Annotated in this window: 47 protein-coding genes and 1 pseudogene (1 of these 48 running past the window's edge); 37 read left to right on the forward strand and 11 right to left on the reverse strand. The window is 44.7% G+C overall.

Annotated features, from left to right (window positions below; genetic code table 11):
- Together BLQ13_RS22650 and BLQ13_RS22655 are read right to left on the reverse strand one after the other, a co-directional pair.
- Positions 1-283: transposase (locus tag BLQ13_RS22650; RefSeq protein WP_090923962.1), on the reverse strand; the 283-nt coding region annotated here is incomplete at its 3' end.
- A gap of 189 nt (positions 284-472) precedes the next feature.
- Positions 473-1,063 carry a P-loop nucleotide/nucleoside kinase family protein gene (locus tag BLQ13_RS22655; RefSeq protein WP_090923963.1) on the reverse strand — a complete coding sequence of 197 codons (591 nt, stop codon included), beginning with the start codon at positions 1,061-1,063 and terminating at the stop codon, positions 473-475.
- A gap of 218 nt (positions 1,064-1,281) precedes the next feature.
- On the opposite strand from BLQ13_RS22655, the gene BLQ13_RS22660 reads away from it, so the two are divergent.
- The 4 genes from BLQ13_RS22660 to yidC all read left to right on the forward strand — a co-directional run bounded on the left by BLQ13_RS22660 (position 1,282) and on the right by yidC (position 4,616).
- Positions 1,282-1,617, forward strand: coding sequence for a PadR family transcriptional regulator (locus tag BLQ13_RS22660; RefSeq protein ID WP_167375822.1), 336 nt, complete (start codon positions 1,282-1,284; stop codon positions 1,615-1,617).
- Entirely contained in the window at positions 1,617-3,005 is a 1,389-nt protein-coding gene (locus BLQ13_RS22665; protein ID WP_090923964.1) for an FtsW/RodA/SpoVE family cell cycle protein, read from the forward strand. Before BLQ13_RS22660 ends, BLQ13_RS22665 begins: the two co-directional genes overlap by 1 nt.
- A 373-nt stretch (positions 3,006-3,378) precedes the next feature.
- Positions 3,379-3,729: a hypothetical protein gene (locus BLQ13_RS22670; protein WP_090923965.1), complete on the forward strand. Its 351-nt coding sequence runs from the start codon at positions 3,379-3,381 to the stop codon at positions 3,727-3,729.
- Complete coding sequence (yidC, locus tag BLQ13_RS22675) at positions 3,666-4,616, forward strand: membrane protein insertase YidC (RefSeq protein ID WP_244159424.1); 951 nt, start codon at positions 3,666-3,668, stop codon at positions 4,614-4,616. Before BLQ13_RS22670 ends, yidC begins: the two co-directional genes overlap by 64 nt.
- 75 nt (positions 4,617-4,691) lie before the next feature.
- Here yidC and BLQ13_RS22680 read toward each other — a convergent pair whose 3' ends face one another.
- Positions 4,692-5,831, reverse strand: coding sequence for a LuxR C-terminal-related transcriptional regulator (locus tag BLQ13_RS22680; protein WP_090923966.1), 1,140 nt, complete (start codon positions 5,829-5,831; stop codon positions 4,692-4,694).
- 132 nt (positions 5,832-5,963) lie between these two features.
- Between BLQ13_RS22680 and BLQ13_RS22685 the strand changes: the two genes are divergently transcribed.
- The 4 genes from BLQ13_RS22685 (at position 5,964) to BLQ13_RS22700 (ending at position 9,606) form a co-directional block, all read left to right on the forward strand.
- Positions 5,964-6,731 (forward strand): class I SAM-dependent methyltransferase, encoded by a 768-nt coding sequence (locus tag BLQ13_RS22685; protein WP_090923967.1) that lies wholly within the window; start codon positions 5,964-5,966, stop codon positions 6,729-6,731.
- Positions 6,715-7,821: a saccharopine dehydrogenase family protein gene (locus BLQ13_RS22690; RefSeq protein WP_090923968.1), complete on the forward strand. Its 1,107-nt coding sequence runs from the start codon at positions 6,715-6,717 to the stop codon at positions 7,819-7,821. The genes BLQ13_RS22685 and BLQ13_RS22690 overlap by 17 nt, the downstream gene beginning before the upstream one ends.
- Before the next feature lie 126 nt (positions 7,822-7,947).
- Positions 7,948-8,241, forward strand: a complete 294-nt coding sequence (locus tag BLQ13_RS22695) for a hypothetical protein (protein ID WP_090923969.1) — start codon at positions 7,948-7,950, stop codon at positions 8,239-8,241.
- A gap of 72 nt (positions 8,242-8,313) precedes the next feature.
- Positions 8,314-9,606, forward strand: a complete 1,293-nt coding sequence (locus BLQ13_RS22700; protein ID WP_090923970.1) for an amidohydrolase — start codon at positions 8,314-8,316, stop codon at positions 9,604-9,606.
- A 50-nt stretch (positions 9,607-9,656) separates the two neighbouring features.
- Here the strand turns inward: BLQ13_RS22700 and BLQ13_RS22705 are convergent, their stop codons facing one another.
- Complete coding sequence (locus BLQ13_RS22705; RefSeq protein WP_139168940.1) at positions 9,657-10,079, reverse strand: hypothetical protein; 423 nt, start codon at positions 10,077-10,079, stop codon at positions 9,657-9,659.
- A 486-nt stretch (positions 10,080-10,565) separates the two neighbouring features.
- On the opposite strand from BLQ13_RS22705, the gene BLQ13_RS22710 reads away from it, so the two are divergent.
- The 4 genes from BLQ13_RS22710 to BLQ13_RS22725 all read left to right on the forward strand — a co-directional run bounded on the left by BLQ13_RS22710 (position 10,566) and on the right by BLQ13_RS22725 (position 17,518).
- Positions 10,566-11,960, forward strand: coding sequence for an Ig-like domain-containing protein (locus BLQ13_RS22710; RefSeq protein ID WP_090923972.1), 1,395 nt, complete (start codon positions 10,566-10,568; stop codon positions 11,958-11,960).
- Between the two features lie 66 nt (positions 11,961-12,026).
- Positions 12,027-13,961, forward strand: coding sequence for an S-layer homology domain-containing protein (locus BLQ13_RS22715; protein ID WP_090923973.1), 1,935 nt, complete (start codon positions 12,027-12,029; stop codon positions 13,959-13,961).
- A gap of 287 nt (positions 13,962-14,248) precedes the next feature.
- Positions 14,249-16,084, forward strand: coding sequence for a UbiD family decarboxylase (locus BLQ13_RS22720; protein WP_090923974.1), 1,836 nt, complete (start codon positions 14,249-14,251; stop codon positions 16,082-16,084).
- A 321-nt stretch (positions 16,085-16,405) separates the two neighbouring features.
- The gene (locus BLQ13_RS22725; protein WP_090923975.1) at positions 16,406-17,518 is read left to right on the forward strand and encodes an HD-GYP domain-containing protein; all 1,113 of its coding nucleotides are present in this window, start codon (positions 16,406-16,408) and stop codon (positions 17,516-17,518) included.
- A gap of 87 nt (positions 17,519-17,605) precedes the next feature.
- Here the strand turns inward: BLQ13_RS22725 and BLQ13_RS22730 are convergent, their stop codons facing one another.
- Positions 17,606-18,835, reverse strand: a complete 1,230-nt coding sequence (locus BLQ13_RS22730; protein WP_090923976.1) for an MFS transporter — start codon at positions 18,833-18,835, stop codon at positions 17,606-17,608.
- Positions 18,836-19,085: 250 nt separating this feature from the next.
- Between BLQ13_RS22730 and BLQ13_RS22735 the strand changes: the two genes are divergently transcribed.
- Positions 19,086-19,703, forward strand: coding sequence for a TetR/AcrR family transcriptional regulator (locus BLQ13_RS22735; RefSeq protein WP_090923977.1), 618 nt, complete (start codon positions 19,086-19,088; stop codon positions 19,701-19,703).
- A 60-nt stretch (positions 19,704-19,763) separates the two neighbouring features.
- Here the strand turns inward: BLQ13_RS22735 and BLQ13_RS22740 are convergent, their stop codons facing one another.
- Positions 19,764-20,807, reverse strand: a complete 1,044-nt coding sequence (locus tag BLQ13_RS22740; RefSeq protein ID WP_090923978.1) for a LacI family DNA-binding transcriptional regulator — start codon at positions 20,805-20,807, stop codon at positions 19,764-19,766.
- Positions 20,808-21,179: 372 nt separating this feature from the next.
- Here BLQ13_RS22740 and BLQ13_RS22745 point away from each other — a divergent pair, with 372 nt between their 5' ends.
- The 9 genes from BLQ13_RS22745 to BLQ13_RS22785 all read left to right on the forward strand — a co-directional run bounded on the left by BLQ13_RS22745 (position 21,180) and on the right by BLQ13_RS22785 (position 32,624).
- Positions 21,180-22,229: a 2,3-butanediol dehydrogenase gene (locus BLQ13_RS22745; RefSeq protein WP_090923979.1), complete on the forward strand. Its 1,050-nt coding sequence runs from the start codon at positions 21,180-21,182 to the stop codon at positions 22,227-22,229.
- A 171-nt stretch (positions 22,230-22,400) separates the two neighbouring features.
- Complete coding sequence (locus BLQ13_RS22750) at positions 22,401-23,714, forward strand: Kelch repeat-containing protein (protein ID WP_090923980.1); 1,314 nt, start codon at positions 22,401-22,403, stop codon at positions 23,712-23,714.
- A gap of 325 nt (positions 23,715-24,039) precedes the next feature.
- Positions 24,040-25,143, forward strand: coding sequence for an NADH:flavin oxidoreductase (locus BLQ13_RS22755; RefSeq protein ID WP_090923981.1), 1,104 nt, complete (start codon positions 24,040-24,042; stop codon positions 25,141-25,143).
- Between the two features lie 628 nt (positions 25,144-25,771).
- Positions 25,772-27,106, forward strand: coding sequence for a beta-N-acetylhexosaminidase (nagZ, locus tag BLQ13_RS22760; protein ID WP_244159432.1), 1,335 nt, complete (start codon positions 25,772-25,774; stop codon positions 27,104-27,106).
- Positions 27,107-27,181: 75 nt separating this feature from the next.
- A complete protein-coding gene (locus BLQ13_RS22765; protein ID WP_090923982.1) occupies positions 27,182-27,886 on the forward strand; it encodes a response regulator transcription factor in 705 nt (234 codons plus the stop codon).
- Positions 27,883-28,866, forward strand: a complete 984-nt coding sequence (locus BLQ13_RS22770; RefSeq protein ID WP_090923983.1) for a sensor histidine kinase — start codon at positions 27,883-27,885, stop codon at positions 28,864-28,866. Before BLQ13_RS22765 ends, BLQ13_RS22770 begins: the two co-directional genes overlap by 4 nt.
- Before the next feature lie 274 nt (positions 28,867-29,140).
- Positions 29,141-29,911, forward strand: coding sequence for an ABC transporter ATP-binding protein (locus tag BLQ13_RS22775; protein ID WP_090923984.1), 771 nt, complete (start codon positions 29,141-29,143; stop codon positions 29,909-29,911).
- On the forward strand, positions 29,886-31,850 hold the full coding sequence (locus tag BLQ13_RS22780) for an FtsX-like permease family protein (RefSeq protein WP_090923985.1): 1,965 nt from the start codon (positions 29,886-29,888) through the stop codon (positions 31,848-31,850). The genes BLQ13_RS22775 and BLQ13_RS22780 overlap by 26 nt, the downstream gene beginning before the upstream one ends.
- A gap of 375 nt (positions 31,851-32,225) precedes the next feature.
- Entirely contained in the window at positions 32,226-32,624 is a 399-nt protein-coding gene (locus tag BLQ13_RS22785; protein ID WP_090923986.1) for an Asp23/Gls24 family envelope stress response protein, read from the forward strand.
- Positions 32,625-32,668: 44 nt separating this feature from the next.
- On the opposite strand, the gene BLQ13_RS22790 is transcribed toward BLQ13_RS22785, so the two are convergent.
- Positions 32,669-33,505 carry an AraC family transcriptional regulator gene (locus tag BLQ13_RS22790; RefSeq protein ID WP_090923987.1) on the reverse strand — a complete coding sequence of 279 codons (837 nt, stop codon included), beginning with the start codon at positions 33,503-33,505 and terminating at the stop codon, positions 32,669-32,671.
- Between the two features lie 213 nt (positions 33,506-33,718).
- On the opposite strand from BLQ13_RS22790, the gene BLQ13_RS22795 reads away from it, so the two are divergent.
- From BLQ13_RS22795 to BLQ13_RS22815, 5 genes are all read left to right on the forward strand, one after another.
- Positions 33,719-34,723 carry an aldo/keto reductase gene (locus BLQ13_RS22795; RefSeq protein ID WP_090923988.1) on the forward strand — a complete coding sequence of 335 codons (1,005 nt, stop codon included), beginning with the start codon at positions 33,719-33,721 and terminating at the stop codon, positions 34,721-34,723.
- Positions 34,724-34,886: 163 nt separating this feature from the next.
- Positions 34,887-35,252 carry a cupin gene (locus BLQ13_RS22800; protein WP_090923989.1) on the forward strand — a complete coding sequence of 122 codons (366 nt, stop codon included), beginning with the start codon at positions 34,887-34,889 and terminating at the stop codon, positions 35,250-35,252.
- A gap of 326 nt (positions 35,253-35,578) precedes the next feature.
- A complete protein-coding gene (mbcS, locus tag BLQ13_RS22805; protein ID WP_090923990.1) occupies positions 35,579-37,192 on the forward strand; it encodes an acyl-CoA synthetase MbcS in 1,614 nt (537 codons plus the stop codon).
- Between the two features lie 114 nt (positions 37,193-37,306).
- The gene (locus tag BLQ13_RS22810) at positions 37,307-38,551 is read left to right on the forward strand and encodes an aminopeptidase (RefSeq protein ID WP_090923991.1); all 1,245 of its coding nucleotides are present in this window, start codon (positions 37,307-37,309) and stop codon (positions 38,549-38,551) included.
- A gap of 340 nt (positions 38,552-38,891) precedes the next feature.
- Positions 38,892-40,070 carry a leucine-rich repeat domain-containing protein gene (locus BLQ13_RS22815; RefSeq protein WP_244159425.1) on the forward strand — a complete coding sequence of 393 codons (1,179 nt, stop codon included), beginning with the start codon at positions 38,892-38,894 and terminating at the stop codon, positions 40,068-40,070.
- A 129-nt stretch (positions 40,071-40,199) separates the two neighbouring features.
- Here the strand turns inward: BLQ13_RS22815 and BLQ13_RS22820 are convergent, their stop codons facing one another.
- Positions 40,200-40,832 carry a nitroreductase family protein gene (locus BLQ13_RS22820; RefSeq protein ID WP_090923992.1) on the reverse strand — a complete coding sequence of 211 codons (633 nt, stop codon included), beginning with the start codon at positions 40,830-40,832 and terminating at the stop codon, positions 40,200-40,202.
- A 137-nt stretch (positions 40,833-40,969) separates the two neighbouring features.
- On the opposite strand from BLQ13_RS22820, the gene BLQ13_RS22825 reads away from it, so the two are divergent.
- Positions 40,970-41,209 carry a hypothetical protein gene (locus BLQ13_RS22825; protein WP_090923993.1) on the forward strand — a complete coding sequence of 80 codons (240 nt, stop codon included), beginning with the start codon at positions 40,970-40,972 and terminating at the stop codon, positions 41,207-41,209.
- 206 nt (positions 41,210-41,415) lie between these two features.
- On the opposite strand, the gene BLQ13_RS22830 is transcribed toward BLQ13_RS22825, so the two are convergent.
- Both BLQ13_RS22830 and BLQ13_RS22835 read right to left on the reverse strand, forming a co-directional pair.
- On the reverse strand, positions 41,416-42,192 hold the full coding sequence (locus tag BLQ13_RS22830; RefSeq protein ID WP_090923994.1) for a M15 family metallopeptidase: 777 nt from the start codon (positions 42,190-42,192) through the stop codon (positions 41,416-41,418).
- Positions 42,193-42,826: 634 nt separating this feature from the next.
- Entirely contained in the window at positions 42,827-43,192 is a 366-nt protein-coding gene (locus BLQ13_RS22835) for an iron-sulfur cluster biosynthesis family protein (protein ID WP_090923995.1), read from the reverse strand.
- Positions 43,193-43,356: 164 nt separating this feature from the next.
- Here BLQ13_RS22835 and BLQ13_RS22840 point away from each other — a divergent pair, with 164 nt between their 5' ends.
- From BLQ13_RS22840 to BLQ13_RS22860, 6 genes and pseudogenes are all read left to right on the forward strand, one after another.
- On the forward strand, positions 43,357-43,941 hold the full coding sequence (locus BLQ13_RS22840; protein ID WP_090923996.1) for a TetR/AcrR family transcriptional regulator: 585 nt from the start codon (positions 43,357-43,359) through the stop codon (positions 43,939-43,941).
- Between the two features lie 80 nt (positions 43,942-44,021).
- A complete protein-coding gene (locus BLQ13_RS22845) occupies positions 44,022-44,468 on the forward strand; it encodes a nuclear transport factor 2 family protein (RefSeq protein WP_090923997.1) in 447 nt (148 codons plus the stop codon).
- Positions 44,458-45,312, forward strand: coding sequence for an NmrA family NAD(P)-binding protein (locus BLQ13_RS22850; RefSeq protein WP_090923998.1), 855 nt, complete (start codon positions 44,458-44,460; stop codon positions 45,310-45,312). Before BLQ13_RS22845 ends, BLQ13_RS22850 begins: the two co-directional genes overlap by 11 nt.
- Before the next feature lie 286 nt (positions 45,313-45,598).
- Positions 45,599-46,207, forward strand: a complete 609-nt coding sequence (locus BLQ13_RS22855; RefSeq protein ID WP_090924067.1) for a DUF1349 domain-containing protein — start codon at positions 45,599-45,601, stop codon at positions 46,205-46,207.
- An 83-nt stretch (positions 46,208-46,290) separates the two neighbouring features.
- A pseudogene (locus tag BLQ13_RS28380) lies at positions 46,291-46,426 on the forward strand (IS1595 family transposase); the annotation flags it as partial.
- A 135-nt stretch (positions 46,427-46,561) separates the two neighbouring features.
- Complete coding sequence (locus BLQ13_RS22860; protein WP_090923999.1) at positions 46,562-47,476, forward strand: phosphotransferase; 915 nt, start codon at positions 46,562-46,564, stop codon at positions 47,474-47,476.
- 391 nt (positions 47,477-47,867) lie between these two features.
- Here the strand turns inward: BLQ13_RS22860 and BLQ13_RS22865 are convergent, their stop codons facing one another.
- Positions 47,868-48,323, reverse strand: a complete 456-nt coding sequence (locus tag BLQ13_RS22865) for an SET domain-containing protein (RefSeq protein ID WP_090924000.1) — start codon at positions 48,321-48,323, stop codon at positions 47,868-47,870.
- 193 nt (positions 48,324-48,516) lie between these two features.
- Here BLQ13_RS22865 and BLQ13_RS22870 point away from each other — a divergent pair, with 193 nt between their 5' ends.
- From BLQ13_RS22870 to BLQ13_RS22880, 3 genes are all read left to right on the forward strand, one after another.
- Positions 48,517-50,073, forward strand: a complete 1,557-nt coding sequence (locus BLQ13_RS22870; RefSeq protein WP_090924001.1) for an ABC-F family ATP-binding cassette domain-containing protein — start codon at positions 48,517-48,519, stop codon at positions 50,071-50,073.
- A 407-nt stretch (positions 50,074-50,480) separates the two neighbouring features.
- Entirely contained in the window at positions 50,481-55,733 is a 5,253-nt protein-coding gene (locus BLQ13_RS22875) for an S-layer homology domain-containing protein (RefSeq protein ID WP_090924002.1), read from the forward strand.
- Positions 55,734-56,006: 273 nt separating this feature from the next.
- Positions 56,007-57,671 carry the 5' portion of an assimilatory sulfite reductase (NADPH) flavoprotein subunit gene (locus BLQ13_RS22880; RefSeq protein ID WP_090924068.1) on the forward strand. 171 nt of this gene lie beyond the right edge of the window, so the window shows 1,665 of its 1,836 coding nt (coding positions 1-1,665); it begins with the start codon at positions 56,007-56,009; its stop codon lies off the right edge, out of view.

The raw sequence follows: 57,671 nt of genomic DNA on the forward strand, positions 1-57,671 counted from the left end.
GAATCTGGTTCTCTAATTCTTTTGCGCCGAGAAGTTTCAAAGCTTCATCGTATTTCTCTTGTAATTCTTGATAGTTGGCTGCATCTTGCTGTATTTGTTGCGTTTCTTTTTGTTTTTTAGCCACCAGTTCCCCCACCTCATCTTCATATTGACGAACCCAAGTCGTCAGCGTTTTAGGAGACATGCCGTACTTTCGTGCCACGACCTCTGTCCGGAGGCCAGAAAGCACCTCTACGACATACTCCTTTTTCGCCTCAACCGGGCATCTAAATCGTCTTTTCATGAACACTCTCCTCATTTCATTTAGTGTATCTGAGGTAGCTTTGAGTGTCCAATTGGATTAGGGGGCTTTAAAGCTCAGGATCGTTAGAGTTTGATTGCCTTCATACCTACACCTGCGCGCTCAAAATTGCATCCTACAATACCCGAACCCATTCCAGTTCACCCCACATACCTTTTCCTTTCACTCATATCACTCATACATCCGTCGTTCCAATTCAGCAAAAGCAATAGCAGGATCATCACTAGAATTGTCGATGTATGCGATAGATTCCGTTGGAAGCGGCCAGGCCACTCGTTTTCGATCAAGAGAAGAACGGAACGCATCCCAATTAGCTAGTTTCCATTCATCTAATGGAGATTGTCTCGCTGTGATTCGTTGACGGTATAACGCTTCGTTCTGCAAATAAACATAAGCAACTCGAACGTCTGTGTTATCGAGGGAACGGCCAATGCGTGCGAGTTCCTGCTCAATCCAATCCGGTGTCCCGGTCTCTTTGGTAAAAGGCCCAACCACGAGAGTGTCTACACCAAGTTGTACGTTATCCAAAGCGGCGTCCATCGTGATTCGATAACCCAGATCACGGCACAGCCGTTTGTATTCTGGTGAATCCCGATCTGATGGATCAAGCCCTTGTAACGTCATGATGGCCTCAGCTGCGGGACGAAGCAGGATGTCCATGTCCAAAAATGCAGCTTTATATTTACGCGAGAGCGCTTTGGCGAGTGTAGTTTTGCCACTTCCGGCTCCGCCGAGAAAGAAAATAAGTTTACTTTTGCGCATGAGAGAATGTCTCCTTTAATTCGAAGTATCGGTCTATCTAAATCTGTAAAGATCGAAAAAATTTCTATATACAATTTAAGGCTGGATAGAGGTAGTTTAACATAAAAAGATAAATGGGGTGCTGGACATAGAAGGAATTATAAGGTATCATGACACCTAGATTAACTATGCATAGATTTCCGATGTATTAGACCAGTACTTAGGAGGGAGCGTTTTGTTTGCAGATCAATAAACAAATGATTAAAGGAAGTACAGAAACATTAATTTTAACTTTACTTCATGCACAACCCATGTATGGCTATGAGCTGATTAAGGAACTGCATCGTCAATCAGAGGGCGTGTTTAGTCTCAAAGAAGGAACGTTGTATCCGATTCTACACGCGATGGAAATCGAAGGATGGGTGGAGGCTTACTGGGCAGAAGTGGAGGGCAGAAAACGGAAATATTACTCCATACGAGAGCAAGGCATACAGGCATTACAACAGAAAAAAGCGGAATGGTCTCTATTTCGTCGTGCTGTAGATCGCGTGATCGGTGAAGGAGGTTTAGCCTGATGAATCAGAAGAAAGTGAAAGAGCAGGGGAAGCAGAAAGAAAAAAAGGAACAGATTCAGAATTATCTGGATCAAATCTGTGGTCAGGTCAGGGCGAGGGAAGTACATAACGATCTTCGTGAGGAACTCGGGAATCATCTCGAAGAGATGACCTATGACAAGGAGCAGGAAGGATTTACAACGGAGGAAGCTGCCACATACGCTATTGAACAAATGGGTGATCCGGCTGATCTAGGCAAAAGAATGCACAAAATTCATCGTCACCGAATGCACTGGAGATTATTGGCGGGAGTCGTGGGGATGGCTCTTGTTGGCATGGTTTTGACCTGGATATATGCGAATAGTCTATTAGACTTGGGAAATGAATACTCATCCGTCCATCTACTGTATACAAGTATGGGGATGTTAGCCATGTTGTTCTGCCTCTTTTTCGACTATAGGAAATGGATTAAATCTGCTTGGTGGGTATACATTCTAATGAATGTTCTCTTATGGATTACCCCGGTGATAGCAGACTCGTATGGGAGCTTGAATAGAATGCTCATATTGCCATTTGGCTTCTCAATCGATGTTACCACGTCCGCGCTTTGGATATTGCCACTCGCGATCGGCGGGATTGTCATTTCCCATTTTCGTTCGGGTCTGAACGTGCAAATGATCTTTACCTATGTTGCGTTAGTAGCTTTGCCTATGGTACTCATCTATCAAATCTCGGATTGGGTCCGATTGTCGTTATTTGGATGCATATCTTTGCTACTGTTCGGATGGATTACAAGAAAGTGGCTGTATACGCTGATTACTGCGTGTTTTTGTGGAGTGGCTGCAGCCTTGTTATTACTTGTAACCGATCAATATAGTCGATTCGAAAGGTTGTCTGTTGTATTTAATTTGGATCAAGATTCTAAGGGTATGGGATTTATGAATAACGCTATTATTGATATCGTCAAAACAGCGGGATGGTGGGGGAATGGTACGAATATCCCGATAGGATCAACTTTAAAATATCTTTATCTGAGTTATCCCGGGGTTATGCTTATAGACGTGTTTGGGTGGTCTGCCTGTGCGCTGTTTATTGTTGGCATAGTGTGGTTTGTAAATACATTATTTAAAATACTGCCGCGTATACAAGACAAGTTTGGTTCGATGATTGTACTGTCTGTAACGGTTACACTTGCACTTCAACTGAGTTATTCAGTTGCGATCATTACGGGAATGGTCCCAATCATGAGTATTGAATTTCCCCTTATCGGATATGGAGCTCATGTAATACTTGAATACGCTATGATCGGTTTGCTTCTTGGTGTTTATCGTCGAAAGGATACGGTTTCCTTGAGCCGTAACTACACCCGAACCCACACGGGAAAGAGTATGACGTTATCAGAAAGATGATGGACTATACCAAGGTTCACAACTTATCAGAGGGAAACCAGATGTGCCGCAGATTAACCCAGCCCTGACTGTTGAATGACATTCTGCGAACGGAAGGAAGATAAATCTAAAATAAGAAGTTATATCGGTCAAGAGTTCTGTTTGTGTTCTTATTTTATCATTTAGAATAAAACGTAGATAGATGAATGGAGGTTTTTCCTATGATTGATATAATAATCTCTTCATCCCATCTTTGTTATCTTGTAGCCCGGGTAGAATTGTCCAAATTAAGAACGGAATAGAGCGGAGTTTGGATTTGCCAGCAGTTCATTTATACAAAAGTGATATGTAAGTGCTATAATGTAAAAATAAACGTATGAAGGGGGTGAATCTCTTGTTTGAATTACATGAGCTATTGCCGTATATATTCTCCATTGGTCTGATTTTTACCGTCAGTTACGCCTATATTGCCCATCTACACTGTGGTATGACGGAGTACTGGATGGAAGGTGGAGCTGGAGACGGAATTGAACCTGTCTTTCCGGCACTTGGCTTGAACTTACAGTGCAGGCCGGAAAACTGGAGCCGCATGGTCAGACGAAAAGAAGCACCGGATGAAGATGAACCAGACTGTATTTCCTTGTTGAGACTGGAATCAACCAATCAACAAGGAGGATATATATGGAACAACATACAAACAAGAGGTTCACACTCACATCTGGCAAGGGACGGATCTATGGCCTGATTGTGATTTTATTCGCAGTTATGCTGCTTGCCGGATGCAGTAATAATGTATCAGAGATTAATTCTTCCACTCCAGGGTTCTTTAATCATTACATCGTATTTCCGCTGTCGTATCTGATTCAGCATATCGCCAGTATATTTAGTGGAAGTTATGGTGTTGCGATTATCGTCATTACACTTGTCATTCGGCTCGCATTATTACCGCTCATGATGCGTCAAGCCAAGTCCCAGCAGGGAACACGGGTGATTATGAATGCGATGAAACCTGAACTGGATGCCATTAAGAAAAAGTACGAGGGCAAGAACGATACGGCTAACCGGCAGAAGTTGTCTGAAGAGACAATGGCGTTATACAAAAAGCATAAATTCAACCCGCTGAATATCGGCTGTTTGCCATTGTTAATTCAACTCCCGATTTTATCGGGGATTTACACGGCAATTCGGCTAACGCCAGAGCTGTCATCCCATTCGTTTTTGTGGTTCAAGCTTGGCGCACCTGACTATGTACTGGCTGTAATTGTAGCTGTTATTTATCTTATTCAGGCGAAGGTATCACAGGCAAATATGGCTCCTGAACAGCGCAAACAGTTTGCGATAATGGGGTATATCTCCCCGCTAATGATGGCGTTTTTCTCGTTTTCCGCACCAGCAGCTATGCCACTGTACTGGACGGTTGGGGGCTCGTTCTTAGTGCTACAGACGTTGCTGTTCCGCAAATTGTACCCAGTCGAGCATCCGCAGGTAGCCGAAGTGACGGAATTAAGCACGCAGAAGCCTGATCACATCAAAGGTGCTAAAAGCACGAAGAGCGCAAAGAATACCAATAGTGCAAAGAATACACAAAATGCGGGTAATTCAAAACGTTCTGCTAAACCTGCCAAATCGTAGTTGAGTTATAAAAATATTGAATAATGCAATCAAAGAAGCGCGTCCATAGGGACACGCTTCTTTGATTTGCTTAACTTATATTCTAGGTATATCCAGATCTCCGGATAATTGAAAACGGGAAACAAAATGCCAGATTAACTCCCGACGGGAGGAAACCTTTGTTTTGGCGAAGATGGACTTCAGATGATCTTGAACGGTGTAGGCTGAAATATGCATAGCCTTTGCAATTTCCTTCGAGGAAAAGCTGCGTAGCACATAGGCGAGCAATTCACGCTCCCGAGCGGATAAGGAATAACTGTCGGACAGCAGGGGGAGTAAATCCTGAGGCATAGCCTGCTCCAGCCAAATGGCGATCTGATCCCATTTCTCTGCATGCTCTGCCGATTCGCAAGACTGCATCATACTAGCCTGAAGCATAACATAACGACCGTCCGCCAACTGGACACATACTTTAGACAGTGAACCGTCCGATGTTGGTGAAGCTGACGAGGCATTCTTTTGAATGGATTGCAGTAGATGAGAACTCACGGCACGAACGGGTCTCGGAAGCACATCGGATTCAATCTGCTCCAATCGGCGTAATTGGGATAACCAGTATTGTGCGGCCGGATTTTGCATTACAGGTTCGAGCGGAGCGCGTAAAATAACAATGCCTGGCTCCCGCGGACTGCCACCTTGAAGCTCTTCCATCAATAATAGATGCGTTGTCCGTAGCATAAATGCAATTGAGGATGCCCAGTGTTGCATGAGCTCTCGCTCTTCTTCAGAGAATGTAGGCTTGTTCTGTTTGCGGTACAACGTGAGATAACCCCAGCAGGCATCGTTATTCACAAATACCGTTCGAAGCTCATCCCCGAATCCGGCAGGCTGTAAAATATTCGTATAACGTGAACTTGCTCCAGGCCGTGATTGGATAGAAGCATGCAAAATAGCAGCATACTGACCGGACTTAATCAAGTCGCTATATTTATGGATATCCTCTTCCATGTATTCATTAATAAATAATCGATCATGAATGGCTTCAATGCCATCTTCCGTCACCGCGCCTGTAGAAAGAAGGGTGGAAGGATCTACGGTGGTGAAGCAATATGCATCATATGTGATAACCGTATGAATTTGTTTGAGAACAGCTTCCCGATAGGTGCGAGAGGTCCAGTTTCCTTTTTCAAGGGAAGTAATCCGGTGTACATTCTGTGCAGTAATTAGGCTGGTCAATTGGATAAGCTCCTTCCCGAGTACGTTAATATCCCATACTTATGGGATGGTCGTCTGTATGTATCCTTTTATAATGAAATTAGACGAATACAGAGTCAAGTCTAACTTCAAATTCAGAGGAGTGTAACTGCGATGAAAGATCATATAAATGGTACACGGGATGAAAAACGAAATAAAGGAACGGATCATACATGCTCGGATAATCCTTCACCCATGAGTTGGGATAGCGCGGACATCGTTCGTTATGAACAATCGATTGCTCTCAAAATTCCGGGATATGCCCATATGCATGATCTGATGGATAAACTTATCACAGCAACAATAGCAGATAACAACCATATTAGAATATTAGTTACTGGGGCTGGAGGGGGCAAGGAGATTACTTTGCTGGGTACAAAGCATCCTGACTGGTCGTTGACAGGCATGGATACCTCTAAGCCGATGTTGGATTTAGCGAAAAAAAGAGCAGATGAAGCTCGCATCTCGCATCGGGTCAAGCTTTTTTCCGAGACCATTAAACAATTACCTGAGGATGGATTGTACGATGGTGCCACGAGTATGCTGATGCTGCATTTTATTCAGGGACTGGAAGCAAAAAAGTCTTTCCTGATGCATCTCGCCAGTAAGCTCAAACCCGGCGCACCTCTAATCCTTGCGTCTGTTAATGCAGATCTGGATTCTCCGGCTTATCCAATCATGATGCAGGCGTGGCGGGAACATATGATGCAGGCGGGAGTGCTTACGGAGGAATGGGAACGGTTCGCCGCATCGCTCGGTCAGACATCCGATCCCGTATCTGCTGAAATTTTAGTGAGATTGCTTGCGGAGTGCGGTTTTTCAAGGATAACCCGTTATTTTGCAGCATTCTGGGTGGAGGGGTATTATGCAATCCGAGACTAATATACAACAAGACAACATCATGAAGGATCAGATCTGGGTTGTTGGTGGTTATGGCCAAGTGGGGCAGATGGTCTGTACTCAGCTTGCGCAAGCATTTCCCGGCAAAGTGTGGGCTGCGGGTACACGCTTGGAACGTGCCGAACAATTCAGTCGCCAGACGGGTGGAGCAGTTAAACCACTGCAACTGAATATTATGAAAACGGTGGACCCTGCCATGTTGCGACACGTTAAACTTGTCGTCATGTGTGTAGATCAGAATGACACCCGGTTCGTTGAAAGTTGTGCCAAATCCGGAGCCGATTACATCGATATTTCTGCCAAAGGTGATTTCTTAAAACAAGTGGAAGGATTGCATTCGGTGATGAAAGTTTCTGGATCAACCGCTATTCTTAGCGTTGGTTTGTCGCCCGGCATAACCAATCTGCTTGTTCGTGAAGCGTCGATGCATTTGGATCAAGTGCAGGAGGCGAACATCACGGTGATGCTTGGTCTCGGGGAGAAGCACGGCAAGGCGGCAATCGAATGGACGGTAGACCAGATGAATACGGCTTATGAGGTCAAGAAGCATGGAAAGTTTACCAAAGTTCAGAGTTTGAGCGATGGAAAATGGATTGATTTCGGCGAGCAACTGGGAAGACGGATCGCATATCGATTTCCGTTTTCAGACCAACAGGCTGTAGCCCAAACGTTGCACATCCCTACCGTTTCAACCCGACTGTGCCTAGATTCCCGTTGGATTACCAGAGCATTGTCGATATCCAGACAAGCAGGATTAGTGAAGCTGCTGCGTTTTGCTTGGGTTCGTGATCTGGTAGTAAAAGCATTTGCTGCGATTCCAGGTGGTAAGCCGATGTTTGCTGTGAAGATAGATGCGACAGGATGGAAAAATGGAGAGCGGGTGGGAATAGAACAGCTCGTTGTTGGCGAGAAGGAGGCTGTTCTCACAGCAGAGGTAGCTGCAGCTGTAGCGAAAAGGGTCTATATGAACGGTCAACAGCCAGGCGTGTATCATTTGGAACAATGTTTCTCCATAAAGGACATTGAAGAGGAACTTAAATACTCTTTAAATGTGGTAAACAAAATCACATAATCTGAACCGTATCCAAGTGACGCGACGCGTTGGACTCATGGCTTAAAACAACTTAAAGGTTGTTTTGTCTGAAAGCGCCAATCTGCTATGATAAAACTACGGATCAAGCACGATTGGAGGGAGAACATGGACTATATTGCCATACTGCCTTATTACAGAGTACAACGAGAGATGACTGGCCTTTCGCAGGAGATTGAGAGGAATGCCCGTACCATGACCCTTTATTCGGATCGAATCGTGACCAAGTACAGGGAGTTCAGGATTACGGAAGTATTTGATATGTCTTTTCGCCGGATGGGGGATGCAGGTGGTTTTTTCTATCTGCATACGAGCACAGGAGTATATCCCTATATGGTAGAGATAGATCCTAGGCCGTTTATCCAGACATTCCACCAAGTGGCGATTGCTCGAATCAAATGATTGACCTTGCCGCCACGTAAAGCCTTACGATGGATGGGTAGTAATTATATCCAATCCAGAGGAGTGTATCTCATGAGTATTTTGATTCAACAAACAACTATTCTAACGATGCAAGAAGCCGAAGCACCTTTCACGGGGGATATACGGATCGAAGGAAGTCAGATTGTGCAGATCGCGAGTCATATCATGCCTCAACCTGAGGATGAGGTGATTGATGGTCGAAATAAACTGGCGATGCCCGGTCTTGTGAATGCCCACCAGCATTCGCCAATGAGTCTGCTTCGAGGTTTTTCCGACGATCTGAAGTTGATGGACTGGCTGGAGCGCAAGATGTTGCCTGCCGAAGCACGAATGACACCTGAAGATATTTATTGGGGAGCTAAATTGGGCATTGCAGAGATGATTCGTTCAGGAACAACGGCTTTTGCCGATATGTACATTCATATGAATGAGATCGCTGAAGCAGTCACGGAAACAGGCATACGTGCATCGCTGACTCGTGGTATGGTTTTTATGGAGGATGATGGAGGACGCAGGCTGCAGGAAGCGATCGATCTGGTGCAACGCTGGTCAGGGAAAGCAAATGGTCGAATCACAACGATGTATGGACCGCATTCTCCTTATACTTGTCCGATGGAACCGTTACGTGAAGTCGTTGCAATGGCTGTTCAGGACGAGATTCCACTGCACATTCATCTGGCGGAAACGAAGGAAGAAGTAGAGAAGATTCGTAGCCGCTATGATATGACACCCACGGAATATTTGGAGGAATCAGGTATGTTCGAGCGGGCGCATGTGCTACTGGCTCACGGAGTACATCTGAACCCTCAAGACATCAGCAGGCTGAAGGGCATGCGCGGCGGTGTCGCCCATAATCCGGTGAGCAATCTGAAGCTCGGTTGTGGCATTGCTCCAGTAGAGGCGATGATATTCGAGGGGATCACGGTAGGAATCGGGACAGATGGAGCAGGGAGCGCAACAACACTGGATATGTTCGAAGAAATCAAGGTTGCATGCTGGCTGCAAAAGCTGGACTACGGTGATCCAACCCGGCTTCCAGCACGTCAAGTACTTGATATGGCAACCCGTGGGAGTGCAAAATTGTTATCATTGCAAAATGAAGTGGGGATGCTTGCACCTGGATACAAAGCGGATCTCATTCTGATTGACCTTGCCAAACCTCACCTGCAGCCCATTCATAATGTGGAGTCGCTGTTGGCCTATAGCGTGAATGGGGCGGATGTGCATACTACCATTGTAGATGGGCAGATCCTGATGCAGGACAGAAAGTTGCTTACCATAGATGAGGATGAGTTATATCGGGAAGTAAACACTCGCGCGAAGCGAATTGTGGAAGGCGTTTAAAAATATTATGTTTTCGTTTAATCGATTAATTCAAAAGGCAATCTCTAATTTCATCTTAAAAAGTGCTGTATTTCTCCCCATATTTTATTGGCTTCCACAGCGTTTTGTGCTGGTGCGACATACCGAGAGTTATTTTTTGCATGAATGAAATATAATGTATTGAATTTATCGTTAGCCCACTGAATCGTATAATAATCGTCGAGATCAGTTCGGTTTTCATTTGCAATAATGGGGAAATATCGATCACCATTCATTTTTTTCTTCATTTTAGCTATGAAACGATCTGACCTTTCAGGTTCAAAAACATCATATACTTTGTCGTCAATAAGCATTTTTCCTTTAAAGGTAGTAGGTCTGAAAAAATCCCGATAACCTTTCATCGTCATTTGAATTTCGATTTTTTCTCCATCTAATGTACTAGCAGTGTATTTTTGCTCAATGTCATAAGGTAATTTATAAAATATTAGCATCACGATAAAAAGACTAACGACACCAACAATTACAGCAATTAAATTCTTGATAATATGACCGCCTTTCTATGAGTGAGTAACGTAAATGATCTATCCTAAGAACAATTCTGTTTACATGTTCATCGTCATTGAAATATCCAAAATAAAAATAACTGTGGGCACTGTAATTTGGTATGCTGATACAAATTATAACATGTAATATACTGGAAAATAAATCATTTATCAGTATATATAAGTGGGGTTATTCGCGTTTATGATAAACTCAAAATAGAAACTTGCGGATATTTGAAAATATTTTTTTCGAAAATTCAATCGAAAATGGAAATTTTTTGATGATTAAAACGCTATGGGAGCTTATCCCATGGCGTTTTTTGTCGAATATTAACTGGTAATAGTTCTATGGACCTGTTCAGAATCCGTTCAGAATAGGTCGTTATACTTGCTATGTATCTATATTAAAAATCAGATAAACACGAGGAGGAACATGAATTGAAGGGGAAAAATAAACACAATAAATTAAAGCCGATCATGAAAAAAAGCATGTTGGCCGCACTTAGTCTTGGTATTGCCTTGCCTGTAGCCGGTTCAATTCCTCACGCTCTGGCGGGAGCACTTGAGCCGACCAACATTAACATTTCACGCCCAGTACTTAATGATGATATTTATTGGCTAAGCCATTCGTCCGAGCAAGTGGATGCACTACCTATTATGCCTTCTACCCCAATCGGAGTTGATAATAATACGATCATTATTGATTTGAGTACTCATTTTCCTTCTGAGAAGTTCATTCAACTCGGTGCGATTTCAGAGAATACGAATGTAGCTCGCACTTATGTAACTAACGACAATAAACTTATTGTTGTTCCTTATCGTAGCGGCAAGATCAACATTCAATTGCAGGCTAAAAATGCACTATCCCCAGAAGGGGAAATGATTAGAGACAATATAGAGCTCTACATCAGCAAAAAAGGAGATCTAAACGGTGACGACAAAGTTGATTCTGCGGATGCAGTTCAACTATACAATTACCTTCGTAACATGGTAACCCGTCGTGGCTTCTCTTTTGTAGAGATGAACCAAGCAGATGTAGATCGAAACGGTGAACCTGAATTGGCAGATATGAATGCTTTGCTAAGTGGTTACGCTAACCAATCTCTTGGGGCTAAAGATAATAGCTATGTATTAACGTTCAAGCAAGTCGATGACGCTCCATATGTGTTGAATGGCAAGTTAAATGGGGATTTGAAAGTGGGCGCTACGTTAACAAGTAACACTGAATTCTTTGACCCTGACGGCGATAGACTTAGAACGATGCACTATCAATGGTATCGGGGCTCCGAAGCAAGTGGAGAAGGTAAAACAGAAATCATAGGAGCTACTGATGCAGTATATAAGATTACTGATGCCGAGCAAGAGAAATATCTCTTTTTACAGATTACACCTGAATCTTATTCATCTGATCGTCCTCAAGGAAAACCGGTAGTCCTTCGTAGTGAGTCAACTGTTGCGGTAAAACAGGAGGATATCGTAAGTCTTTCGCCATCGAATGGTTCTACGGAAGTTAAGACTAATGCGCCATTAGTAATTACGTATAATCGGCCTGTAAAAATAAATACGAACAGTTACTCCAGCATTATCATTAGGAACCTGACATCTAATCAAGTTGAAGCTTCTTATATGGTTTTAATGGGAAATGATTTCTTAATAGATGGGAATAAGATCTATATTAACAACCCGGGTTTGAAATACGGTGCTAATTATTCTGTTGAAATCTCAAATGATGCTTTCAAAGCTGCGGATCCGGATGATAATGCTTATATGCAAGGGACTGTCGTAGAACAAAATGGTGTTCAATGGACATTTACAACACAGATACCACAATAATTTAAAATTCTAACTTGCTCCAAAATGATATTTACCCACTATTGATTCAGACATGGAGGTTATTAGATGCTTCAACTGAAAAAGAAACGTCCAAAATTAAGAAAAACAATGTCAGGTCTGATTATGTTGACATTATTCTCGTCACTTGTTTTGCCGGGCTCCGCAGGAGCTACACCTCCTCAATCATCACAAGTCGAATTGGCGAATGTGAGTGTACAGGCAGGTCAAACCGTTCATGTGCCTGTTGTTATGAAAGCGACGGAACTTCCGATCAGAGCTTATAATATGCAAGTTGATTATGATACAACAGCGTTGGAGATTGTACGAATCACTCCAAGAACGATCAATACAATCACTTCATCCCCAGAACTAAATACTCCATCCGATTTCCAGTACGTTATTAATAACGAGGAAGGATGGGTGCGGATTATATGGATGGATCTTAGTGAAGTTGAGCATTGGATCGATACAGGTGACCAAATGTTCGATATCGAATTTAAAGCTAAATCCACTGCTACTCCAGGACAAAAACAGCTCAAAGTGAATCAGGATGACTCAGAACACTTCCACTTCGAAAATGTAGACTATGGTACTAATGCCCAATTGTCAGGTGGAACCATTACCATTACAGCGGCTAGTTCAGGTGGTAACTCCAGTACGCCTTCAACGGGTTCATCAGGTGGAGGGGGAGCGGCACCATCTCCTGCACCATCTGTGCCAACCACATCTTCCACTCCAGCGCCAACTAAAGGTGTAGACATTTACGTGAATGGACAGAAGCAGGAGCAGTCTGCAACGGCATCAATCTCCACGATTGATAATAAAGTGACTACAACGATTCAAGTGGATAACAACAAAGTGATCAATCAGGTGGGGAACGGACTTCGTACACTGTTACTTCCGGTTACAGGCACGGGTACTAATTCGGTTGTCGGTGAACTGAACGGCAGACTCGTGAAGACGATGGAAGGCAGTAATGCACAAGTTGTTATTCAAACGGATACAGGAACGTATACCCTTCCAGCCAGTCAAATCAAGATAGATCAGGTGGTTAAACAGCTTGGCGGTTCAGCACCTTTGGAAGATGTTAAGTTCCAGATTGCGATTACACCAAGTAATGATGCAAAGAAAGCAGCGATTGCAGCGGCAGCAAGCAAAATGAATAATACAACGGTGATTGCGGCTCCGGTTGATTTTGAAGTGAAGGCTGTTTACAAAGGTCAGCAGGTGGATGTGAATCGCTTCAATGCTTATGTAGAGCGCACGATCACTTTGCCTAAAGACACCGACGGCTCCAAAATCACCACAGGTGTTGTGCTTCAAGCGGACGGTACAATGCTACATGTGCCAACCAAAGTAATCAAAGGAACAACAAATGATGCTGCGGTGATTAATAGCTTGACGAACAGCACGTATGCTTTGATTTACCACCCGGCAACATTCACGGATATTTCCAATCACTGGAGTCGCACGGATGTTGAGGATTTGGCTTCTCGTCTCGTTGTAGAAGGTGCAGGAGATAACACATTTGCACCGGATCGTAGCATTACGCGCGCAGAGTTCACAGCCGTATTACTCAGAGGTCTTGGTCTGCATTCTCCTGAAAGTGCTGTAACGACAACATTTACAGACGTGAAAGCAGATAGCTGGTATGAGAATGAAGTGCAAACCGCAATTTCCTACGGGCTGATCTCCGGTTACACGGATAACAGCTTCCGTCCGAACGAGGAAATATCCCGTGCTGAAGCGATGACCATCGTTGCACGTGCCATGAAATTGGTAGACTTGGCTAAAGCGGATGCTTCCGAGACGGCGAATCTGCTTGGTGCGTATAGTGACGGTAGCAAAGTCCAAGCATGGGCTGCAGAGCCTGTAGCTTCAGCAATTAAGCAAGGTCTGGTCCAAGGGGCTGACGGGAAATTGATGGCAGACGCAGACATTAGCCGTGCTCAGACAGCAGCTATTGTGAAACGTTTGCTGGCAAAAGCCGGATTGATCTAATTTATTTTCAAATGATTGTTCATTAAAATGTAATCCTAACAACAATAGAACACCTGCCTCTCGTTTAACGTTATCGTTGAATGAAAGACAGGTGTTTTTTATTTCAAACGAAAGTTTTGTTTAGAGGCGGATCATTTGATAAAATAGAAGGGACGCCTCAGCACACTTTTAATAGAAAAAGTATATTGGCACATTTTTAGATCCTTTACTGTGAGCCTTGTCGTGCGTCTATGTGAATATATGAACATAATCTAGCGATTTTATTATACACAGAATGGAGCCATCCGATGAAATATCGCAATATGGAAGATTGTATAAACGACCTGGAGCAGCATGGTCATCTGATCAGGGTTAAGGAAGAGGTTGATCCGAATCTGGAGATGGCTGCGATTCACATGAAGGTGCATGAGGCTAAGGGCCCGGCGCTGTTATTTGAAAATGTAAAAGGCTCCAAGTTCAAAGCCGTGTCGAATCTGTTCGGCACCGTTGAACGCAGTAAGTTCATGTTCCGCGAGACACTGGAAGGTGTACAGCGCGTTATGGATGTGCGGGACGACCCTATGAAGGCACTCAAGACACCACTCAAACATGTTCGCACAGGACTTGCTGCCTGGCAGGCATTGCCGAAGCAAAAATCCATCAGCCTTCCGGTATCGGCGCAGGAGATTCAGATTTCCGATCTGCCGCTCATCAAACACTGGCCGATGGATGGAGGCGCGTTTGTCACATTGCCTCAAGTGTATTCGGAAGACCCGGACAAACCGGGCATTATGAATTCCAATCTGGGTATGTATCGTGTGCAGCTGAGTGGTAACGACTACGAGATGAATAAAGAGATTGGACTACATTATCAAATTCACCGTGGAATCGGAATCCATCAAGCCAAAGCGGTTAAAAAAGGCGAACCGCTGAAAGTTAGCATTTTCATCGGCGGCCCGCCAGCACATACGTTATCAGCAGTCATGCCGTTGCCGGAAGGATTAAGTGAGATGACCTTTGCCGGCCTGCTTGCCGGACGCCGTTTCAGATATAGCTATAAGGATGGGTACTGCATTAGCAATGACGCGGACTTTGTCATTACGGGGGAGATTTATCCTGGCGAGACCAAGCCGGAAGGTCCTTTTGGGGACCATTTGGGTTACTATAGCCTGACTCACGAATTCCCGCTTATGCGTGTTCATAAAGTATATGCTAAACCAAACGCGATCTGGCCATTTACGGTTGTAGGACGTCCGCCGCAAGAAGATACGGCATTTGGCGATCTTATTCATGAAATTACGGGAGATGCCATCAAACAGGAAATTCCGGGTGTGAAAGAGGTGCATGCTGTGGATGCTGCAGGGGTCCATCCTTTGTTATTCGCCATCGGCAGTGAGCGTTATACGCCTTATACCGATGTGAAGCAACCAACCGAATTGTTGACGATTGCCAATCGAATTTTAGGAACAGGCCAACTCAGCTTGGCGAAGTATCTGTTTATTACGGCGGAGGATCAGCAACCACTGGATACGCATAAAGAAGTTGAATTTTTGACTTATATTTTGGAACGGATGGATCTGCAAAGGGATATTCATTTTCATACGCATACTACGATTGATACACTCGACTACTCAGGTACGGGGCTCAACAGTGGTAGCAAGGTGGTTATGGCGGCATACGGCGACAAGATTCGTGAATTGTGCAAAGAAGTGCCGGAATCGCTGAAGAATATTCGCGGTTACGACAATCCGCAACTGATCATGCCGGGCATGGTTTCCATTCAGACATCTGCCTTCACTACGTATGAAGATACTGCGCGGGAGATGAGAGAGTTTACGGATCTGCTGCAAGAGCGTGGGGGACTGGAATCATGCCCGTTGATTATCGTGTGTGATGACAGCTCGTTCCTGAGTGCAAACCTCAGTAACTTCTTATGGGCTACGTTTACGCGCAGCAACCCGTCACATGACATGTACGGAGTGAACAGCGGTTATAATCACAAGCACTGGGGCTGTGACCAGCTCATTATTGATGCGCGGGTGAAACCACATCAGGCGCCGCCGCTCATTCCCGATGCATCGGTGGAGAAGGGCATTGAACGTTTTTTCGTAAAAGGTGCAAGTCTGGAATCCATTAAACTTTAAGTCGCATTGTAATGTATTGCTCATGAATCAGGAGTCCAAACCATGTGTTAGGGCTCCTTTTTCATTACGTTAGTTTCGTTTCATTCGCTTGGAAACACGTGAAAAAGTTATTAAATCTCGCATACACGAAATTAAAAACCGGGATAATACCTTATTGCCTATGAGGATAAAGTCTTAGGCGTTCATTTTTGTCCATATGATTAAGGTCGTTTGGACTATGTTGAAAATGTTGGATTCAAACGATATAAGATGTATAAGTATGTCTCGGCCCCGATCATTCGGGGTTGTTAACTATAATCATTTGTTCAGGGGGAGTTCCGATTGAGAATCCATATTATGAACCTGCAAGACGGGGACCGTCTGACAGCGGATACGTTTAGTGATGCAGGACTGCACATTCTCGGAAAGGGGACTGTCATTCGAAGCGAGGATATTACCTTGCTTATGCAGCATCGGGTAGATTACGTAGACATTGAATTGCGTGAAGAAGGAATTACCGAAGCAGAGTTTTTCGCAGCTTCGATGAAACACGCATCAGAATCCAGAAGTAACAGCAGTTCTAGCGGGACAAGCACTGGTGAACAACCTCCTGAGGAAGAGATGAAGTCTCAATTCCTTCAGACTGTACATAATTATCAGAATGCATTTCTGGAAGCGCTGACGGTAGGCAAGTTTAATGCAACGATGGTAGATGATGCCCTGCAACCTATGGTGGATGGACTTGATGAGCAGAAGGACGTTGTACATCTCCTGATGATGCTGGAACGCGATGACGTTAACAACTACACCCATTCCATACAGGTAGGTCTATTATCCTTCTATATTGCAAGCTGGCTAGGTTATTCTCAGGAAGAATGTTATAAGATCAGCCGGGGCGGGTACTTGCACGATATCGGCAAGTGTAAGGTTTCACTTCGAATTCGAAACAAAACAGAACCGTTGACGGCAGAAGAACAGCTTGAATTGCAGCGTCATACGATCTATGGACACGAAATCATTAAGAACTCTATGACAGATGAAGCTACGGCTCTGGTCGCTTTACAGCATCATGAGCGTGAAGATGGATCAGGGTATCCAATGCAACTTGGAAAAGGTGAGATTCATCCGTATACTCAGATTGTGTCTGTAGCTGATATCTACATTGGTATGCGGACCGGTAAACATGGAGCGAGCAATCCGAACTTGATTAACAATCTCAGAGATATCTATGGCATGGGATTTGGTAAACTGAATGAAAAGGCGGTTCAAGCGTTAATGCAGCATTTGCTGCCTAACTTTATCGGTAAACAAGTACTTCTCAGCAATGGTGAGAAAGGTGTTATTGTTATGAACAATGCGTCCGATATTTTCAAACCGCTGATTAAAGTGGAATCCGAACAGTATCGTGATCTGTCCAAAGAGCGCACTCTTTCCATTAACGAATTGCTGATTTAAGCGGTAAAAAAGAAAACAGGCAAAACGAGCTTCTTATCATTGGATGAGAAGCTCGTTTTATTAATGAAACAATCTCAACCATTGCTATCAATCACGCCTCGCTGAAACGAACCGTTCCGAAAGACGATCCACGATCCATACCAGCAAAGCCGTGATACTGACGCCCGCACCTAACAAACATACTCCCCTCCAGCCTGACCAGGCGTACACTTGTGTAGAAAAAATGGAACCAACTGCGCTGCCGATGGAATAGAAGATCATATACGATGCAGTTAATCGGCTCTGAGCTTCCGGACGGACTTGATAAATCAGACTTTGATTAGTCACATGTACAGCTTGTACAGCAAGATCAAGCAGGATCACACCCACAACCAGAAACCATAATGAAGTATGTAACAGGCTGGTAGGAATCCAGGACAACACTAAAATGATGAGAGAAATGGCGGTTGTTTTCTGTCCAGAACCATGATCGGCCAGTTTGCCTGCTTTGGCGGCAGCAAGTGCTCCAGCAAGGCCTGCAAAGCCAAAAGCGCCTATAGCAGCGTGGGATAACGATATGGGGGGTGCACTGAGTGGTAACACAATGGCAGTCCACAATATGCTGAAGGCCATAAAAATCAACATGGCTAGTAACCCTCGGATACGAAGTACATGTAACTCTTTATATAGTCGCAGGGTGGAAGCAAGCAGTTGCAAGTAGCCAAGCTTGGATTGTTTGAACGATCCTTGAGGGAGCATACGCCCCAGCACAAATACACTAATCAGAGTGAGACTGGCTGAAAATAAATATACAGATCTCCAGCCCAACCAGTCGTTCATCAAACCGGCCACAGATCGCGCAAGCAAGATGCCGATGACAATTCCGCTGGTTACCCGGCCTACGATGCTCCCTCGCTGGGAGTCGGCTGACAAATGAGCCGCATAAGCAACAAAGGTTTGTGTGATAACGGCTAATAACCCAACCATTGCAATAGCTGAGAATAAAATGGATGATGAAGCAGAAGTTCCTACAACGATTAGAGCGGATGCGGATAAAATCATCTGGATCAGGATCAGTTTTCGGCGGTTGACGAGGTCTCCCAGTGGAACAAGCAGTAAGAGGCCAAGCGCGTAACAAATCTGAGTAATGGTAATCACGAGACCAATGGTTGCAGTGGATAGATGAAATTCGAGTGCGATGGAATCCAATAAGGGTTGCGCATAGTAAATATTCGCTACGGATAGACCGCTACACACAGCAAATACCCATGCTAATGCTCCTGTCATGCTCTGTTTTGTAGAAGATTCCTTGTTTGCTTTTTGAATAGAATGTTGCATTTATGACGCATTCCTTTCTTGTTTTCTATTTTGTACTGATTGGTATATTATTGATGGGATTAACCATATATTTTATCTTTCTGAATGTCAATAGGGCTCCTGATTAGAAAAAGAGGAAATGGTTATTAATTGATTGAGATACTATGTTTATTGTGGGGGAGGGAGGATTGATGATTTAAATACATTTTGACATTTCGAATTACTGCGTTAGTATATAACTATACTGTTCGATAAATAATGGAGGGGTATTGTGGTTAGAAAACGAGAGTTTAACACAGAAGAAGCGCTGGATGCTGCTATGCATGTATTTTGGCTTAAAGGGTTCGAGGCAACCTCACTAACGGATTTAACAACGGCAATGGGGATTCAGCGTCCCAGTTTGTATGCAGCCTTTGGAGATAAAATGGAGCTGTTTGAACATGTGCTTCGTAGATACACCACTTTACATGCCGCGCAGATTAGAGCAATGCTAGGTCATGGGGAGTCTGTCAGAGAAGCTTTTCGCGCTGTTTTTGACTGGATTACATCTGGGAAGAAGAAAGTTAATGCCAGTCACGGTTGTTTTTGTATCAACACCATGGTTGAAATGGCTCCCCATGATCCCAAGTTTGCTGTGTTAACACGTGAGCATCAGATGTATCTGGCGGTTATTTTCAGAGAAACACTCGAAAAAGGTCAACAGAATGGAGAGTTACCAGAGGAGTTAAACGCCGGACTTGTGGCACAAAGTTTAGTTGTTTCGATGATTGGGTTAACTGTGCTAATGAAGGCGGCACCGGATCGTTCGTTCATCGAGCAAAGCATTGAGGCAACGCTATCTGTATTGAATAACAGCGATCATAGAAACGAGCCTCTTATTTTAAAATAAGAAGCTCGTTTTTTGAATGGATACGGCGATAATTGTGTACAAATCCGTTTATCCTCATTTTTAGGAATGGGCATTGTTTATCGGGTTTGACGAGCGAATCATAGCTACACTGGACTCGCGGACAATCAACCGCGGTTCGAACTGGATATGTTCGTAATCTGAAGTACTCATCTCACGAATCCGTTTAAGCAACAACTCCGTTGCGAGCCGAGCAACCTCCTCACCCATGATGGAGACGGAACTGATCTGGGGCGACGACACCGTTGTCCATTGATTATTATCCACGCCCACCACAGCAACATCCTCGGGTACCCGTACGCCGAGCTCTTTAAAGCGGTTCACAAGTCCGATGGCAACCATATCATTGATTGCATAGACTGCATCCGGCATATGGGTCAAACCATAGAAGTAATCCGCTGCACTTGCTCCCGTAGCAAGTGAGAAGTCCTCACCGAAGTAAACGAGGGAAATATCCACATGTCCGACAGCCTGCTCGTAAGCACGATAACGCTCCTCGATAATATCTTTGGGGGCTCCGGCATAAGCAATCCGGGTTCTTCCGATCTTAAACAGATGCTCCATAACCAGTTTTCCCTCAGGTTGCGATAAGGAGACGATGTCTGCTTGAATGCCAGGTTCCAATTTTTTTCCGTAGTTAATAATCGAGATGGGAAGAGGTGCTTTGTCAATGAGTCCGGGCAGTGTTTTTGGATAGGCAAGTGGCATGAAAATAAGACCATCAACGTGTAATTTCTTCACATTACGTATCGTTTCAAGTTCTGTTCTGGCGTTGCCAGCTGTGTTAATCTGTACAACATGGTACCCGTGCTGTTTCGCGGTCTGCTCAACGGACCAGGAGATTTCGGGAATGATGGCGTTGCGGATATCCGGAACAACAAGTGCAATCTGATGCGTTTGCCTGATTTTGAGACTCTGTGCAGAAGTGTTGGGCACAAATCCTAAATCTTCTATGGCACGCATAACCTTTTCTCGTGTTGCACTACTGATTCCATCCGAATTGTTAATAGCCCGCGATACGGTAGCAATCCCTACACCAGCGCGTTCAGCGACATCCTTAATCGTGATTTTCTGCTCTTTACTCACTTTATCATTGACCTCACTTCATCGGAAACGATTCCGTATTTTAGGCTTATGTATGTATTGCAAAGTATGCATATAACTTGATTATACCATTGCAACATTATAGTATCCCGTAAACAAACAGAAATGGATGTAAATTTATGCATCTTTATGTTTAATTTTCTAATTCATGATTAAAAACAAACGAAATCTTAGAATGATCATCGCGTTTTTTTTCTTTTTCAGCATAAAATTACAGATTAATCGACGAATTTACTCACGAGATCGACATATTTATGGAGAAAGAGGTTTGACAGGTTATCTCTAATGTGACATATTTAATTTACGGAAACGTTTCCGATATTATATGAATTAATCATTTGGGAGATGAATGAAATGAAAGCATTGCGTTGGCATGGTGTCAAAGATCTTCGTCTGGAACATATTTCTGAACCTCAGATTGAACAGGGTAAAGTGAAAATAAAAGTGGAATGGTGCGGGATCTGTGGTAGCGATCTACATGAATACACAGCTGGACCGATTTTTATACCAGCTCAGGCTCCGCATCCGCTAACAGGGGAAAAAGCACCTGTTGTTATGGGACATGAGTTTTCTGGACAAGTGGTTGAAGTGGGCGAAGGGGTGACTCGTTTTCAGGCAGGTGATCGTGTGGTTGTAGAGCCCATTTATGCGTGCGGTCATTGCGAAGCTTGTAAACAGGGCAGATACAATTTATGTGACAAGATGGGATTTCTAGGTCTGGCCGGGGGCGGAGGGGGATTCTCCGAGTATATAACAGCAGATGAGAAGATGGTTCATGCCATTCCTGATTCCATCTCCTATGAGCAAGGTGCTCTGGTTGAACCTTCTGCAGTAGCTCTGCACGCTGTACGCCAGAGTAAACTGAACGTCGGGGATACGGCAGCGGTATTTGGTGCAGGGCCGATTGGACTACTGGTGATTGAAGCGCTCAAGGCATCCGGAGCATCGGATATTTATGTTGTGGAACTGTCGCCGGAGCGTAAAGCAAAAGCGAAAGAACTGGGTGCAATTGTGATTGATCCGACCGAGGTTCAAGTGGTTGAAGAGATTCACCAGCGTACGCAAGGGGGAGTCGATGTAGCCTACGAAGTAACAGGTGTGCCTCGTGTGCTGCAACAAGCGATTGACTCAACGCGTATTGGTGGCGAACTGATGATTGTAAGCATTTTTGAACAAGAAGCGCCAATGCAACCGAACTCCATTGTGATGAAAGAGCGCACAGTAAACGGAATCATCGGTTATCGCGATGTGTTCCCGGCTGTCATCCGTTTGATGGAGAAAGGATTTTTCCCGGCCGACAAGCTGGTGACCAAACGGATTGTGCTGGATGAGGTTGTAGAACACGGTTTTGAAGCGTTGCTTAAAGAAAAAAATCAGGTGAAAATTTTGGTTAAAGCAGAATAGTTCTTGAAACCTTATAGTAGATCTCTTATCCACGGATACGAGCGTCTACTTTTTTTGCTGAAAAGGGCGAAATTTGTTGCAGTGTACGCACCTTTTACATACTATAAAAAGATACAATTTGTATCTTTTTTGAACGTATGAAAAGTGATTATGTTGAAGGAGGATGCGGATATGCAAAGGAAAGTAACCTGGGCAGCAATTGGGCTGGCTCTTGTCGCCGGAGCAGGCTGGATGCTGATGGGAAACGCCAAACCCAAGACGAACACTCCGGCCATAAGACCTGTGGCTACAGAGCGTGGGGGTGTGCAAGTGTCAAATGCCCCGATTCAATCCGTTGATGTGACAAGCAAACTGGAATTGTTGGGGAGGGCTTTTAACAAATCCCCTTATGCCAACAACGTATGGGACATGCAACAATACAACGGTAAAATCTATCTAGGTCATGGAAATAGCAGCAATACGGGGCCTGCACAAAATGCGGGGCCAATCCCTGTCGTGTACTATGATGCAACGAATGCCGAGTTTCAGACACAGGCGGTGACAAACAGTAATCCGAGCATTATACCCTCAACAAAAATGTACGTGGATGAAGAGCAGATTGATCTCTATAAGGTGTTAAATGGAAAACTGTATATCCCTGGTCATGATTCCGATGGTGAAAGCTGGGACTTTGGCAACTTCTACCGCTTGGACGAAGGGACGTGGACCAAATATCGCAATCTGCCCAAGGGCGTTCATGTCTATGATCTCGCATATTATCAAGGCAAGCTGTTTGCTGCACTTGGCACAGAAACCAAACCAACCGTCTTAATCTCACATAATGATGGGCAAAGTTGGCAGCAGTTTGCAACAATCAACACATTTGGCTTTAGAGCATATACGCTATTCGAAATCCAGGGGAAATTGTATGCCTCCGGAATGATGTACCCCGCCAATAAAATATGGAATGACAAAACGAATATACTGGAGATTAATGAACGTTTGGAAAAGAGAGACGTAGCTATCTACGGTAACAAAATGTTACCCGGGTTGACCTATCAACAAGGTACGGTTCCGTACAATAAAATCGGTAAAAATATTAATTTTAACAATAAGCTGGTGTATATTGCTGGTGGTGTCTTCAATGATAGTCAACTGTTGCCTAAGTCATTGAATGTGATGACGGATATCAATCAGGCGAGACGTGTCAGTCTGGCAGATGCGAATGCGTTACCAACAGACCTGCTTGTGCGTGATGATAAAGTTTATGTGTTAACGTATACTCGCAAGCAGGCCAATGTCTACGTGAGCAGGGTCTATCAAACCAATGATCTGACAACATGGAATGAAATTTTGCGCTTTACACAGGACACTTATGCCAAGTCATTTGAGGAGCTTGATGGTGATTTTTATTTTGGATTGGGTACAGACCCGGACGTCCTATCGCCCTCATCTGGAAAAATATTACGAGTGAATCGAGTGGATATTCCTGTGAATTCAAATTAAAATATAAGGAAGATTATGGATTATATACTATGCTGCATCCACATTGTTGGTGACCCGGCGATGTGCTGATGATATTCATCGTGCAGAACAAACTGCAGCACCCGAGTCAACGGACAGCGGCTCTTCCAAAGCTGTTCTTTTTTTTGTGGTTCAGTTTCGTGTGAGAAATTTGTTTGAAAATAAAAATAAGAATCTATAAAATGGATAAAGAGAAATATTCATGACAGTCCACAGGCGTATGACCACTGCTTGATGTATCCAAAGCATGTCACATCTCGAGGGTAAGTGCGAAATGTAAACTTCCCATTGCAAAGGAGACTAAATCATGAACGTACCTTCATCATTGTTTAAACCGTTCACATCTGACAAACTTACCTTGCCCAATCGAATTGTTATGGCACCGATGACGCGGGGATTTTCACCGAGCGGTGTGCCAGGGCCCGATGTGGCTGACTATTACCGCCTTAGAGCGGCTGGCGGCGTGGGACTTATTATTACAGAAGGCACAGGGATCAACCATCCATCCTCAGTAAGTGGTGAGAACATTCCACTTTTTTATGGAGAAGAAGCGTTGCAAGGATGGGCGAATGTGGTCAAGGCTGTTCACGATGCCGGCGGGAAAATAATGCCTCAACTCTGGCACGTTGGCACTGCAAGGCGTTCTGGAGATTTACCTAATGCAGAGGCTCCCCCGGTTAGTCCATCCGGAATCAGTATGGCTGGTGAAGCGGCTTACGAACCATTAACGGAAGAGGAGATCCATGAGCTTATACAAGCCTATGCTCAAGCAGCGGCTGATGCGAAACGTATCGGTTTTGATGGAATTGAGTTACATGGTGCGCATGGATATTTAATTGATCAATTTTTCTGGGCGCAGACGAATCGCAGATCTGACAAGTATGGCGGAGATTTAGTACGCCGGACACAGTTTGCAGTCGAAGTGATCGAAGCTTGCCGTGCTGCAGTAGGACCTGATTTTCCAATTGTTCTTCGCTTCTCGCAATGGAAAATGGGCAGTTACGAGGCAAAACTGGTCGAATCGCCAGAGGAGCTGAAACAGTTTTTGGAACCGCTCAGTGCAGCGGGGGTAGATATTTTCCATTGTTCCACACGTCGTTTCTGGCTTCCGGAGTTTGAAGGTTCTGATCTCAATCTTGCCGGCTGGACCCAGAAAATAACGGGTAAACCCGCGATTTCGGTTGGTTCAGTAGGTCTAGAGGCAGAGTTTGTTGAACGTGGCAGTGAAAAGCAAGAAACGGGAGATGCTCATCTTGACTTACTGGATGATAAGATGAAGAATGGGGAATTTGATCTAATTGCACTTGGACGTGTGCTACTAAGTGATCCCGAATGGCCGCTTAAAGTGCAAGAGGGACATAATGCTGATATCATTCCTTTTACAAGTGAAGTATTATCCAAATTGCACTGAGAATTTCATTATATGAAAAATTCAAAATAGTAATACTTAACATGTGATTACATCCATAACAACGGGATAAAAAGGTGTTTAAAATCAACAGCAGAGCCGCCGCAAGGCGGTTTTTTTATTCCCAATTTTATTTTTCCAATAACCATCCTCTTAAACAAAGAACTTAATACCCACCATTCTCAAAAATAAATATTTCATCATATGAAAAATTCACAATAGAAAGCGGAATTCCGCATATACCCAGAACGCATCCACTATGCTTACTCCCGCCCACTGTTAAAACAGCTATTCATGCCATATCCAGGTACAAGAAGCAAGAATACTTTTCACATCTATATAAGTTTAACTATTCTTTTACACAATAACGGAGAGGACAGAAAAAACCTGAAAAAGCGGAGCGTTCGCCTTTATCATCGGATTTTCCCCTTTGGAAAAGAGAATCAAAAAAATCTGGGGGTAACCGCTACTCTCCAGGTTATTCTGTCATCGGAGTGGGCCGTGTAAAATCTTTAGTTCAACTTATATAAGACCTATTTTGAAAATCATTTACCTTATGGTAAGGTTAGCCTGAACGAATTCCAAAATTTTCAGAACCGATAAGACATAAGGAGGAAGAACATCCTTGAACATGAATAGAAGCGTGCGTTTGAATCGGAATTTCAGATTTGTACTGGTGCTGTCTGTGATTGCAACTCTGAGCCTTGTACTGGCCGCATGCGGACAATCTCCAAAGCCTTCAACTGCAACAGGTAACAATAATGGAACAGCAGCGGGCCAAAATCAATCACCGTCTGGGAATAACGCCGCTGCACCTCAAGATGAAGTACATGAAGAACCTCAGGATGAAACACAGGAAGAGATTGATCCGGTAAAGGAACAGCTTCAGCAACTAACGCTGGAGGAAAAAGTAGGCCAGATGATTCTTGCTGGTGTGCAAGGAACAGCGTTGGATGAACAGGCGAAACGAATGATTGCTGACCAGAAGATAGGCGGCATTATTTTTTATGCCAACAACGTAACAACCCTTCAGGGAACGGCCGCTTTTGTGAAATCGATCAAAGAGGCGAATCAGCAAAACCCGGTTCCCATTCTAATGAGTGTGGATCAAGAGGGCGGTAAGGTAAGTCGCATGCCAGAGGCGGTTGAGTCGATCCCGTCCAATCGAAAAGTAGGCAAAACCAATGATACGAAGCTTGCTGAGAAGATGGGCGCATTGCTGGCGAGACAGATCAAGCTTGCGGGTTTTAATGTTGATTTTGCACCCGTGCTGGATATTAACAGTAATCCCAAAAATCCAGTCATTGGAGATCGTTCCTTCGGCACTACTGCTGACCTGGTTACACGTATGGGGATCGCCGAGATGAAAGGACTTCGTAGTGAAGGGGTCATCCCGGTGGTGAAACATTTTCCAGGCCACGGTGATACTTCCATCGATTCTCATCTGGACTTGCCTGTGGTGAACAAATCGGAGAAACAGCTTGCAGAACTGGAGTGGATTCCGTTTCAGGCGGCGGTAAAACAACAGGCCGAGGCGGTAATGGTTGCCCATATTTTGTTTCCCAAGCTGGACCCGAATTACCCGGCATCCCTATCAAAAGTGATCATCGGGGATCATCTGCGCGGAAAATTCAAGTATGACGGTGTAGTGATCACTGATGATCTGAGCATGGGAGCGATCTCGAAAAACTACCCATTGAACAAGGCTGCAATCGCAACGGTTCAGGCCGGAAGTGATATTTTGCTGGTGGCTCATAGTTATGAAAGTGCTAAAACGATCTTTGATACTTTAATTAGCGCAGTGAAGTCAGGCAAAATCAAGGAGTCTCGTATTGACGAGAGTGTGTATCGTATTCTTGCATTGAAACAGCATTTCAAGTTGTCTGACGACCAAGAGGCTACTGGAGATGTAAAGCAGTTAAACGCAGATATTCGAAGCTGGCGCAAGCAAGTCGATGCCCGCTGATCTATCCTGTGTTATGATTTGGCTATAAATAGAGAGACATTTGCCATCATAACAGGTTAGAGGAGAGAGCTTTTCATGTATACCATTATGATTATTGAAGATGATCCCAAGATTGCGGGACTGCTGAAATCACATATCGAGCGTTATGGGGACCGAGCTGTATCCGTTGAGGATTTTGAGAATGTGACGGAACAATTCAAACAGCTTCAGCCTCATGTTGTATTACTGGATATCAACTTGCCGAGCTATGACGGGTTTTACTGGTGCAGGCAGATCCGAACGATATCGACATGTCCGATCCTGTTTATTTCCGCGCGAAGTGGCAAGATGGATCAGGTTATGGCGCTGGAGAACGGGGCTGATGATTATATTACCAAGCCGTTTGAACATGAGATTGTTATGGCTAAAATACGTAGTCAGTTGCGCCGGGTGTATGGAGATTATGCTGCCCGAGATGAAGAACGTAAGGTCGAACTGAACGGACTCGTGGTGTACTTGGAAAGGCTTGAGATTGAACTCGGCGATCAGAAAGTGCAACTCACCAAAAAGGAAACGATTCTACTGGAAACGCTGATGCGTCGCAGTCCCAAGCTGGTCAGTCGGGAAACCATTTTGGAGAAGTTATGGGATGACTCGTTTGTGGATGATAATACCCTTAGCGTTAATATTACCCGGGTACGGAAACGTCTTGCCGAACTAGGCATTACCGATGCGCTGGAAACGGTGAGAGGCTCCGGATACAGGCTGATTAATAACTGGAAAGCGACATCATCGTTATGAAGTTGTTTATTCGAGAACATATCGCTCTGACGTGCTGGGTGTTTGCGATGATGTTCACCGTGGTCGCTGTATTTTGGTACGATGGATACGATCATTGGAAGACGGCGCTATATGCCGTAGGACTGGGCTTGTTTTTGTATGTCGGTTATCTGGTGTATCGTTACATGTCACATCGAGCCTTTTACACCCGTATGACTCAGCCCGTGAAATCGCTGAATGAATTGGTAGCATTACATGAAACGGCGCCGTTATCAGCCTCTTTGGAAAAACTGCTGGATTCCCAGTACGGCCAATATCACGCACATCTGAGCCGGCTCGAACAAAAGCAACAGGAATATCTTACGTTTATGAACCAATGGGTACATCAGATGAAAACACCGTTATCGGTCATTGAGCTGACCGTGGAAGAAGAAGAGGACGATGATGCTCGTTTTCGCAGTATTCGTGAGGAAGCAGATCAGATGCGACGTGGATTGGAAACGGTCCTATATGTCGCAAGGCTGGATACCTTCGAGCAGGACTTCAGCGTGGAACCGGTTGAACTGCGAGTGGTAGGTGAAGAAGCGATTCATGAGTTGAAACGATTTTTCATTCGTAACCATGTGTATCCCGAGATGCAGATTGATGCTTCGCTGGTGGTGCAATCTGATGCAAAGTGGGTTCGATTTGTGCTAGTACAGCTGTTATCCAATGCCATCAAGTATGCTGCAGGCAGTGGACAGAAAGTGCATCTTCGCGCCTACGGAGCGGAGCAGAAGGTCATACTGGAAGTTCAGGATCATGGGATTGGTATACCCAAATCAGACCTGAACCGGGTGTTTAGACCCTTTTTTACTGGGGAGAACGGAAGGCATTTTAAGGAATCTACTGGCATGGGGTTGTACATCGCAAAAGAAGTGCTGACACGTATGAATCATCAGATTGAGCTTGAATCGGTATACGGGGAAGGAACGACAGTCCGAATTACCTTTTCGGTTTGAACGCAAGATAATGAATAATTAGACCTGATTTTATATATGAAGATGAATATGAATTACATGTGAAATAACGACGCCTTTTGCCGTGCTGGGAGGAAGGCGTCTTTTTCTTGCGATTTCTGAGGGGGACGGAACCTTACAATATTGTCATGTTGGTGAAAGGTTAACCCATAGGAGAATGAGTGAAGTTTCGGGTAGACTGTAGTCAGAAGGTTAGCGAAGAAGATAAGTACTTAGAAGTTAAAATTAGACTTTAATCGTTAAAGGAGTTGTATGTATGGAGATATGTTCCGTCAAACAGATCAGCAAAATTTATAAAGGGATTGTATCCTATGAAGCCTTGTCAGGGATTGATCTTAGTATCCAAGAGGGAGAGTTTGTGGGTATTATGGGGCCGTCCGGTAGTGGCAAAACAACGTTGCTGAACATGATTTCAACCATTGATCATCCGACGTCAGGGGAATTGCGAATTGCGGGTCAGAATCCATTTGATCTGGGAGCAGATCAGCTGGCTTTGTTCCGGCGTAGAGAATTAGGCTTTGTCTTTCAATCCTTCAACCTGCTTAACACACTGACGGTGAAGGAAAATATCGTGCTCCCATTAACACTAGACGGTATTTCCGTTCGGGAGATGAATGCGCGAGTTGTGGAGCTTGCTAACAAATTAGGCATTGAAGGAATTTTAAACAAACGCACGTATGAAATATCGGGCGGACAGGCACAGCGGACAGCGATCGCTCGAGCGTTAATCCATTCTCCCAAGCTGATTCTGGCGGATGAGCCGACGGGAAATCTGGATTCCAAGGCTGCCAAGGATGTGATGGAGATTCTTGAACAGCGCAATCGAGAGGATCAGGCGACGATGTTGCTCGTAACCCACGATGCTGTGGCAGCTAGTTACTGTAGCCGAGTGGTTTTCATTAAGGATGGTCAGTTATATAACGAAATTCATTACGGTGATAACCGCGCGGCCTTCTATCAAAAGATTATAAACGTATTATCCCTGATGGGAGGCTCTGGACATGAATTTTCGCCAGTTCGCCATTAATAACGTTGTTCGAAACAAACGAATTTATCTGGCTCATTTTCTAAGCAGTACGTTCTCGGTTATGATCTTTTTTATCTATGCGTTGCTGCTGTTCCACCCGGATTTACAAGATGGTTTGAAAGGTTCTTCCCAGACGGTGACGGTGCTTGCCAACCAAGGCCTGATGATTGCTGAAATCATCATTTTCATATTCTCTTTCCTGTTTCTGCTGTATTCGGTCGGTTCATTTCTGAAGACTCGGAAGAAGGAGTTTGGTATCTTCCTGATCATCGGCATGACTCGTAAGCAGATGAACCGACTTTTATTTATGGAAAATATGTGTATCGGCGTAGCTTCCATCGTGGCGGGGATAGGACTTGGACTGATCTTCGGTAAATTAGTTTTGCTCATTTGCGGTTCCATGCTTGCGGTGGAGAACAGTCTGAGATTTTATTTTCCGCTCAAAGGCATTCTGCTGACAGCCGGAGCGTTTCTGTTGCTTTTTGTGGTCATTGCTCTATCATCCTCATTGCTGATTCGTAAGGGAACGTTGATTGAGCTCGTGAAGTCAGAGGAAAAACCAAAACCTGAACCTAAGGCATCCCCGCTGCTCTCACTGCTCTCGGTTGTGCTAATTGGTGGAGGGTATACAGGTGTATTTATTTTCGCGTGGGGATCATATATTTTCCCTTTATTGTTTGGCAGTGTGCTCAGTGTAATTGCAGGTACGTATCTTCTGTTCACGCAGCTGAGTGTATATGTCATTCGGGCATTGAAAAAGAAAGAAGGATTGTTTTACCGCAAGACCAATCTGCTCTTTCTGTCCGAGCTTACCTATCGCATGAAAGATAACGCCGTGATGTTTTTTATGGTCAGTGTTATCTCGGCTTCTGCGTTTACGGGCATTGGCAGCATGCTGACTATAGGTGATCCAAGACTGTCTTCCATGACGAATCCATATGCTTTTACGTATACAAATTCAGGCTTTACGGATTCTGCGGTCGTTGATCGTCAGATCCAAAAAATTGAAGAGACGCTGGTTAATCGCGAAGTTTCATATGTAAAAGGTAGTTACCAGCCTCTCTATGAGAACAATAACAACTACATCATCAAACTGAGTTCATATAACCGTCTTGCCAAAGCGCTTGGTTATGAAGAACGGGTGCTGGATCGCAATGATCTGGCGTTTAATACAGCACCCAATATTACTGCACGCAATAAACTGTTAGATACGAAAAAGGACAGTTACCCATACTCCGCTGACTTATATGTTGGTGAACAGCAGCATTTACAAATGCAGATGTTGCCACCGGCAACCGATATCGTGATTCCGATGGAGGGTGAGGCGGGCGTCTACGTTGTTTCTGATGACCTGTATTCCAAGATTCGAGAAGCATACATTGCAGAGATTAAGATGGATGTTGATTTTTACTCTGATCAGACGACATTTTTTGTGGTAAAAGACTGGATGTCGACACGCAGTTTTGCTTCGGAATTGCTGGATACGATTGAGAAAGACCGTCCGGAGAAGGGATATGTTCAGTTCACTTCTCTTGTCGTAGACTGGCTGAATAACAAACAAACCAATGGCATCATTCTCATCGTAAGTGGATTGATCGGTATTGTGTTTTTCACCTTCGCGGCGAGTTTCACCTATTTCAGGCTATATGCAGATCTGGAGCGAGATGAGGCACAGTATCGCATGATTGGTAAAATGGGACTTAGCCGCCCGGAGCTACGCAAAATTGTAACAAGACAGCTCGTGTTGATGTTTTTCCTGCCGCTTCTCGTGGCTTTGATTCACAGTACAGTTGCATTTACGGCGCTGTATCAGATGGTTCAGTTTTCGATTCTAGATGATAGCCTTGGCGTATTTATGGTGTTTGTCACGATGCAACTTATCTTCTTTGCCATAGTACGCTGGCGTTATCTGCGTCATATGTATTCGAAGCTCGTGTAAACTAGCAGTGCACCTTATACATTTCACTACGTTTTATGAGCCTTGGCCGGGAGGTCAGGGCTTTTTCTTTTTTAGTTAAGAAAGATTTAAGATAGAGGAATTAGCAGGAATGAAGGGATTTGATATATAGTAAATATTAATATATAGAGAAAAGAATAATTCAAAGCTGAAGAACGGCGATAAATCTATTGTTTAAAGGTAATGCATTTGTCCGGTTCAGCATTGCACTGGCCCTGATTTTGGTTAATATCTATTTATTATCCTGTGTGAGCACGCCTAGAGGGCAGAAATGTAACTGTGCGTAAACCGTGGTAGAATAGAAGGGATAACATCCATACTTAGAACAACAAAAAAAGATCATAAGGAGAGGAACTTATGTCTGAAATCATTGAAAAAACTGTAACCGAAGCGGAATATATTGCACCTCCAGCGATTCAGCTTGGAACCATTCATATTTCTAACGATGTCGTGTCCAAAATTGTGGGCATGGCCGCGCAAACCACTCCAGGAGTGTCTTCCATGTCTGTTGGGCTGACGGAAGGTCTCGCCAAGAGCATCAGCGGTAAAAGTCTGCAAAAAGGAATTGACGTTCATATTCAAAATGATGAAGCGTCCATTCAATTGCGCATTAATGTGCAATATGGCCGCAAGATGCACGAGGTCTGTCAGGAACTGCAACATAACGTACAGCAAGCGGTGGAGCAGATGGCGGGCGTAATCGTGAAAGAAGTTAAAGTGCAGGTTGTCGGCATTGCCATGCCTGAGAACGTGTAAATCGTATAATTTTTTTAATAGGTAAGCACCTTCCTAAGATGGGTTCATGGGGAAGGTGCTGTTTTGTGTTTTCGATAGTAAGTGGGAGCTTCACCCAGCACTTTTTTGAACATTTTGGAGAAAAGAAGTTGGTCTGTATACCCGACGGAACGGGCAATATCCCCGATACTCAGGCTAAGATCGAGCGTCAGCTCGGCTGCTCTGCGCATACGATAATGGACGAGATAAGATTGAATGCTGCTTCCGATCTGATCTTTGAAGAGTGAACACAGATAACTTCGCTGCAAGCCGATGTGGGAGGCGATGGACTGCACTGTAATGGCGTTGGCATAGTTCATCTCGATAAAATCAATCACTTGGGTTACATATGTTTCTTTGCCGTATTCTGCAGTGGGCTGAACGTTCTCGTCATGCGAATGATCAATCAGGATGGCAAAAAACTGATAGAGCCATCCGGTCATACTAATCTCCCAGCCTTTATGAGCCGTGCGAGAATGGATGATCCGGTGCAGACATGAGCGCATCTCATCGTCTTCTTCACCGAGATCAAAAATGGGGTGCTGTTCCGATAAAGAGGCTTGTTGTAAAAAGGAAGCACTATGCGTGCCCTGAAATGCAACCCAGCTATACTCCCATGGATCATCTTGATCAGCTTTATAATGTACCACGGAATGTGGCACGATCAAGAAGCCTTGCCCCTTACGTAGTTGATAAGTCTTCCCTGCAACTTCAAATGTGCCCTTGCCGTTCAGAACATAGTGAATTTTATAGTAATCCCTCATTGCTGGGCCGAAGTGGTGCCCGGGTGTGCAGGCTTCAGTACCATAATGAAGGAGCTGCAACTCCTGAAAATGTGTGTTTTTGAACATATACGTAATCATTACGTCCACTCCTGTGAGAATCAATTGATTCTTGCATTTTAACATATATAGAATTGTAATTGGTACTTAAATTGAAGTATAAGTTTAGCTATAACGATCATTTTTACATATCAATGTAGTGATAAACCATATCGTTTATGCAGAAAAATGACTAAGATAAAAGAGTATTAACGGCTGGGCTTGACCTACTTTACAGAAAAGAGTGAATTCACGATGCCTTATATTGCAAATGAACAACGTTATGATGATATGAGCTATTCTCGCTCAGGCAAATCGGGAATTAAGCTTCCACAGATTGCACTGGGATTATGGCAGAATTTTGGCGGCAATCGCACGCTGGATATTCAGGAAGAAATGATTTTACGCGCGTTCGATCTCGGTATTAACCATTTTGATCTGGCGAATAACTATGGGCCACCTCCAGGGTCAGCAGAAGAGAACTTTGGCGTGATCTACCACAAACATTTGCGTCCTTACCGAGATGAGCTGCTGATCTCTTCTAAGGCAGGGTACCATATGTGGAGCGGCCCTTACGGCGAGTGGGGTTCCCGTAAAAATTTGATTGCCAGTCTCGACCAGAGCTTGAGCCGAATGGGACTGGACTATGTAGACATTTTCTATCATCATCGTCCAGATCCAGACACGCCACTGGAAGAAACGATGACAGCGCTGGATCACATCGTAAGGCAAGGTAAGGCGTTATATGTGGGCTTGTCCAACTACAATGCACAACAGACGCAGGAAGCAGTGACGATTCTGCGCGGGCTCGGAACACCTTGTCTTGTTCACCAGCCGAATTATTCCATGCTGAATCGCTGGATTGAAGAGGGTCTGCAAGATGTGCTGGACGAGCAGGGTGTAGGTTCTATCGCGTTTTGCCCGCTCGGTCGGGGTCAGTTAACGAACAAATACGTGGACAAAATCAAAGCGGAACGGGCAAATCCTACAGGTAATTTGAAAAAGGAATCCTATACCGACGAACGTATCGCGAAATTTGAAGCGCTACAAGCTGTGGCAGAACGACGAGGACAGACGATTTCACAACTTGCACTCAACTGGGTATTACGTGGTAACCGTGTAACGTCCGCATTGATCGGAGCCAGCCGAGTATTGCAGATTGAAGAAAATGTTGCTGCACTCAAGGCTCCTGAATTAACAGCCGCAGACCTGAGTGAGATCGATACGATTTTGGACGGCATCGGAAATATTCCTTGGTAAACGTCTTATATAGGTAATGTTTATATTGAGTACCTTTTCTCTCTATAGAGAAGGGGTACTTTTTATGTTTAGAAGGGAAGAACTGGCGTATCGAGTAGCATAAGGTTTATACTGGAATGATTCGTTATTAGGTTATCAGATGAGCAAGAAAGGGAGATGCATCATGGAGTTTTATCGATTTGATCAAGAGAGCGGCAAACAGATCACGAAATTTGGTTCCGACTTTGTGATGTCTCGAATCATTCAAACTAGTGGGAACGCGCATATAGGCTGTATGCATATACCCGCTAATGGTGTGGTCGGATACCACCAGGCGGTGTCCCCGCAACTAATGCTCATTATGACAGGAGCAGGACGGGTCCGAAGCGGGAACGATGATTTTATCGAAGTAAAAGCGGGAGAGGCTGTTTTTTGGGAAAACGGAGAATGGCATGAAACCATATCAGAGATCGGTCTAACAGCTATTGTCATCGAGAGTGAAGCATTGAACCCCTCAGCATACATGACTCCCAAAGAAAGTGGCCTCTAGATATCACGAATAGAATGAGAAAATCGCGTTCTTATGATAAAAAGGTTGTTGTTCATAGTACCTGGTCATAGGATTTGATGTATAATATAAAGACGTTATATAAATGAACTATTTTTTACACATAAACGGAGAGGACAGAAAAAACCTGGAGAAGCGAAGTTAAAAGCTTTCTGTAAGAAAGCTACATCGTAAGCATAAGCTTCGCCTTTATCATCGGATTTTCCCTTTAGAAAAGGGAATCAAAAAAATCCGGGGATAACAGCGATGGAAAGGTTATTCTGTCATCGTAGTGGATGTGTAAACCTGTTCAATTTATATATATTTGAATGATAAAGGAGAGGCTCCATTTGAATTTTGAACAGTGGATTGCGCCTGAAAACTATAACCTGACATCCGAGATGGAGAATCACCCGTCAGACCGGATTGCACTTAGATGGCTCAGCGATCAGCAAGAAGTAGAAGAGATTACGTACGGTGATTTGTTAAAACAGGCGAACCGTCTGGCTGGAGGACTGCGTGAACTTGGTTTGGCGAAAGGAGATCGGGTGCTGGTCATGGTACCACGCCGGATTATCGCTTATGTGATATATATTGCATGTCTGAAACTCGGCATTGCTGTGATTCCATCTTCGGAGATGTTACGTGCGAAAGATTTGGAATACCGTCTGCGGCATTCATCGGCGAAGGCAGTCATTGTATGGTCTGAGACCACATCAGAAGTGGAAAAAATGGATTCCGACCTGCCAGCACTTGCCCATCGTATCGTTGCATCACCTAACGGAGACCATACCGTGCCTGGAGAAGGCTGGGTTAACGTACATCAATTGATGCAGAATCAGCCAGATGAAATGGCTGCTGTTCAGACGCACCGTGATGATATGGCTATTCTGGCGTATACCTCTGGCACGACGGGCAATCCAAAGGGCGTCGTACATAGCCACGGCTGGGGTTATGCACATCTGCGGATTGCATCCACGTTATGGCTGGATATTCAGCCGACAGATACGGTGTGGGCAACAGCAGCACCTGGATGGCAAAAATGGATCTGGAGCCCGTTCTTGTCGGTACTCGGAAGAGGGGCAACAGGTTTGGTATACAACGGCTCATTCCAGCCAAAGCGTTACCTGGAGTTGATGCAGGCGCATCAGATTAACGTGCTCTGCTGTACACCGACGGAATACCGCCTGATGGCAAAAACGGATGATCTCGGACATTATGATTTATCCCATCTTCGTAGCGCTGTATCGGCGGGAGAACCGCTGAATCAGGAAGTGATTGAAATCTTCCAGCGCCATTTCGATCTCACCATCCGCGATGGTTACGGACAGACGGAAAGCACGCTGTTAATTGGCAGTTTGAAGGATGCTCCTGTGCGCATAGGTTCGATGGGTCAGTCCATTACCCCGGGATTGATCGAGATTATCGGTGAAGATGGACAACCTCTACCTGCTGGGGAGGTTGGAGATATTGCTGTGCATCAAGACATGCCAGCGCTGTTCCGTGCTTATTATCAGGACGAGGGTCGCAAGGAAGCGAACCAGCGCGGGGAGTATTTTGTCACAGGTGACCGGGCAAGCAAAGACGAAGAAGGGTACTTCTGGTTTGAAGGCCGCAGTGATGATATTATCATCAGCTCGGGATATACCATTGGGCCGTTTGAGGTGGAAGAAGCGCTCATGAAACATGCGAGTGTGAAAGAGTGTGCTGTCGTTGCAAGTCCGGATGAAATTCGTGGTAACATTGTCAAAGCCTTTGTTGTGCTCCGAGACCCTTCCCAGGCTTCATCGGAACTCGCTCATGAACTGCAAAGACATGTGAAGGAATGGACAGCACCTTACAAATATCCACGCAAAATTGAATTTGTAACGGATCTACCCAAGACCAACTCAGGTAAAATTCGCCGCATTGAACTCCGTGAACAGGAAAAACGCAACGGTTAGTTTGCGGACTGTGTATAGAGCGATATAGAGGCTAAAGATGAAATAACATTTTTGATTGATGAAGTTTAAGAATACAACAATTTGAAATCTTACCGAAGCAGGAGTGAACCTAACATGAGCTCGTTTGAACAATCTTTTGCAACATCATTGGAACAATACGCTGAACTGGTCGTCAAGGTTGGTGTGAATATCCAGAAGGGACAAGACCTACTGGTAACAGCACCGATTGAAACATTGGAGTTTACACGTCTAATCGCTCAAAAAGCTTACGCGGCCGGAGCCAACTATGTACAAGTCGATTTCGAGGACGATAATATTACACGTAGCCGGTTTGAGCATGGTTCGGATGATAGCTTTGACTATTATCCGAAGTGGAAGGGCGACATGATGGAACGTTTCGCCGAAGCTGGAGGAGCAACACTGACAATTAAAGTTCCTGACCCAGACTTGTACAACGGAATTGAAGCGACCAAAGTATCCCGTGCAACCAAAGCGGCAGCAGAGGCACGCAAAGGATATTCCAAATATACACGTAACCATGACATCAGCTGGTGTCTGATCAAAGCGCCAACCAAAGCTTGGGCCAATAAAGTGTTTGCCGACATTCCTGAGGAAGATCGCATCAACGTGATGTGGGATACCATCTTCAAGATGAATCGTGTGGACGGCGGAGATGCTGTACTGAACTGGAAAGAGCATATTGAGACGTTGAACAAAATGAGTGAGTTACTCAATCAGAAAAATTATAAGAGTTTGCACTATCGTGCACCAGGTACGGATCTGAAAATTGAACTGGTAGACAACCACATCTGGGGCGGTGGCGGCAGTGAAAACAAACAAGGGGTCTACACCGTCGCGAATATGCCGACAGAAGAGGTATTTACGATGCCGAAGCGTAGCGGTGTGAACGGTTATGTTAGTAGCACGATGCCGCTGAATCTGAACGGACAGCTGGTAGATCAGATGCGAATTACATTTAAAGATGGTCAGGTTGTTGCGTATACAGCGGCTTCTGGCGAAGAGCATCTGAAGAACCTGTTTGCGACAGACGAGGGGGCTCGTTACTTGGGAGAAGTGGCGCTTGTGCCGCATGATTCGCCAATCTCGAATCTGAATCGTATTTTCTATAATACGGGCATTGATGAGAATGCATCCTGCCATCTGGCTGTCGGAAGTGCGTATCCGTTCAACATGAAGGGCGGCACATCGATGTCGAATGAAGAACTGTTGAAACATGAATGCAATGTAAGCCTGACACATGTCGATTTCATGATTGGTTCTGCGGAACTGGACATCGACGGGGAGTTACAGGACGGTACGATTGAGCCGGTATTCCGCAAAGGAAACTGGGCATTTTAATATGAAATGCATAGTCTGTTAACGATGAAACGATAAGTGCAATTCTGGTGTAGTCAAATCAATAACAGATGCAAGTAGAAAAGTGACTTCCATTGAAGTCACTTTTCTGTTTATATTCAGTCATTAGGGAGCATATAAGACTAAGTCTGGGATAAAACATGTAAAGTGTAAGCAACTGTGGAATCATCACCTTCCATGCTTTCTGAATACCCTCAGCCGTATGAGGAAGCGTGAAAATGATAGTCTGGTAGCATTGTAAACCACCCAAAGAACTCATAAAATAGGCATAATATGATATGTACAGTGAGCCGTACGTAAAAGTGGTTAGGGAGGAGAATAGATGATGAATATGGATGGAATGGATATTACAAACGCCTTTACAGATGAACTTTTCAAGCAATACATATTAGCAAATTATTGTGATCAACGGGGTTATATTCGGGCACAAGATGTGAGTGAAGTGGAGACCCTGGAGCTTCCCAAAGTTGGTATGAAAAATCTTCAAGGCATTGAATATTTCACCGAACTTAAGGTGCTCGATTGCACGTATAATGCGTTGATCAGTCTGAATGTTGAACATAATCTGAAGTTGAAAACGTTATTATGCAGAGAAAATCAAATTGTTGAGCTGAAGTTGAACTCCAATACAGAGCTTGAAACATTAGATTGTAGCTTTAATTGTTTGCGTAAACTGGAACTGTCGCAGAATCCCAAGCTGATAGCGATTGAATGTAGCTGGAATTTGCTCTCTGAACTGAAAGTAGGGCATCTAAAGCAATTGCAAAGACTTGCATGCAGCTACAACACACTTTTCTCACTGGATATGGTAAGTAATGAGCAGCTAACTTATTTGGATTGTTCGAGCAATGATCTTATTGAGCTTGATGTCAGTGGCTGTCCTGCTTTACTGGAGCTTCGCTGTCATCACAATCAACTTAAAAGTCTGGATCTCCGTTCCAATTACCGTCTGGAAAGTGTGCGTTGTTTCAATAATCATATTCGTGAACTGGATTTACGTAATAATACCGAACTTGTGGAACTATATTGTTCTGAAAATAAGTTGAAATCACTTGACGTAAGCTGTAATTCCAAGATGGAGCGCATGCAGTACGGTGATAATCTCATCATGGAACGGGATCATGAAGTTCCAGGTATGGGTACATTTCAATATGATAATGAAACGACGATGTATCATATGAATATGCAGGAGGAAGGAAAAGAGCTGCGAGTTACGGCACGAATTTCAACGAAGGCCGGTATGGATGCATTGTCCGCTTCTTTCGAAGCTGCTTGGGAACAATGGCATGTCCTGCGAGAACGGGCGCTTCATATGATTGGTAACGCTCATCCAGACGAGGATGTAAATACTTTGGCGCTGGCAGATGTAGAATTTCAAGCAGATGGCAGATTAAAGTTGGGATTTGATGCTGGTGATACGCCAGCCGGGCAGCTCTATATCTATGCGGAATTCGATAGCGATCTCCAGATCTCGGATGAGTTAATATATGAAACGTATTAAAACAACGGAATGTTAAGAAGGCTATTAAGGCATTCAGTAACTTGATTAAGTTCTACACACGAAAAAGCCACGAAGTCGAAGTCGTGGCTTTTCAAGCATTTTTAATTTAGGAAAAAGATCGGGTAACAGTTATTCGGCATTCATTTTATTAAAGCTAACATATTCATGTATGGGTTTCCGATACCCGCGCGGACGCTGTTTGGATTCTGATTTTTTGCCAATGGTAATCATCATCGCAGGTACATAATGATCCGGAATGCCCAGACTTTGCTGCAGTTCTTCAGCGTTAAATCCAATCATCGGACAAGTATCCCAGCCACGATCCTGAGCGATCAACATGAATTGCATCGCTGATAAGCTGGCGTTACGGATGGCATCCTCACGTTGGAAAAATCTACCACGAGTTTCGTAGAATTCAATAACGCTCTGTGATTCCTGCTCGTATTGAAACGGTGTCATTGCGCCCAAGTTAAGCAATCCTTCGTTGATCGTGCGAATATGATGATGTGCGTTGACATCCCCTAACACGATGATGACCGCAGAAGCTGTTTTCACTTTATACTGCTGAGAAGCCTGATATACTTTCTCTTTCTGAGCTTCATCGGTCAATACAAGATAATGAGTGTGTTGCAGGTTAAACGCGGACGGCGCAAATTTGTTCAAAGCAAACATTTCTTCCAATTCGGACTCTGAAATTTCAATTCCTTCTTCAAAAATAACAGCAGATCTGCGGTTTTTAACCAATTGGTCCAATTCGCTCATGTTGTTTACCTCACTTATGTATAGTTTGCTTGCTTATAAAGTGAATATAACATACTTAATTACTTTATGTAAGTATTATTTTTGAATAAGACAAGATATGCTCGCCATACGCTAGTAGAAAACAGCAGAGGTGAGTCATGAGATCATTCATCTTCAGATTAAAATCAGCTTGGCGGCATCGTGAGTTCCAGGTTTATGTCTTTGAATCCTCTGCCCTTAAAAAGTTTGTGGTGGTGGAGATCATACTGGGTTACATTGTATACAAAACAGCCTTTTATCTGAGCCACAACGATTTACTGGCAGGGGCAAGTTCCTGGGCGGGTACCGAAGGTGTAAAACGGTTGCCTGTTTTGATTCGGCGTATTGCTGGAGTCTGAAAAATGTTGAATAGTTGATCTGTAACCGTGTGGGATACGTGACTGCTTTCAAGAACACTTTCTCAGAATACATTGGCGCAAAGATGCTTTCCTGGAACTATAGCTATCTTGTAATTGATATGGAGAAGGGGCGAGTGGGCCCGTTCTCCAGGTATCGATCTGCAAATGAATAGGTTGAGTTACTAAGCTGCTTGCCAATCAAGAGCTTATTTTGCACGTTCCAAATATTGCTCCAAAGTTAATTTTTGGCTAGTAATCTCGCCAGCAATGTAGACACCAACATAACGGACATGCCAAGGCTCATATGAATATCCGGTTAACTTCTCTTGATCTTTGCCATAACGGATAATAAAACCGTATTTGTGGGCATTGGCTTTCAGCCATTTGCCTTCTTTGGTGTTGCCAAAACTTTGCTGAAGATCATAACCTGCCGAAGCGCTGGAAATGTCCATGGCGAGTCCGGTTTGATGTTCGCTCTGTCCTGGACGAGCACTTGTTTTGTTAGCAACAGCTTCGCCTTTGATGCTGGCATTACGGTCAAAGATTGCTTTCTGCGTAGCATATGAACGGTAGCCCGAAACGGCTTTGATATCGATACCGTCTTTTTTTGCGGCGGCAAACAATTTCTCCATTGCTGACGCTGCGACTTTACGCATCTGTTTCTTCGGACTTGAGCCGGAGAAGCTGAATGGGATATTAGGAACGACCAGATCTTTCGGCTCGTAAGTGGATGGTAAGTTTCTTTTTTTATTCACAAGCACAACGGTGCTGGATAGATTAGTCACGGTAGCAACGCCTTTGCTAGATGTCGTAATGGTACGGCTTGGAGCATTATCTTTCAGAAATTTAGAGAAGGTTGAGCTTGCCGCAGAGGCAACTGGGTTAAAGATTTGGTTGATTGGAAGTGTAGTAAACGCTGTGCTTGCAAGCACTGAGCCAACCAGAAGTGTCGATATGATGGATTTGCGAGTAAATGATGACATGATGGGAATTCCTCCTTGGAATATATTAATCTATAAACCAAGTATACTGGAGGATTATGTCCATAGGTTCTCCAAATGTTTCCGACTTGTAAACAAAGTTTGCTAGAATCTATTTTATTGGAAAATTAGATGAAAGTTCGAATATCGCATATTTCAGGATGAAGGTCCTAGAAAATCGGTTGCTACCGGGCAAAAGATGCTGGAAGGAGAAATGTAAACGGTGGGGGAGTAAGGTGACAATGAGTAAAGACATAAAGAACTTAAAGAGCACAAAGTAAAGAGCATAAAGGGAATAAACAGGGAGGGCCAAGTTATTCATCAGCAAATTCAAGGCACAAGCAAGTAAAACAATTTAAGCAAGTAACTCGAGGCTTTTACCCAGTAAACTGTAAAAAATCTAACGATCACCACAGTGCTTATTCTACGAAAAAAGCCCATTTTTATAATCAAATACTGCTTTCAGGCTAAATAACGTTACTGGTGATCGATAGATTTTCAATTTACTATTTTGGAGCTAAATAAGGTTCCTCATGATCATTAGAAGTTGCTCCAAGCATCTGGTGCTTGAGAAAGCTGGAAAAATCATCTTTACATGCTTTCCTACAAGGGTCGTAATACGCTGCGTACCTGCTGTTTAGGATAGTGTACAAGCGTTTTCCGCACTAGGTGTACCTACTGCGGCAGCACGTGCATCACGGAGCCGGAGATTACTGCTGATTACACCCGAATCACTGCTCAAAGTAAAGGCAGGATAGTTTTCTTGTGCATCCAGCTTCATGTTTGATTCCAGGTTAAGCTGGTGTTTGGGGTCCACGTAGAATGGAACAAAGTTGGTTTCAATCTGCTCATCCAGCGCAGCCAGTTCATCAACAATCAGCAGTACGACAACACCGTTACATCCACAGCCTTCCATATCGTAAAATACTTTGAAATAACCCGGTTGATCATTCAAACTTGTTGTTAAACGTTGTGCCGCCAGATCAGTAATTTGCATATGCATATCGTTTCACTCCTCTATATATTGACCTCGTCATAAATGGTTAAGGAACATTCAGCCTGTAATGCCATTATACCACTTTGTCGAAAATTAAATCACTCATTTTCTTGACTGATCAGTCTGGAAAGTATATGATGAGTTTAACGAAGAGGAGGTGGGGACAGCAGTTGGGAAGAGCGAAAGAGTTTGATACAGAACAAGTATTGCGAAAAGCGACTTCTGTTTTTGGTGCTTATGGTTATGAAGGGACCTCTTTAACGGTATTACTTAATGAACTCGGCATTGCCCGGCAAAGCCTCTATGACACTTACGGAACAAAACATGATTTGTTTGTCTCTGCTCTGAAATTTTACGTGCAGCAGAAAACAGAAGCATCGACACAACTGTTAGAACAAAGCGGCAGTGTACGTGAGGGTGTGCAACAATTGTTTGAAGAGGTGGTAAACGTCTTAGCCGATCCGGATCGGCGCAACGAATGTTTTATCATTAACAGCGCGATAGAACAGGCACCTCAGCAACATGAGATCGCTGCGTTTATACAGGCGAATAATCGCTGGATGGAGAACGTATTTTACACAGTACTTTTACGAGGGTGCAATACGGGAGAGTTACAGTTACAAGAAGAAGAACTGCATCGTATCGCACGGTTTCTTAACTATTCAAGGCTTTCGTTCACATATACGGCGAAGAGTGGTGCTAGTGAGGAAGAAATGCGGGAACTTGTGCAAACGACTTTGAAGGTTTTGGATTAAACGTTTAATAAATGAACGCCTTAAGCGTTTATTTTTTTAACTATTCTAGACTGATTAGTCCGAAAAGGAGAGGGTTTAAAATGAAAGAACAACAACAGGCGGACAATGAGCAAAATGTGCCCAAGCAAATCATGCAACACTTCACAGGGCTTTTGCTTGAGGGGAAACTTGATGAGTGGGCAGAGCTGTTTACCACGGATGCCATTTTTGAATTTCCTTATTCACCTCCGGGTTATCCGCAGCGGCTGGAAGGGAAATCAGCCATTTTCAATCATGTGAATGCGTTGTTTAAATTTCTCAAAATTCATCAATTTAGCGAACCGACCATTTTAATCGATTCAGACCAACAAAGATTTGTAGCAGAATTCACTTGTGAAGGCGTATTTCTGAGTACAGGGAAGCCATACAATCAAACATATATTTCTGTCGTCAGCTATAATTATGACAAAATTACGCATTACAGAGACTATTGGAATCCTCTTATCGTAATGGAATCGGAAATGGGAGGTGTTGTAGATGAGCAATGAGAAACCTCTTACACTCATTACCGGAGCGAGTGGCAAGACAGGAAGTCGCGTGGCTGCACATCTACAGAAACAAGGTTATCCGGTACGTTTGGCTGGAAGAAAGCTTCCGTCGTCCACAGATTCTCGTGGGAATCATGTCTACTTTGACTGGTATGATCCTGCGACATATGGCGCAGCACTAAAGGGTATTAATCAAATTTATCTTGTTGTGCCACAGATGGATATAAATCCAGAGAAAGTGATGGTTCCTTTCATTCAGGAAGCGATATGGAGTGGAGTGAAGCGTTTTGTGTTGCTGGGAAGTGCATCTGTCGATGAAGAAGGGCCCGTTTTTGGCAAAGTACATCAAGCCTTGAAAAAGCTTGCGCCAGAGTGGGCTGTGTTACGTCCTTCTTATTTTATGGAAAATTTCACGGAGGGTCCTCATCGACAGTCGATTGCCCAGTTTCGCAAAATATATAGTGCAACGGGTGAGGGGAGAATCGGTTTTGTAAGTGCGGACGATATAGCAGCTGTTGCCTTCCATGCCCTAACCGATACTGTGCCTCATAATAGAGAGCACATCATAACGGGACCGGAATCGTTATCCTATGCAGAGGTGGCGCAGAAAGCCAGTGAAATAATAAATCAGCCAATCCAGCATGAATCGTTATCGGAAGAGACTTTAAGAAACCAGATGATTCAAGTAGGGATGCCTGAGAATTATGCGATAATGCTTGCAGGTTTGGACACTCATATTAGAGAGGAAGGAAGAGAAGATCAGGTAACGGATACTGTTCTTCGCATAACGGGTAATCAACCACGATCCATCGAGCGCTTGTTTTCAAAACAGATGATGGAGTAGCATGGATGAGAAAATCGATGAGTAATCTTCGTGGGGATATTAGATGCATACATGATCTATCATTACAATGGATAAGCACATCAGTGAAGCACACAAGGTAGTTTACAAGGTAAATATACAGGATACGTCGAATTCGTATATGTATAGACGAAACTTTGAAAAATATGTTCTTGCAAAAGTGGAAGTAGAACTTGCAACTGTTATATCTCCGCACATAGGAGTACTGGATATATGGGGGTTGCAAGATTCGCTTTTGCAAGGAATGGCAGAAAGGATGGGAATGAAGATGTCCGTCAACTTTACAAACCTTGAACGAGGAAGCTGGACAACAGAGCCTGTTCATACCCAACATGATGGAGAGAGGTTGATTGTACAGGCTCAGGAGGGTAGCGATTTCTGGGAAGAGACGTTCTATGGTTTCTGTCACCGAAATGGTCATGCCTTGCTTGCGCCGTGGGATGGGGAACAAGCTGTTGAAGTTTCGTTTGATCTAAGTTCTTTTACAGAATTATATGATCAGGCGGGATTAATGCTGTGGCATGGAGAACATCAGTGGATTAAAGCCGGGGTTGAAGTCAATGATGGTGTCGTGCATGTCGGCGCTGTTGTCACAGATCAATTTTCAGATTGGTCACTCTCACCTGTACCGGAGTGGGGGGGACGAATCGTTACCATTCGTGCATCGTATCACCAGGAATCCGTTGTCATTCGTGCGCGTACAGATGAGCATCCTTGGCGTACGATTCGAGTGGCGAGATTTGCTTATCCAACCAATAAGCAGGCAGGACCGTTCCTTTGCTCGCCTAAACGGGCAGGCTTTGAGGTTGCTTTTACAAGATGGACCTATACTCCACCAGATGCAGACTTGCATACCGATCCACCAATTAGCGGGTAAACGCAGAGAATAGATTCTGTAAGGGAATCAGTGAATCAAAATGTATAGAAGATGTATGAGGGTTCGTTTTATCGGATGGATGATGGAGGGCATTTAACTCATATGCGAATTCAGAAGGCCATGACTCATTACCGATTCAAATCCGACGGAGAACAACGCCTGAAAGGCGTGTACCCTATCCAAAATGTAAACAGCTACCACAGCCAATTGAAGAAATGGAAGGATTGCTTCGATTGTAAGAATAAAAAAACTTCGGTTTTCTGCTTCTTCTTGTTAAGCTAGAGGGCAGTTATGCGTAACTTTCAGGGAATGTAAACATCTAAATAACGTAAGAAACGAGGAGGCAGACAATTTATGGGGGAAACGAATGTATGGGATGCGGAGTGGGAGGTTAATGAAGAGCAGGCGCAGACGCTGATCGGCAGACAATTCCCTCAGCTGTCATCAAAGCAAGTGAAGCGATTGGGATGGGGCTGGGACAATACGGTTTTTCTCATCGGTGACGAGTATGTGTTCCGGTTTCCAAGAAGGACGTTTGCAGTTGGTCCAATTCGTATGGAAGGGAAGCTGCTACCGAAGCTGGATGCATATTTGACCATCCCTTATCCGAAACCGTTATTCTATGGCGAAGCAAGTGACGAATACCCGGCACCATTTCTCGGTTATGCCCACGTGCCAGGAGATTTCCCAATTGGTTTGGCGGAAGAACGCCGGGCTTTATCGGCAGAGACGCTGGCGAAATTTTTGCGGAGATTACATGAGTTTCCGGTGCAGGCGGCGCTGGAGTGCGGAGTTCAGCAAGATCATCGAAACTTGACGGACATCGCATCGCGCAAAGTGAAAATGGAGGGTTTTCTATCGAAGGTAGTCGAACACTTGTCGCCGGAAGAGTTCGGTGCAATCGAAGCATATATTGGCAGTCTGCCACAGGACCGTGTGGAGGCCGTGAATAAAGTGCTACATGGAGATCTTCATTTCAAAAATATGCTTGTGAATGAGAGCGGGATCGTTTCCGGCATCATTGATTGGGGGGATCTGAGTGTAGGTCATCCGGCTTGCGATTTGAGCATTGCTTATAGCTTTTTACCACCATACGCTCGCGGCGTGTTTTTTGAAACTTACGGAGGAGCGGACGAGGAAACGAAGTTGCTGGCGCGTCTAATCGCTGTATACATACCTATACTGATCTTAATGCAAGCGATCGATGACGGGAATGAAACGATTGCGGCAGAAGCGAAATCCAACATCATGCGGGCACTGTCGGATTAGGTTCATTATTTCGTTCCGGCTAAGAGGCTATGGCTATCAACACCATTTTGGCGTTTATAGTCGCGATAAGGTACGATCCGCCTCCTCAGACGCCGCTTTACATCTACGAACACGGAATTCAACAGAGTAAGTCGTTACGCTAACGGGACACGATTGTAATAAACCGCCTTTTCAACAAAGGCGGTTTTCTTATGGTCAAATATCAACATTAGAATTTAACATAGCTTTAATGTTTAATCGCGTTACATTCAATGAATGCTTCATGAGCCTGCTAGCGAAAAATTGTATTCTGGCAGAAAATGCTCAAGTACGTTCATAGGATGGCTCGATGAGCGATTAGAGGTAGCACTATATTACATTTTAGAATAAATTTGCCTCTGCACTGGTCTGGTTACTTCTGTTCTGGTTCTTGAGTGAGCTCGTCGTCTTGTTCTTCCTTGTCCTGCATTTCGCGCATACGTTCTTCGTAATCGTCCAGGAACCATAGCGGGTCCATATTATCTTCTTCGCCGTTATAGTTAATGAGGATTTCTTCGCCAGCCTTAATGTCCTTATAAGCATAGAAATCAAAGGTGTGATTTTCGAAGTTGATATCATACGTGGCATTAGGCTCGTAGGAATGATTAATCAGACTGCCGTATCCTAACAGGATCGCGGTATGATTAGCACCGTATTCGAAGACGTAATCCTCCAGAATTGTTTTCTCAATATGCTCGTGATCTTCATTTGGATAAGGCACCACGGGGGCCTGATGGATCAGTTGACCTTTTGCAATATCCACTGTAGCAAATACCCCGCGATTAAATTCTCCGCCGTCACCCAGCTTGGACTGTTTTACTTCAATCATGACATTCACCTGATGCTCTCGCTGAGAGCTCCGTTCTATATAATGGTTGTAATTCGTTTAAGGCAAAATTTTACCGCATACGCCGGGATAAGGCAAATCGAACATCACATTTTTTAAATAGGGCGTTGAGTTGTGCGGCAGATAACGCTTATAATATACAAAGAATTAAGTCTATATAGAAAAGGTGTCATGAATGAGCATATTAAATGTAGAAAAATTAAGTCACGGTTTTGGTGACCGTGCTATCTTTAACAACGTTTCATTCCGCTTGCTTAAGGGCGAGCACATTGGTCTGATCGGGGCGAATGGAGAAGGTAAATCGACCTTCATGAATATTATTACAGGTAAGCTACAGCCAGACGAAGGTAAAGTGGAATGGTCCAAACGTATGCGTGTAGGTTATCTCGACCAGCATGCGGTACTCAGCAAAGGACAATCGATTCGCGATGTGCTGCGCAGCGCATTCCAATACCTGTTTGACATGGAACAGGAAATGAATGACATGTACGGCAAGATGGGCGACGTTACGCCAGAGGAACTGGAGCAATTGCTTGAGGATGTAGGTACAATTCAGGATACACTGACAAATCAGGACTTTTACATGATCGATGCCAAAGTCGACGAAACCGCGCGTGGTCTGGGCTTGACCGACATTGGTCTGGACAAGGACGTTAATGACCTGAGCGGTGGACAACGGACCAAAGTATTGCTCGCCAAACTGTTGCTGGAAAAACCGGATATTCTGCTCCTCGACGAGCCGACAAACTATCTGGACGAACAACATATTGAATGGCTGAAACGTTATCTGCAGGAATATGAGAATGCATTTATTCTCATCTCGCATGATATTCCGTTCCTGAACAGCGTAATCAACCTCATTTACCACATGGAAAATCAAGACCTGACCCGTTATGTGGGCGATTACAACCACTTCCAGGAAGTCTACGAGATGAAGAAACAACAGCTGGAGTCGGCGTACAAGCGTCAGCAGCAAGAGATTGCAGACCTGAAAGACTTCGTAGCACGTAACAAAGCCAGCGTTGCCACTCGGAATATGGCAATGTCCAGACAGAAGAAACTCGACAAAATGGATGTCATCGAGATGGCCAAGGAGAAACCGAAGCCACAGTTCAACTTCCGTGATGCGAGAACGTCAGGCAAGCTTATTTTTGAAACGAAAGGCCTGGTTATTGGTTATAACGAACCGTTGTCCAGACCGCTTGATTTGCGTATGGAGCGCGGCCAGAAAATTGCTCTTGTTGGTGCGAACGGTATCGGTAAAACTACCCTGATGCGTAGCATTTTGGGTGAAATTCAGCCTTTGGAAGGCAATGTCCAGCGCGGAGAACATCTGGAGATTGGATACTTCCAGCAAGAGATGAAGGATGCCAACTACAATACGTGTATTGAAGAGATCTGGCAGGAGTTCCCTTCCTATACCCAGTTTGAAGTTCGTGCCGCACTTGCCAAATGCGGACTGACAACGAAACATATCGAGAGTAAGGTCGCAGTTCTCAGTGGTGGAGAGAAAGCGAAAGTGCGTCTTTGCAAGCTGATCAACAATGAGACCAACCTGCTTGTGCTTGACGAGCCGACGAACCACTTGGACGTGGATGCGAAGGATGAGTTAAAACGTGCGCTTCAAGCGTACAAAGGCAGCATTTTGCTGATTTCACACGAACCTGAATTTTACCGTGACGTCGTAACAGACACATGGAACTGTGAATCCTGGACGACCAAAGTATTCTAAAAGGCGCGTATTTCACTTGCATAGAGCATGTGGAATACGCGTTTTTTGTCATATTACACGGAGAATGAAATAGGACAAAAGAATGGTTGACAGGCTTAAAAGCAAACGATATTCTAATTCTAGAAAGCGGTTACATTTTGTATTTAAGAAACCTGTTTTACGACATGGGCAAAAAAGAAACGGTTCTCGGTTCTCCGTAACGTGCATGATTGCACCTGCCTGAGTAAACGGGGCTTTTTTTGCTCTTGAATGAAACCGGTTTCATTGAATGGGGAGGTGTGATCAGCGGAAGAAGCATGGTCTGAGGCCCAATGGACTGATTCATGTGTACTAGGGCGTGTTTAAACACTACGCTGAATATGTAAGGAACCTGCTTATATTTTCAGGCGCAAAGGAGCGAATCGAGATTGGATAAACTGAGAAAACCGGTTGCAATTCTATTATCCGCTGCATTGATGTTGAGTTCTGGACCGTTGATGTACCCGAACAAGGTTCTTGCAGATGGAGCTCTTATTCCCGGATTGTTAATTCAAGACGATTTTTCCGATGGGGACTATACCGTTTCACCAGAATGGCATGTGATCTCAGGCCAGTGGCAAGTGACATCAGATCCGACAGACGCAGCCAACCAGGTTCTTTTTCAAAATGGGACCGATGAAGGTTTTATCACAACGGGGGAGCCCATACCGGATAAAACAGTGTCGATGCGTTTTTATACAGGAGCGGGTGAGGGATTTCCCGGTATTTTGCCGCGGTTTCAAGACAAGAGCAACTACTACTATTTCCAAATGCAGGTGCCCGGCAACAAACTCGTTTTCAGCAAAAGAGTAAATGGTGCAGATACCACGCTAAAATCGGTGGAATATGCATTCAGTAAAAATACATGGTATACGCTTAAAGTGTCGGTATCAGGGACCTCCATCCGCGGTTATATCGTCGAAAATGGGATGGACCGATTGGTTTTTGATCTGAACGATACATCTATTGCAACCGGTACCGTTGGCATTCGAAATAAATGGCAGACCGTACATATTGATGATGTAATGATTGCGGAGCCGCCTCGAGTGAATGAAGCTGTGCTTGCAAAGGATGGAGAGACGGCATCTTCAATTTCATTGCATTGGCCGGAGATTGAAGGGGCAACGGGTTACCGTCTGTATCGCTCGAACACGCAGGAAGGCGGCTACTCTTATGTAAGTCAGACGTCATCAACTAGTTATGTAGATGAAGGACTAAGCTCGGATACAGCCTATTATTACAGATTTGCCTATGACTACGGGGCATTAACCGAGTCACAGTGGTCTGTCCCGCTTGAAGCCAAAACGGCTGCCGAGGCACCACAGGCACCGGGGGACTTGAAGGCGACAGCGTTGACAGCGACAAGTGTCAAATTGAGCTGGAATACGGTCAGTAAGGCGAATGGTTATCGTGTCGTTCGCGCAGAGCAAGGAACGGAAGATTATGAACAGGTATATGACGGCAACCTATTGTCTTTTACAGATCAGGCACTTGAGCCTGGAAAGAATTACAGTTATCGGGTGACGGCGTACAATGCTGCGGGTGAATCGACATTTAGTACAGCGGAAGCGCAGACGTACACGGTAGATTCTCCTTCAGGATTTGGTGTTACTGCTATAACGGATACGTCCATTTCCTTAGGATGGGCTGCACTGCCCGGATCGGAAGTCTCCTACAAGGTTTCGAAGGCCACAAGCGCTTCAGGGACGTATCAGCAAGTCTACACAGGGAAGTCTACTTCGTTAGACGATACAGGTTTGACGATGGGCACGGGATATTTTTATACCATTCAGGCCAAAGTGGACGGAATGGATACTCCTGTATCTGCACCGCTTGGTGTATCCACGGTGCGCACAAGTATTACGCCAGGACAAATGTGGCCGGATCAAAACGGCAAACCGATTGATGCTCATGGCGCAGGTTTCTTTTACGATGAAAAAACAGAAAAGTATTACTGGTATGGCGAATATCATACGGGGGGGTGGCCTGCTGCGGGTGTGCGTGCCTATTCTTCCAAAGACCTGATGAACTGGACAGACGAAGGCATGGCATTGACGATGCTGCAATCGATGGATGATTTTGACACAAACCCGCTAATTAAGGAACTCTATGCAGGGCGCGAGGATCGTGTGGACATCTGGGCCGATATTCGCAAAGGACGGATTATCGAACGGCCAAAGGTCATTTACAATGATAAAACGAAAAAATATGTCATGTGGGCTCATATGGATGGAGACAAGGACCCTTACAACAATAATGCGAATTACGGTAAAGCGAAGGCCGGTTATGCAATCAGTGACTCACCTGCTGGACCTTTTATATATCAGAAAAGTTACCGTATGGACATGGCTCCTGAAGGCGAGAAGGACTATTTCCCAAGTGACAGAGGTATGGCCCGTGACATGACGCTATTTAAGGATGATGACGGCACGGGTTACCTGATCTACTCCAGCGAAGAAAATCTGACGTTATACATTTCCAAGCTCACCGAGGATTACAGTGACGTCACAGGCTGGCATAAGCAAGGTCTTAAGGATGATAAAGGCAATCCTGTTCGCGATAGCGTCTATCAGGCGGAATACGGCGTAGACTATGTCCGGGTATTCCCGGGTGGACAGCGTGAAGCACCGGCCATGTTCAAGTATCAGGGCAAATACTATATTATCACATCGGGTGCAACAGGCTGGGCTCCTAATGAGAACAAAGTTACGGTCGCGGATCACATCTTCGGACCTTGGTCGGCGATGACAAATCCGTTTGTCCGCACACTGCCGAGTGATCCTGATCCCGGGAAGGCATTTGGTACACAGGCAACTTCAGTCATCCCGGTTGATCCGGAAAAGGGCAAGTTTATTTATGTAGGAGATATGTGGAACGGAGGCAATTTCGCCAACGATGCAGCCAAGTACGTGTTTTTGCCGATCGAATTCGGTATAGGGTCAGACATTGCGATCAAGTGGTATAACAGCTGGACACCCGATCTGTTGAATTCCATGGGTAAGGTAGATATCGCTGATAAACTGCCTGAAGCGGTGAAGCTTGGCGAAGTTCCAGTGCTTCCTTCCACGGTAAAGGTGCGTGATGGAAATAATCTCGTGTCAACGCCAGCCGTCTGGACGATTAATCATCGTGCGATGACAGCGGAGGATTTTGCCAAGCCTGGACCGCTTACGCTACAGATCACGACCCCTGAGTATAACAACAAAACACAGGCAGTTCGTGTGTTTGTCATTCCCGAGAATACACTATACTTTGTGAACAGCGGTGGTTATGATACGGCAGATTACAAGCTGATGAGTGGTTATATGCAAGATACGCTCATGCATCCGGGAATTATAGATCAGATGTATGCTCCGGCTAATGGTCAATCCTGGGGATATGTTAGTGCCGATGCGCTGCCTTCCGGTTCGAACGGCGGTGATATTTTCTCGACCGTACGTTATCTGAATGGCGGCAATGTCAGCAACTCGCCTAAAGGCAAGGATTTGACCTATAGCTTTGATGTACCAAACGGTGAGTATGATGTGTATGCGGGATTCAATGACCCGTGGACGAATACTTCACGCCGTGCGGATTTGTTAATTAACGGTACGAATACCGGGGCGGTTACCTATATCCCTGCAAGTGTTCGGGCGCAAAAGGGTATTCAAGTGTCAGACGGTAAACTGGATATCACGGTGCGTAATACGGCTTCCCAAGACCCGCTGATCAGCTGGATCATGATTGTAAAACCTGATATATCGTCCCCTGGTTACGGTAGCGGGGGGCTGCACTCTGTTTCCGCCACGCCTTCAAGTGTAACACTTGGCTGGGATACATTACACGGTGCGGCAACCTATAAGCTGTATCGTTCGAATCAAGAAGAAGGAACTTACGAAATAGTTTATTCCGGCGCGCTTCCAGAGTATACGGATTCTGGGCTGAGTGAAGATACGGTTTACTATTACAAAGTCGAGGCACTGGACGATGCAAGCCAATCCATCAAAGGATTGTCTGATCCTTATCAAATCACAACAACTCGCCAGACGGCTGCTGACGTGGCTTCAGGCATTACAACACTCGAACAGCCAACGACGGCTTCTGTAAAAATTAAACTGCCAGTGTTGCCTCAAGGTTTTACGGCATCCGTTCATTCAAGCACAGCTCCGTCTGTAGTCCAACTGGACGGAAGCATTATTTTACCAGCGAGTGAGACGACGGTCTGGATTGAACTTGCCATCACACGTACCTCTGATGGGAGCAAAGCGATAACAACACCTCTGATCATTAAAGTGCCTGCACGTACAACATCTCCAGGCGGCAATGATTCGGGAGGGAATTCTGGCGGAGGATCAGGAAATAGCTCAGGCGGCAATAATGGAAATGGTTCAAACCCGGGCAACGGTGGTCAGATAGGCAACAGTAATGGTACCTTAGGCACAGGTCAATCGCAGTCGTCAACTCAACCTGTCACAGAAAAGGACCGCGCTGTTCTTGAACTGCAAGCCTCTTCGGCTCCAGAAGGAAATGCACAGTCCAAAGTGGATGCTTCAGCGATTGAAGCTGCGGTCAAAGCCGCACCTCTTACAGATACAGGTCAACGTCTGGTTGAATTTCGCTTGAAGTCTGTTCCGGAAGCGGCTGCATATGAGCTAGCCCTGCCAGTTTCATCCCTGCTGGAGCAGAAGAAATCAGATGTTTTCCGTATCGTATCAGCGTTTGCAACGGTTGAGTTGCCCGCTGATTTGTTGGCTAAGGAGGGGGCCAATGAGGGTACGGCAGTTATTCGATTGATTCGCACACCACTTCCGCAAGGGATAACGGATCGTTTGGGAGCAGGACATGGTGTGCAAATCGAATTTAGCCTTAATCATCAGAACTTCATGCCTGATAGAGAGATTTCTATTGAACTACCGTATACCTCATCGAAAGAGACCGTGGCTGATAAAGTGATTGCTGTGCAAATTGGAGCAAGCGGGGAAATCATTCCGTTACCACAGAGCTATTACGATCCGCAACGCGGTGAGATTATATTTTCTGCAAAAGCTTTGTCTTTGACTGGTGCATATGCTGTCTTATCTATGGAAGAGAACTTTTCGGATCTAACCGGAGTGCCATGGGCACAAAAAGCGATGGAGGCACTCGCTGTTCGGGGTGTGGTGGATGCAACAGGTAGTGAGAACACCAGACAGCTTCATCCAAAACAAGATATGACACGCGGGCAATATGTGCAGTGGCTTGTAGCTTCGCTTGGTCTAAACGGGGGTTCTACTGAACCATTCAAGGATGTGAATGAACAATCTTCTTATTATAAGGCTGTTAACATAGCACGATCACTCGGTATTACGGATGGGGCTGGAGATGGACGTTTCAAGCCAGAATCCACAATTACCCGTCAAGAGATGATGACCTTAACAGTAAGGGCGCTCGTCGCGGGTGGACTCATTGATGATGAAGCACAGAATTCTTCCGCAACTGATCTCGCTCGTTTCCGGGACGCAGGTCAGATCAACTCGTATGCAAGAGAAAGTGTAGCTGCGCTTGTGAACCTGGGCATCGTAGGTGGTTACAACGGTGAAGTAAAACCTGCGGCTGAAGCCAGCCGAGCCGAATCTGCTACGCTGATCTATGCAATGATGAGCAAGCTGGTCTGGAAAAAGTGATGAATCACTGTAACTTATAAAATAGAAAGAAGCTTGTTTTCACCTGAAGTCAGGTCAAAGCAAGCTTTTTTTGCTGTTCATTGTCGATTGTTGTTGATGTATTTGCAACGAGGTGATTTTCACGTTTTGTTCCTTTATCAGTGAAACTGATAAATGGTATAAAATCATTGAAATTGACCCTCACCCCCCGGTGTGTTAGGTTCTAGAGAGAAGAAATTAATATGATCATTTTAGTAGGAATTAAAATCGAAGTAATGCGTGAGGTGGCAGATGGTGGAACTTCAAGTGACAAATAGTCCTTTTAATCAAGAGCAGGTAGAATTGCTCAATCGACTTATTCCTACATTAACGGACGGACAAAGACTCTGGCTTGGTGGGTATATTGCAGCGTATCAAGCAGGTGTGGCAACAGCACAGACTGGCCTGATTGGGCAAGTTGGACAAAATCCGGTAGCAGCGCCAGTCAGTGCTCCTGCCGTTTCCCGTGAAGTTACGGTGCTGTACGGTTCCCAGACAGGGAATTCCATTGGATTATCGAAAAAACTCGGTAAGAAGCTGGAGGAACAGGGATTGCAAGTAACCTTGTCATCCATGGGAGATTTCAAACCGAACGGACTGAAAAAAATTGAAAATCTTCTGATTGTGGTCAGCACACATGGAGAAGGCGAACCGCCGGATAATGCAATTCCTTTTCATGAATTCTTGAACAGCAAACGTGCTCCAAAGCTGGACGGACTTCGTTATTCCGTATTGGCGCTTGGAGATACCTCTTATGAGTTCTTCTGTCAAACGGGTAAGGATTTTGATAAACGACTTCAGGAACTGGGTGGTACAGCTTTGGTTCCACGCGTAGACTGTGATGTTGATTTTGATGAGCCAGCTGCAACGTGGATGAACGATGTACTTGCATCGCTTAGCAGTACAGTAGCTACTGCGGGTGCGGTAACCAGTGAAGCGATTACAGCCGCGGTAAGTGGTGAAGAATCGGAATATAACCGTACCAACCCGTTCAAGGCAGAGGTGCTGGAAAATCTCAACTTGAATGGCCGCGGATCGGATCGTGAGACACGCCATATTGAGCTGTCTTTGGAAGGCTCTAATCTGGATTATGAGCCAGGCGACAGCCTGGGCGTGTTCCCGGAGAACCACCCGCGTCTGGTAGATGAATTAATTGCAGCAATGGGTTGGAATGCAGATGAACAGGTTACGGTGAACAAAAATGGAGATCAAGTATCGGTTTACGAAGCACTGCTGCGTCATTACGAGATTACAGCAGTAACCAAACCGGTGGCAGAGCAACTCGCCAAGTTGAGTTCAGGCAACGAATTAACAGCATTGCTCGCCAATGATTCCGAATTCCGTAACGTCATGAACAGCTCCGATCTTCTAGATGTGGTTCAGGACTACGCACTGAAGGGCATTCCAGCCGCTCAATTTCTAGCGGTTCTTCGGAAAATACCAGCACGTCTGTATTCCATTGCAAGCAGCTCGAAGTCTTTCCCGGACGAGGTTCATCTAACGGTTCGGACTGTACGTTATGAAGCACGTGGCAGACAACGTTATGGCGTATGCTCGGTACATCTCGCTGAACGTATCGAAGCTGGTGACACCTTGCCAGTTTATATTCAGCATAATCCCAACTTCAAATTACCCGAGAATCCGGATACTCCAATCATTATGGTTGGACCTGGAACAGGGGTTGCTCCATTCCGCTCTTTCCTTGGCGAAAGAGAAGAAACGGGTGCAGAAGGAAAAACATGGCTCTTCTACGGGGACCAGCACTTCTCTACAGACTTCCTTTACCAAACGGAGTGGCAGCGTTGGCTCAAAGATGGCGTTCTGACGAAAATGGATGTTGCCTTCTCTCGTGATACGGAACAGAAAGTATATGTACAGCACCGTATGCTGGAACATAGCAAGGAATTGTACCAATGGCTT

It is taken from the genome of Paenibacillus polysaccharolyticus (assembly GCF_900102085.1).
In the GTDB taxonomy this organism is placed as follows: Bacteria; Bacillota; Bacilli; order Paenibacillales; family Paenibacillaceae; genus Paenibacillus; species Paenibacillus polysaccharolyticus.

Bases quoted from the DNA above. Each gene is read 5' to 3' on its own strand.
- BLQ13_RS22865 (WP_090924000.1), bottom strand. From the start codon at position 48,323: ATGATTGAAGTAAAACAGTCCAAGCTGGGTGACGGCGGAGAATTTAAT.
- BLQ13_RS22825 (WP_090923993.1), top strand. From the start codon at position 40,970: ATGAGATCATTCATCTTCAGATTAAAATCAGCTTGGCGGCATCGTGAG.
- BLQ13_RS22655 (WP_090923963.1), bottom strand. From the start codon at position 1,063: ATGCGCAAAAGTAAACTTATTTTCTTTCTCGGCGGAGCCGGAAGTGGC.
- mbcS (WP_090923990.1), top strand. From the start codon at position 35,579: ATGATAAAGGAGAGGCTCCATTTGAATTTTGAACAGTGGATTGCGCCT.
- yidC (WP_244159424.1), top strand. From the start codon at position 3,666: ATGGAACAACATACAAACAAGAGGTTCACACTCACATCTGGCAAGGGA.
- BLQ13_RS22665 (WP_090923964.1), top strand. From the start codon at position 1,617: ATGAATCAGAAGAAAGTGAAAGAGCAGGGGAAGCAGAAAGAAAAAAAG.
- BLQ13_RS22830 (WP_090923994.1), bottom strand. From the start codon at position 42,192: ATGTCATCATTTACTCGCAAATCCATCATATCGACACTTCTGGTTGGC.
- BLQ13_RS22770 (WP_090923983.1), top strand. From the start codon at position 27,883: ATGAAGTTGTTTATTCGAGAACATATCGCTCTGACGTGCTGGGTGTTT.
- BLQ13_RS22800 (WP_090923989.1), top strand. From the start codon at position 34,887: ATGGAGTTTTATCGATTTGATCAAGAGAGCGGCAAACAGATCACGAAA.
- BLQ13_RS22780 (WP_090923985.1), top strand. From the start codon at position 29,886: ATGAATTTTCGCCAGTTCGCCATTAATAACGTTGTTCGAAACAAACGA.
- BLQ13_RS22855 (WP_090924067.1), top strand. From the start codon at position 45,599: ATGTCCGTCAACTTTACAAACCTTGAACGAGGAAGCTGGACAACAGAG.
- BLQ13_RS22860 (WP_090923999.1), top strand. From the start codon at position 46,562: ATGGGGGAAACGAATGTATGGGATGCGGAGTGGGAGGTTAATGAAGAG.
- BLQ13_RS22755 (WP_090923981.1), top strand. From the start codon at position 24,040: ATGAACGTACCTTCATCATTGTTTAAACCGTTCACATCTGACAAACTT.
- BLQ13_RS22730 (WP_090923976.1), bottom strand. From the start codon at position 18,835: ATGCAACATTCTATTCAAAAAGCAAACAAGGAATCTTCTACAAAACAG.
- BLQ13_RS22835 (WP_090923995.1), bottom strand. From the start codon at position 43,192: ATGCATATGCAAATTACTGATCTGGCGGCACAACGTTTAACAACAAGT.
- BLQ13_RS22715 (WP_090923973.1), top strand. From the start codon at position 12,027: ATGCTTCAACTGAAAAAGAAACGTCCAAAATTAAGAAAAACAATGTCA.
- BLQ13_RS22795 (WP_090923988.1), top strand. From the start codon at position 33,719: ATGCCTTATATTGCAAATGAACAACGTTATGATGATATGAGCTATTCT.
- BLQ13_RS22790 (WP_090923987.1), bottom strand. From the start codon at position 33,505: ATGATTACGTATATGTTCAAAAACACACATTTTCAGGAGTTGCAGCTC.
- BLQ13_RS22775 (WP_090923984.1), top strand. From the start codon at position 29,141: ATGGAGATATGTTCCGTCAAACAGATCAGCAAAATTTATAAAGGGATT.
- BLQ13_RS22695 (WP_090923969.1), top strand. From the start codon at position 7,948: ATGGACTATATTGCCATACTGCCTTATTACAGAGTACAACGAGAGATG.
- BLQ13_RS22850 (WP_090923998.1), top strand. From the start codon at position 44,458: ATGAGCAATGAGAAACCTCTTACACTCATTACCGGAGCGAGTGGCAAG.
- nagZ (WP_244159432.1), top strand. From the start codon at position 25,772: ATGAATAGAAGCGTGCGTTTGAATCGGAATTTCAGATTTGTACTGGTG.
- BLQ13_RS22685 (WP_090923967.1), top strand. From the start codon at position 5,964: ATGAAAGATCATATAAATGGTACACGGGATGAAAAACGAAATAAAGGA.
- BLQ13_RS22745 (WP_090923979.1), top strand. From the start codon at position 21,180: ATGAAAGCATTGCGTTGGCATGGTGTCAAAGATCTTCGTCTGGAACAT.
- BLQ13_RS22810 (WP_090923991.1), top strand. From the start codon at position 37,307: ATGAGCTCGTTTGAACAATCTTTTGCAACATCATTGGAACAATACGCT.
- BLQ13_RS22690 (WP_090923968.1), top strand. From the start codon at position 6,715: ATGCAATCCGAGACTAATATACAACAAGACAACATCATGAAGGATCAG.
- BLQ13_RS22820 (WP_090923992.1), bottom strand. From the start codon at position 40,832: ATGAGCGAATTGGACCAATTGGTTAAAAACCGCAGATCTGCTGTTATT.
- BLQ13_RS22815 (WP_244159425.1), top strand. From the start codon at position 38,892: ATGATGAATATGGATGGAATGGATATTACAAACGCCTTTACAGATGAA.
- BLQ13_RS22765 (WP_090923982.1), top strand. From the start codon at position 27,182: ATGTATACCATTATGATTATTGAAGATGATCCCAAGATTGCGGGACTG.
- BLQ13_RS22720 (WP_090923974.1), top strand. From the start codon at position 14,249: ATGAAATATCGCAATATGGAAGATTGTATAAACGACCTGGAGCAGCAT.
- BLQ13_RS22845 (WP_090923997.1), top strand. From the start codon at position 44,022: ATGAAAGAACAACAACAGGCGGACAATGAGCAAAATGTGCCCAAGCAA.
- BLQ13_RS22785 (WP_090923986.1), top strand. From the start codon at position 32,226: ATGTCTGAAATCATTGAAAAAACTGTAACCGAAGCGGAATATATTGCA.
- BLQ13_RS22700 (WP_090923970.1), top strand. From the start codon at position 8,314: ATGAGTATTTTGATTCAACAAACAACTATTCTAACGATGCAAGAAGCC.
- BLQ13_RS22870 (WP_090924001.1), top strand. From the start codon at position 48,517: ATGAGCATATTAAATGTAGAAAAATTAAGTCACGGTTTTGGTGACCGT.
- BLQ13_RS22750 (WP_090923980.1), top strand. From the start codon at position 22,401: ATGCAAAGGAAAGTAACCTGGGCAGCAATTGGGCTGGCTCTTGTCGCC.